The sequence below is a fragment of the Tsuneonella sp. HG249 genome (assembly GCF_053819205.1).
On sequence record NZ_JBSOQY010000001.1, the window covers coordinates 1,220,885 to 1,275,234 of the forward strand.

At 66.0% G+C, this 54,350-nt stretch carries 59 protein-coding genes and 1 other RNA gene (2 of these 60 running past the window's edge); 27 read left to right on the top strand and 33 right to left on the bottom strand.

Annotated elements, in window-relative coordinates; genetic code table 11:
- Position 1: a 1-nt sliver of a hypothetical protein gene (locus tag ACWPM1_RS06100; protein ID WP_455693945.1), read on the bottom strand. Its footprint begins 539 nt before the window's first position; just 1 of its 540 coding nucleotides falls inside the window; its start codon straddles the left edge of the window (only 1 of its three bases is visible, at position 1); its stop codon lies off the left edge, out of view.
- Positions 2-53: 52 nt separating this feature from the next.
- On the opposite strand from ACWPM1_RS06100, the gene ACWPM1_RS06105 reads away from it, so the two are divergent.
- From ACWPM1_RS06105 to ACWPM1_RS06115, 3 genes are read left to right on the top strand one after another with little or no spacing between them, the layout of a single operon-like run.
- Positions 54-851 (top strand): TlyA family RNA methyltransferase, encoded by a 798-nt coding sequence (locus ACWPM1_RS06105; protein WP_455693946.1) that lies wholly within the window; start codon positions 54-56, stop codon positions 849-851.
- Entirely contained in the window at positions 848-1,402 is a 555-nt protein-coding gene (locus ACWPM1_RS06110; RefSeq protein WP_455693947.1) for a TspO/MBR family protein, read from the top strand. The genes ACWPM1_RS06105 and ACWPM1_RS06110 overlap by 4 nt, the downstream gene beginning before the upstream one ends.
- A 36-nt stretch (positions 1,403-1,438) precedes the next feature.
- On the top strand, positions 1,439-1,693 hold the full coding sequence (locus ACWPM1_RS06115) for an accessory factor UbiK family protein (RefSeq protein WP_455693948.1): 255 nt from the start codon (positions 1,439-1,441) through the stop codon (positions 1,691-1,693).
- On the opposite strand, the gene recF is transcribed toward ACWPM1_RS06115, so the two are convergent.
- Entirely contained in the window at positions 1,690-2,760 is a 1,071-nt protein-coding gene (gene recF, locus ACWPM1_RS06120; RefSeq protein ID WP_455693949.1) for a DNA replication/repair protein RecF, read from the bottom strand. The two genes, ACWPM1_RS06115 and recF, sit on opposite strands and share 4 nt — an antisense overlap.
- A 225-nt stretch (positions 2,761-2,985) precedes the next feature.
- Between recF and ACWPM1_RS06125 the strand changes: the two genes are divergently transcribed.
- Together ACWPM1_RS06125 and ACWPM1_RS06130 are read left to right on the top strand one after the other, a co-directional pair.
- A complete protein-coding gene (locus ACWPM1_RS06125) occupies positions 2,986-3,108 on the top strand; it encodes a hypothetical protein (protein WP_455693950.1) in 123 nt (40 codons plus the stop codon).
- The gene (locus ACWPM1_RS06130) at positions 3,105-3,323 is read left to right on the top strand and encodes a PspC domain-containing protein (RefSeq protein WP_455693951.1); all 219 of its coding nucleotides are present in this window, start codon (positions 3,105-3,107) and stop codon (positions 3,321-3,323) included. The genes ACWPM1_RS06125 and ACWPM1_RS06130 overlap by 4 nt, the downstream gene beginning before the upstream one ends.
- 31 nt (positions 3,324-3,354) lie before the next feature.
- Here ACWPM1_RS06130 and ACWPM1_RS06135 read toward each other — a convergent pair whose 3' ends face one another.
- The 5 genes from ACWPM1_RS06135 to ACWPM1_RS06155 form a co-directional block, all read right to left on the bottom strand.
- A complete protein-coding gene (locus ACWPM1_RS06135) occupies positions 3,355-4,137 on the bottom strand; it encodes an SDR family oxidoreductase (protein WP_455693952.1) in 783 nt (260 codons plus the stop codon).
- Positions 4,122-4,667, bottom strand: a complete 546-nt coding sequence (locus ACWPM1_RS06140; protein WP_455693953.1) for an NUDIX hydrolase — start codon at positions 4,665-4,667, stop codon at positions 4,122-4,124. The genes ACWPM1_RS06135 and ACWPM1_RS06140 overlap by 16 nt, the downstream gene beginning before the upstream one ends.
- The gene (locus tag ACWPM1_RS06145; protein WP_455693954.1) at positions 4,664-5,338 is read right to left on the bottom strand and encodes a TPM domain-containing protein; all 675 of its coding nucleotides are present in this window, start codon (positions 5,336-5,338) and stop codon (positions 4,664-4,666) included. The genes ACWPM1_RS06140 and ACWPM1_RS06145 overlap by 4 nt, the downstream gene beginning before the upstream one ends.
- Positions 5,338-6,108 carry a TPM domain-containing protein gene (locus tag ACWPM1_RS06150; protein WP_455693955.1) on the bottom strand — a complete coding sequence of 257 codons (771 nt, stop codon included), beginning with the start codon at positions 6,106-6,108 and terminating at the stop codon, positions 5,338-5,340. Before ACWPM1_RS06150 ends, ACWPM1_RS06145 begins: the two co-directional genes overlap by 1 nt.
- 64 nt (positions 6,109-6,172) lie before the next feature.
- Positions 6,173-6,847: a LemA family protein gene (locus ACWPM1_RS06155; RefSeq protein WP_455693956.1), complete on the bottom strand. Its 675-nt coding sequence runs from the start codon at positions 6,845-6,847 to the stop codon at positions 6,173-6,175.
- 147 nt (positions 6,848-6,994) lie between these two features.
- Between ACWPM1_RS06155 and mscL the strand changes: the two genes are divergently transcribed.
- Complete coding sequence (gene mscL, locus ACWPM1_RS06160; RefSeq protein WP_455693957.1) at positions 6,995-7,408, top strand: large conductance mechanosensitive channel protein MscL; 414 nt, start codon at positions 6,995-6,997, stop codon at positions 7,406-7,408.
- A gap of 6 nt (positions 7,409-7,414) precedes the next feature.
- Positions 7,415-7,761, top strand: a transfer-messenger RNA (tmRNA) gene (gene ssrA / locus ACWPM1_RS06165).
- A gap of 77 nt (positions 7,762-7,838) precedes the next feature.
- On the opposite strand, the gene ACWPM1_RS06170 is transcribed toward ssrA, so the two are convergent.
- The 4 genes from ACWPM1_RS06170 to ACWPM1_RS06185 form a co-directional block, all read right to left on the bottom strand.
- On the bottom strand, positions 7,839-8,075 hold the full coding sequence (locus ACWPM1_RS06170) for a hypothetical protein (protein WP_455693958.1): 237 nt from the start codon (positions 8,073-8,075) through the stop codon (positions 7,839-7,841).
- Between the two features lie 120 nt (positions 8,076-8,195).
- Positions 8,196-9,458, bottom strand: coding sequence for an N-succinylarginine dihydrolase (locus ACWPM1_RS06175; RefSeq protein WP_455693959.1), 1,263 nt, complete (start codon positions 9,456-9,458; stop codon positions 8,196-8,198).
- A complete protein-coding gene (locus tag ACWPM1_RS06180) occupies positions 9,455-10,471 on the bottom strand; it encodes an arginine N-succinyltransferase (protein ID WP_455693960.1) in 1,017 nt (338 codons plus the stop codon). The genes ACWPM1_RS06175 and ACWPM1_RS06180 overlap by 4 nt, the downstream gene beginning before the upstream one ends.
- Positions 10,468-11,670 (bottom strand): hydrolase, encoded by a 1,203-nt coding sequence (locus ACWPM1_RS06185; protein ID WP_455693961.1) that lies wholly within the window; start codon positions 11,668-11,670, stop codon positions 10,468-10,470. Before ACWPM1_RS06185 ends, ACWPM1_RS06180 begins: the two co-directional genes overlap by 4 nt.
- Before the next feature lie 168 nt (positions 11,671-11,838).
- Here ACWPM1_RS06185 and ACWPM1_RS06190 point away from each other — a divergent pair, with 168 nt between their 5' ends.
- The gene (locus tag ACWPM1_RS06190; protein ID WP_455693962.1) at positions 11,839-13,920 is read left to right on the top strand and encodes a malate synthase G; all 2,082 of its coding nucleotides are present in this window, start codon (positions 11,839-11,841) and stop codon (positions 13,918-13,920) included.
- A gap of 111 nt (positions 13,921-14,031) precedes the next feature.
- The gene (locus tag ACWPM1_RS06195; protein WP_455693963.1) at positions 14,032-14,259 is read left to right on the top strand and encodes a hypothetical protein; all 228 of its coding nucleotides are present in this window, start codon (positions 14,032-14,034) and stop codon (positions 14,257-14,259) included.
- 19 nt (positions 14,260-14,278) lie between these two features.
- Here ACWPM1_RS06195 and rsmA read toward each other — a convergent pair whose 3' ends face one another.
- From rsmA to ACWPM1_RS06215, 4 genes are all read right to left on the bottom strand, one after another.
- Positions 14,279-15,166, bottom strand: a complete 888-nt coding sequence (gene rsmA / locus ACWPM1_RS06200) for a 16S rRNA (adenine(1518)-N(6)/adenine(1519)-N(6))-dimethyltransferase RsmA (RefSeq protein ID WP_455693964.1) — start codon at positions 15,164-15,166, stop codon at positions 14,279-14,281.
- Complete coding sequence (gene pdxA / locus ACWPM1_RS06205) at positions 15,159-16,178, bottom strand: 4-hydroxythreonine-4-phosphate dehydrogenase PdxA (protein ID WP_455695133.1); 1,020 nt, start codon at positions 16,176-16,178, stop codon at positions 15,159-15,161. The genes rsmA and pdxA overlap by 8 nt, the downstream gene beginning before the upstream one ends.
- The gene (locus ACWPM1_RS06210; RefSeq protein ID WP_455693965.1) at positions 16,169-17,530 is read right to left on the bottom strand and encodes a peptidylprolyl isomerase; all 1,362 of its coding nucleotides are present in this window, start codon (positions 17,528-17,530) and stop codon (positions 16,169-16,171) included. The genes pdxA and ACWPM1_RS06210 overlap by 10 nt, the downstream gene beginning before the upstream one ends.
- Positions 17,531-17,644: 114 nt before the next feature.
- A complete protein-coding gene (locus ACWPM1_RS06215) occupies positions 17,645-19,990 on the bottom strand; it encodes an LPS-assembly protein LptD (RefSeq protein WP_455693966.1) in 2,346 nt (781 codons plus the stop codon).
- Positions 19,991-20,084: 94 nt separating this feature from the next.
- Here ACWPM1_RS06215 and ACWPM1_RS06220 point away from each other — a divergent pair, with 94 nt between their 5' ends.
- From ACWPM1_RS06220 to mddA, 5 genes are all read left to right on the top strand, one after another.
- Positions 20,085-21,539 carry a leucyl aminopeptidase gene (locus tag ACWPM1_RS06220; protein ID WP_455693967.1) on the top strand — a complete coding sequence of 485 codons (1,455 nt, stop codon included), beginning with the start codon at positions 20,085-20,087 and terminating at the stop codon, positions 21,537-21,539.
- 8 nt (positions 21,540-21,547) lie between these two features.
- Positions 21,548-21,985 carry a DNA polymerase III subunit chi gene (locus ACWPM1_RS06225; RefSeq protein WP_455693968.1) on the top strand — a complete coding sequence of 146 codons (438 nt, stop codon included), beginning with the start codon at positions 21,548-21,550 and terminating at the stop codon, positions 21,983-21,985.
- 76 nt (positions 21,986-22,061) lie between these two features.
- Positions 22,062-22,484 (top strand): nucleoside-diphosphate kinase, encoded by a 423-nt coding sequence (ndk, locus tag ACWPM1_RS06230; RefSeq protein ID WP_455693969.1) that lies wholly within the window; start codon positions 22,062-22,064, stop codon positions 22,482-22,484.
- Positions 22,485-22,602: 118 nt separating this feature from the next.
- Positions 22,603-23,010, top strand: a complete 408-nt coding sequence (locus ACWPM1_RS06235; RefSeq protein WP_455693970.1) for a nuclear transport factor 2 family protein — start codon at positions 22,603-22,605, stop codon at positions 23,008-23,010.
- An 80-nt stretch (positions 23,011-23,090) separates the two neighbouring features.
- Positions 23,091-23,831 (top strand): methanethiol S-methyltransferase, encoded by a 741-nt coding sequence (gene mddA, locus ACWPM1_RS06240; protein ID WP_455693971.1) that lies wholly within the window; start codon positions 23,091-23,093, stop codon positions 23,829-23,831.
- On the opposite strand, the gene ACWPM1_RS06245 is transcribed toward mddA, so the two are convergent.
- Genes ACWPM1_RS06245 through purM form a run of 3 tightly spaced genes read right to left on the bottom strand, consistent with a single transcriptional unit; the run spans position 23,828 to position 27,087 of the window.
- The gene (locus ACWPM1_RS06245) at positions 23,828-25,021 is read right to left on the bottom strand and encodes a sulfotransferase family protein (protein WP_455693972.1); all 1,194 of its coding nucleotides are present in this window, start codon (positions 25,019-25,021) and stop codon (positions 23,828-23,830) included. The genes mddA and ACWPM1_RS06245 overlap by 4 nt on opposite strands.
- Positions 25,022-25,034: 13 nt before the next feature.
- Positions 25,035-25,988: a phosphoribosylglycinamide formyltransferase gene (purN, locus tag ACWPM1_RS06250; RefSeq protein WP_455693973.1), complete on the bottom strand. Its 954-nt coding sequence runs from the start codon at positions 25,986-25,988 to the stop codon at positions 25,035-25,037.
- On the bottom strand, positions 25,981-27,087 hold the full coding sequence (gene purM / locus ACWPM1_RS06255) for a phosphoribosylformylglycinamidine cyclo-ligase (protein ID WP_455693974.1): 1,107 nt from the start codon (positions 27,085-27,087) through the stop codon (positions 25,981-25,983). The genes purN and purM overlap by 8 nt, the downstream gene beginning before the upstream one ends.
- A 70-nt stretch (positions 27,088-27,157) precedes the next feature.
- On the opposite strand from purM, the gene ACWPM1_RS06260 reads away from it, so the two are divergent.
- The 4 genes from ACWPM1_RS06260 to ACWPM1_RS06275 are packed head-to-tail and all read left to right on the top strand — an operon-like array spanning position 27,158 to position 30,126.
- Positions 27,158-28,435: a heavy-metal-associated domain-containing protein gene (locus ACWPM1_RS06260; protein ID WP_455693975.1), complete on the top strand. Its 1,278-nt coding sequence runs from the start codon at positions 27,158-27,160 to the stop codon at positions 28,433-28,435.
- Positions 28,435-29,043 carry an ATPase gene (locus tag ACWPM1_RS06265; protein WP_455693976.1) on the top strand — a complete coding sequence of 203 codons (609 nt, stop codon included), beginning with the start codon at positions 28,435-28,437 and terminating at the stop codon, positions 29,041-29,043. The genes ACWPM1_RS06260 and ACWPM1_RS06265 overlap by 1 nt, the downstream gene beginning before the upstream one ends.
- A 28-nt stretch (positions 29,044-29,071) precedes the next feature.
- Positions 29,072-29,776: a serine O-acetyltransferase EpsC gene (epsC, locus tag ACWPM1_RS06270; protein WP_455693977.1), complete on the top strand. Its 705-nt coding sequence runs from the start codon at positions 29,072-29,074 to the stop codon at positions 29,774-29,776.
- Positions 29,773-30,126 carry a DUF2794 domain-containing protein gene (locus ACWPM1_RS06275; RefSeq protein ID WP_455693978.1) on the top strand — a complete coding sequence of 118 codons (354 nt, stop codon included), beginning with the start codon at positions 29,773-29,775 and terminating at the stop codon, positions 30,124-30,126. Before epsC ends, ACWPM1_RS06275 begins: the two co-directional genes overlap by 4 nt.
- Here the strand turns inward: ACWPM1_RS06275 and ACWPM1_RS06280 are convergent.
- The 3 genes from ACWPM1_RS06280 to ACWPM1_RS06290 form a co-directional block, all read right to left on the bottom strand.
- The gene (locus ACWPM1_RS06280; RefSeq protein ID WP_455693979.1) at positions 30,123-31,193 is read right to left on the bottom strand and encodes a hypothetical protein; all 1,071 of its coding nucleotides are present in this window, start codon (positions 31,191-31,193) and stop codon (positions 30,123-30,125) included. The genes ACWPM1_RS06275 and ACWPM1_RS06280 overlap by 4 nt on opposite strands.
- A 64-nt stretch (positions 31,194-31,257) precedes the next feature.
- A complete protein-coding gene (locus ACWPM1_RS06285) occupies positions 31,258-32,190 on the bottom strand; it encodes an SDR family NAD(P)-dependent oxidoreductase (RefSeq protein WP_455693980.1) in 933 nt (310 codons plus the stop codon).
- Positions 32,191-32,282: 92 nt separating this feature from the next.
- Positions 32,283-32,951, bottom strand: a complete 669-nt coding sequence (locus ACWPM1_RS06290) for an HAD-IA family hydrolase (RefSeq protein ID WP_455693981.1) — start codon at positions 32,949-32,951, stop codon at positions 32,283-32,285.
- A gap of 59 nt (positions 32,952-33,010) precedes the next feature.
- Between ACWPM1_RS06290 and glmU the strand changes: the two genes are divergently transcribed.
- Positions 33,011-34,369, top strand: coding sequence for a bifunctional UDP-N-acetylglucosamine diphosphorylase/glucosamine-1-phosphate N-acetyltransferase GlmU (gene glmU, locus ACWPM1_RS06295; RefSeq protein WP_455693982.1), 1,359 nt, complete (start codon positions 33,011-33,013; stop codon positions 34,367-34,369).
- Here glmU and ACWPM1_RS06300 read toward each other — a convergent pair.
- Both ACWPM1_RS06300 and ACWPM1_RS06305 read right to left on the bottom strand, forming a co-directional pair.
- Positions 34,366-37,590, bottom strand: coding sequence for a S41 family peptidase (locus ACWPM1_RS06300; RefSeq protein WP_455693983.1), 3,225 nt, complete (start codon positions 37,588-37,590; stop codon positions 34,366-34,368). The genes glmU and ACWPM1_RS06300 overlap by 4 nt on opposite strands.
- A gap of 139 nt (positions 37,591-37,729) precedes the next feature.
- A complete protein-coding gene (locus tag ACWPM1_RS06305) occupies positions 37,730-37,957 on the bottom strand; it encodes a DUF1153 domain-containing protein (RefSeq protein ID WP_455693984.1) in 228 nt (75 codons plus the stop codon).
- Positions 37,958-38,220: 263 nt separating this feature from the next.
- On the opposite strand from ACWPM1_RS06305, the gene ACWPM1_RS06310 reads away from it, so the two are divergent.
- Entirely contained in the window at positions 38,221-38,595 is a 375-nt protein-coding gene (locus ACWPM1_RS06310) for a DUF6265 family protein (protein ID WP_455693985.1), read from the top strand.
- On the opposite strand, the gene ACWPM1_RS06315 is transcribed toward ACWPM1_RS06310, so the two are convergent.
- From ACWPM1_RS06315 to ACWPM1_RS06345, 7 genes are read right to left on the bottom strand one after another with little or no spacing between them, the layout of a single operon-like run.
- Positions 38,596-38,946: a hypothetical protein gene (locus ACWPM1_RS06315; RefSeq protein ID WP_455693986.1), complete on the bottom strand. Its 351-nt coding sequence runs from the start codon at positions 38,944-38,946 to the stop codon at positions 38,596-38,598.
- Positions 38,947-38,961: 15 nt separating this feature from the next.
- Positions 38,962-39,219 (bottom strand): ATP synthase F1 subunit epsilon, encoded by a 258-nt coding sequence (locus ACWPM1_RS06320; RefSeq protein ID WP_455693987.1) that lies wholly within the window; start codon positions 39,217-39,219, stop codon positions 38,962-38,964.
- Between the two features lie 4 nt (positions 39,220-39,223).
- The gene (gene atpD, locus ACWPM1_RS06325) at positions 39,224-40,681 is read right to left on the bottom strand and encodes a F0F1 ATP synthase subunit beta (protein ID WP_455693988.1); all 1,458 of its coding nucleotides are present in this window, start codon (positions 40,679-40,681) and stop codon (positions 39,224-39,226) included.
- A 19-nt stretch (positions 40,682-40,700) separates the two neighbouring features.
- On the bottom strand, positions 40,701-41,057 hold the full coding sequence (locus ACWPM1_RS06330; protein WP_455693989.1) for a hypothetical protein: 357 nt from the start codon (positions 41,055-41,057) through the stop codon (positions 40,701-40,703).
- Between the two features lie 8 nt (positions 41,058-41,065).
- Positions 41,066-41,938, bottom strand: a complete 873-nt coding sequence (locus ACWPM1_RS06335) for a F0F1 ATP synthase subunit gamma (RefSeq protein ID WP_455693990.1) — start codon at positions 41,936-41,938, stop codon at positions 41,066-41,068.
- A 28-nt stretch (positions 41,939-41,966) separates the two neighbouring features.
- Positions 41,967-43,496 carry a F0F1 ATP synthase subunit alpha gene (gene atpA / locus ACWPM1_RS06340; RefSeq protein WP_455693991.1) on the bottom strand — a complete coding sequence of 510 codons (1,530 nt, stop codon included), beginning with the start codon at positions 43,494-43,496 and terminating at the stop codon, positions 41,967-41,969.
- Between the two features lie 7 nt (positions 43,497-43,503).
- Positions 43,504-44,058: a F0F1 ATP synthase subunit delta gene (locus ACWPM1_RS06345; RefSeq protein WP_455693992.1), complete on the bottom strand. Its 555-nt coding sequence runs from the start codon at positions 44,056-44,058 to the stop codon at positions 43,504-43,506.
- A 197-nt stretch (positions 44,059-44,255) separates the two neighbouring features.
- Here ACWPM1_RS06345 and ACWPM1_RS06350 point away from each other — a divergent pair, with 197 nt between their 5' ends.
- The gene (locus ACWPM1_RS06350) at positions 44,256-45,083 is read left to right on the top strand and encodes a TauD/TfdA dioxygenase family protein (RefSeq protein WP_455693993.1); all 828 of its coding nucleotides are present in this window, start codon (positions 44,256-44,258) and stop codon (positions 45,081-45,083) included.
- Here the strand turns inward: ACWPM1_RS06350 and ACWPM1_RS06355 are convergent.
- Positions 45,080-46,714 carry a S1C family serine protease gene (locus ACWPM1_RS06355; RefSeq protein ID WP_455693994.1) on the bottom strand — a complete coding sequence of 545 codons (1,635 nt, stop codon included), beginning with the start codon at positions 46,712-46,714 and terminating at the stop codon, positions 45,080-45,082. The genes ACWPM1_RS06350 and ACWPM1_RS06355 overlap by 4 nt on opposite strands.
- Positions 46,715-46,744: 30 nt before the next feature.
- On the opposite strand from ACWPM1_RS06355, the gene ACWPM1_RS06360 reads away from it, so the two are divergent.
- From ACWPM1_RS06360 to ACWPM1_RS06370, 3 genes are read left to right on the top strand one after another with little or no spacing between them, the layout of a single operon-like run.
- Positions 46,745-47,776 carry a bifunctional transcriptional activator/DNA repair enzyme AdaA gene (locus ACWPM1_RS06360; RefSeq protein ID WP_455693995.1) on the top strand — a complete coding sequence of 344 codons (1,032 nt, stop codon included), beginning with the start codon at positions 46,745-46,747 and terminating at the stop codon, positions 47,774-47,776.
- Entirely contained in the window at positions 47,776-48,537 is a 762-nt protein-coding gene (locus ACWPM1_RS06365) for an isocitrate lyase/PEP mutase family protein (protein ID WP_455693996.1), read from the top strand. Before ACWPM1_RS06360 ends, ACWPM1_RS06365 begins: the two co-directional genes overlap by 1 nt.
- Positions 48,538-48,589: 52 nt before the next feature.
- The gene (locus ACWPM1_RS06370) at positions 48,590-49,507 is read left to right on the top strand and encodes a CPBP family intramembrane glutamic endopeptidase (protein ID WP_455693997.1); all 918 of its coding nucleotides are present in this window, start codon (positions 48,590-48,592) and stop codon (positions 49,505-49,507) included.
- Here ACWPM1_RS06370 and ACWPM1_RS06375 read toward each other — a convergent pair.
- Together ACWPM1_RS06375 and ACWPM1_RS06380 are read right to left on the bottom strand one after the other, a co-directional pair.
- Complete coding sequence (locus ACWPM1_RS06375; protein WP_455693998.1) at positions 49,504-50,136, bottom strand: glutathione S-transferase family protein; 633 nt, start codon at positions 50,134-50,136, stop codon at positions 49,504-49,506. The two genes, ACWPM1_RS06370 and ACWPM1_RS06375, sit on opposite strands and share 4 nt — an antisense overlap.
- A gap of 12 nt (positions 50,137-50,148) precedes the next feature.
- On the bottom strand, positions 50,149-52,314 hold the full coding sequence (locus tag ACWPM1_RS06380; RefSeq protein ID WP_455693999.1) for a primosomal protein N': 2,166 nt from the start codon (positions 52,312-52,314) through the stop codon (positions 50,149-50,151).
- Positions 52,315-52,371: 57 nt separating this feature from the next.
- On the opposite strand from ACWPM1_RS06380, the gene ACWPM1_RS06385 reads away from it, so the two are divergent.
- The 3 genes from ACWPM1_RS06385 to cobT form a co-directional block, all read left to right on the top strand.
- Complete coding sequence (locus ACWPM1_RS06385; protein WP_455694000.1) at positions 52,372-53,070, top strand: DUF4197 family protein; 699 nt, start codon at positions 52,372-52,374, stop codon at positions 53,068-53,070.
- Positions 53,071-53,130: 60 nt separating this feature from the next.
- A complete protein-coding gene (gene fsa, locus ACWPM1_RS06390) occupies positions 53,131-53,781 on the top strand; it encodes a fructose-6-phosphate aldolase (RefSeq protein WP_455694001.1) in 651 nt (216 codons plus the stop codon).
- A 147-nt stretch (positions 53,782-53,928) separates the two neighbouring features.
- Positions 53,929-54,350, top strand: partial view of a cobaltochelatase subunit CobT gene (gene cobT, locus ACWPM1_RS06395; RefSeq protein ID WP_455694002.1) — the 5' portion only. Its footprint extends 1,399 nt past the window's final position; only the first 422 of its 1,821 coding nucleotides appear in the window; it begins with the start codon at positions 53,929-53,931; its stop codon lies beyond the right edge, outside the window.

A 54,350-nucleotide genomic window follows, 5' to 3' on the forward strand; every position in this document is an offset into this window, starting at 1 on the left:
TGATTTCTCCCGGTTCCTTCAGGGCTCAACGCACGCTAGGCGAGGAAAGGTCCATGGGAAAGAAGCGCCTCGACCAGTTGATCGTCGACCGCGGCCTGGCGGAAAGCCGCACCCGCGCCTCCGCTCTGGTGATGGCCGGCCTCGTCTTTGCGGGGGAGCGCAAGCTCGACAAGCCCGGGCAGCAACTGCCTGACGATGCCGCGATCGAAGTGCGGGGGCGCGATCATCCGTGGGTTTCGCGCGGCGGGATCAAGCTCGCCCACGCGCTCGAGACATTCGCGCTCGACCCCTCGGCGGCCACGGCGATGGACATCGGTAGCTCCACCGGCGGCTTTACCGACGTTCTGCTCGATAAGGGCGCCACGCGGGTGTTCGCGATCGATTCCGGCACCAACCAGCTCGCCTGGAAGCTGCGGCAGGATCCGCGGGTTACCGTCCTAGAGCAAACGAGTGCGCGTGTTCTTACGCCGGAACTGATCGATGCGCCCTGCAACTGGGTTGTGTGCGACGCCTCTTTTATCGGTCTGGCCAAGGTGCTCGAACGTCCCCTGCAGCTCGCCGCGCCGGATTGCCGTTTGGTGGCGCTGGTGAAGCCGCAGTTCGAAGTCGGCCGGGACGAAGTGGGGAAGGGAGGCGTGGTGCGCGACACCGCTCTCCATGCCCGGGTCTGCGCGGAAGTGCGCGCGTGGCTGGAAGGCAATGGCTGGAAGGTCGATGGATTGACCGCCAGTCCGGTTAAAGGGCCGGAGGGCAACGTCGAGTTCCTCATCGCCGCGCGCAGGGGCCAAGTTGCGCCCGCGGCGACGGTCGGCCACAACCCTCGCGACGAATCGGCAACGGAGAATCCATGACCGCTCTCGCATCGCGTGGACAGTTGCGCGCCAGTCTCTTCCGCTGGGCGCTCTTTACCGTCCCTCTGGTCTTGCTGCTCGGCTTCCTGTCGGGCCAAGTCGGCGGAGATGCGCAGAGCTTGTGGTTCCAGTCTCTCGTCAAGCCGGCGATATTTCCGCCGCCGATGTGGTTCGGGATCGTCTGGTCGATTCTCTACGTGATGATGGGTCTGGCGCTGGCGATGGTCTGCTCGGCGTGGGGCGCGCGGGGGCGAACCGCCGCGATTGTCGCCTTCGCTCTCCAGCTCGCCGTCAACCTGGCGTGGTCGCCGGTGTTCTTCGGCCTCCACGAAATTCGTGCGGCGCTGGTTGTGATCGCGGTGCTCGACGCGCTGGTCGTGATCACGCTCATGCTGTTCTGGCGCATTCGCTCGCTCGCCGGGGCGCTGCTGATCCCCTATCTTGCCTGGATCGCCTTCGCGACCGTACTCAACTGGCAGTTCCTTGAACTCAATCCCACGGGCTCGGGGGAGCCGCGGGGGAGCGGGGCGGTCGAACGCTACCAGTTGTGACTTGCGGGATGGCATGGCGGCGACCAAATAGCCGCCATGCAAAGTGAGAACCCCCTGATCGCCGATTTCGTCAAGCTCGCCAACGCGGCGGCAGGAACGCTTGCCGGCATGAGCCGCGAGGCACGCGACGGCGCCCGTGAGCGGATGCGCGAGGCTTTCGGCGGCATGGACTTCGTCAGCCGCGAAGAGTTCGATGCGGTGAAGGACATGGCCGCCCGCGCGCGCGAAGAGGCCGAGGCGCTGTCGCTGCGGGTCGCGCTGCTCGAAGCGAAGCTCGTCGACCGACCCTAGCTTTCGCGGGTGGCGTTGCCACCCGCCACCCGCCACACGGCGGCGTCCCCGACGATCGGATCGAACGGCGCGGTCTCCGTCGCAGTGAACCATACTTGCGTGCCGCTGCCGGCAAGACGCTCGTAGAGCACCGCGCGCCGGATCGGGTCGAGATGGGCGGCCACCTCGTCGAGAAGGAGGACGCTCGCGCGACCTCGCGAGGCGAGTGAGGCGTGGGCGAGGGTGACCGCGATCAGCATGGCCTTCTGCTCGCCGGTGGAGCAGGCGGCTGCCGGCTGCCCTTTGCCTGCCATCAGCACCGTTATGTCGTCGCGGTGCGGGCCGGCCAGCGTCCGCCCTGCCGCCCGGTCTGCCCCGCGCGCCCCGCGCCAGAAATCGGCGTCGGCGGGGCCGCCAGCGCTGAAGCCAAGCGCCGGCCTTGCAAAAGGCTCTTCCGGCAGGCCCGCAAGTGCCTCGGTCAGCGCCTCCACTAGTGAGGATCGTCCCTGGGCCAGTGCCGACCCGGCGTCGGCCATTTGGAATTCGATCCCGTCCAGCCAGATCGGATCGGGCTGCGCGTCCCCTGACAACAGTCGGTTGCGTTCGCGTAAAGCTGCCTCGTAGCGGGCGGCGGCTCGTGCGTGGGCGGGGTCGAGCGCGACCGCCATGCGGTCGAGCCAGCGGCGACGGGCGCTGGCGCTGTCGGTGAACAATCCGTCCATCGCCGGAGTCAGCCACGCCAGGGCCAGCCATTCCCCAAGCGCCACCGCGCTCGCCTCGGCGCCATTTACTCGCACGGCCCGGCGGGTCGGGCGCGACGGGTCGGCGAACGTACCCAGTCTCACCCCGTCTTCGGCGCCGGCAAGCGAAGCGCCTACCGAGAAACCGCCGGGGCCGCCGGTCGATGCCATTTCGGAAAGCGGCGCTCGCCGCAGTCCGCGCCCAGGCGCAAGCAGCGAAAGAGCTTCGAGGACATTGGTCTTGCCGGCCCCGTTGTCACCGACCAGCAAGTTGAAATTCCTTGTGCCTTCCAGTTGGGTCGAAGAGTGATTGCGAAACGTCGCCAGGGAAATGCGGTCGAGAGCCATCACCCGTTTCCGATAGCGGCCGGCCCCCTGGCAGGCCAGCCTTCCGACTTCGATCCCAACAGTTGGTAGAATTTCCCGAACCTGAGCGAGCCGTTCACCTGCCGTTTAGGTGATCGGGCACGAAAAATGTCTGATTTGCGCCGTTTTTCCGAACTGGCACACCCCTTGCAAACCTGGAAACATCGGGCGGATCAGCCGCCGGATAGTGAAAAGGGAACTACAAAAATGCATGCTCTCAACAACAAGCTGGCGGCCGCGGCCTTCAGCCTCACCTTCAGCCTCCTCATGCTCGCTGCTGCGATTGCCCCCGCCAACGGCGGAATGCTTCTCCCGGGCGCCCTCGCATGAGCGCGCTCGACCGCACAACTCCGGCGGTCGCCCAAGCGAAGCAGGGCTTCGCGCTCGACCGCAGGAACGCCAAGCTGGCCGGGGTCTGCTCGGGCATCGCCAACTACTTCGGGATCAACCCGCTGGTCGTCCGCATCGCCTTCGCGGCGGGCACCATTCTTGGCTTCGGGTCGCTGATCCTGGTTTACGTCGCGATCGCGTTGATCGCCGACTGAGAAGGGCGCGGGGAGGACCTGCGCCCTTCTTTTACATCGCGCTGATGCCGCCGTCGAGCTTGAGCTCGGCCCCGGTCATGAAGCTACTCTCGTCACTGGCGAGGAAAAGCACGCCGTCCGCGATTTCCCTCGGCTCGCCCACCCGCTTCAACGGTATCTGCCGCGCGAGCTTATCCATGATCACGCTCTTTTCGCGCCCCGTGCTCGCCACCATCCCGTCGAGGATCGGCGTGTCGACGAATGTCGGGTGCACCGAGTTGCAGCGGATGTTCCATCCCATCTTGCCGCAGTAGAGCGCCACGGACTTCGACAGCATCCACACGGCGGCCTTGCTGGCATTGTAGCCGGGCATCGTGTCGCTGGCGATCAGTCCGGCGATCGAACTGATGTTGATGATCGAGCCCGGCTGGTTGTCCTTCATCAGCGGCAACGCCTTCTGACAGCCCAGGAACACGCTCTCGACGTTGATCGCGAAACCGCGTCGCCATTCTTCCAGCGTGCACGTCTCGATGTTGCCGCGCACGCCGACACCGGCGTTGTTGACCAACACGGAGAGTCCGCCGAGCGCGTCGTGCGCCAGTTCGATCGCCGCGTCCCAGTCTTCCGGGCTGGTCACGTCGTGTTTCGTCGCGAAAGCGGTGCCCGCGCCGCACTCGGCGTTGATGGCCACGGCGGTATTCTGAGCGCCGGCTTCGTTGATGTCGGTGCAGAGGACTTTCGCGCCTTCGCGGGCGAGCGCCTGGCAATGCGCCGCACCGAGCCCCTGAGCGGCGCCGGTTACCAGTGCCAGCTTACCCGCTACCCGTCCCGCCATCCCATTTCTCCCGCCAGCAACAGACCCATTATTCGAACGTCGATCGCGACGCCCGCACGGCGACGTTCTTCAACGAATTGGGCGAGACCCGCAAGGGGCACCCGGTGGACGGTGATGTCCTCGCCGTCCACGCCGCCGCCGGGGCCGACCTTGGTAAGGCTGCTCGCGCGCACCAGTGTGAAATGCTCGCTGACCATACCGGGCGAACTGAAGAACTCGCCAGCGACCTCCAGTTTGTCCGCGCGCCAGCCGGTCTCTTCCTCGAGCTCACGGCCCGCTGCGCCCAACGCGTCCTCGTCCGCAGCGCCTTCGTGATCGCCGATCAGTCCTGCCGGGAGCTCGAGGCACGGCTTGCCGAGCGGGACGCGGTATTGCTCGACCAGCAACACGTGCCCGTCCTCGATCGCCAGGATCACCGCCGCGCGGATGCCACGTGCCCGGCCGACGTACTCCCAGCGCCCGCGCTTCTTCGTGGTGATGAATTTGCCCTGCCAGACGACCTCTTCGGGCTCGTCCCGGTCTGCGGTCATACCTCGATCAGCCGGTCCGGCAGTTCGTTGACGTCGTCGGCGTGGCGCGGGAAGTGCGTCGCCAGCACCGCGCCCACATCGGCGACGCCGGCGACCAGCCCGTCAGCGATGCGGCCTTCGCGAATGTGGCCCAGCATGTCCGCCATGGCAGCGCCCCACACGGCAGCCGAGACTTTCTCGGCAATCGCCGCATCGGCGACGATCTCTGCGCGGTGCTCCTGCATCGAGAGGTAGATCAGCACTCCGGTACGCCCATGAGTGCGGCGCTCCGCGCCGACCTTGAAGTGCCGCACCGCCGCGTCTCGGACGCGGGCCTTCTTCACCGGTCCGGGGATGAGCAGGAACTTGAGCGGCTGCCACAGCTGGATGGCCCACACGCCGACGAACTTGGCGATCACCAGTACGAGCGCGAGCGAAAGCAGCGCGCGCGGCTTCCATTCGTGGTTCCAGCCGCCGAGTAGTGCGTCGACCTTGGCGAGAAAGACCTCAGGGAACAGCGCCAGCACTGCAAGCGCCGTTACAGCGGCGAGGAACGCCCAGGCGAGCTGGATGTCGCTGTAGCCATCCGAGCGCTCCGCAAGCACGGTGACAATCTCGCCCGCGGTTTCTTCTTCCGCGGCGGCAACAGCGGAGGAGACCTGCGTGTGCTGAGCTTCGCCCAAGTATGCCATCACCAGCCCCCGCTCGCCCCGCCGCCGCCAAAGCTTCCGCCGCCGCCAGAGAAACCGCCGCCCCCACCGAAGCCACCGCCGCCGCCGAAGCCACCACCGCCCCATCCGCCGCCGGATCCGCCCCGCGCGATCGCCTTCCCGGCCTCCCACAACAGGATATCGCCGACGACGTTGCCGGTCATCGTGCCGCCGAACCGGCGGCCCTTCCGCCGCCCCCGCATCATCGGCAGGATGAAGAAGAGGAACAGGAACGCCAGCCAGACCAGCACGCCGACGGGAAACCCGCCTTCGCCCTCCGAGGCTTGCGCCTGCGCTTGCTGCGCCACCTTGGCCGCTTCCTCGGGCGGCAGCTCAAGCTGCTTGATGATCGCATCAGCTCCGGCGACTATACCACCCGGCATGTCGCCCGCCTTGAACCGCGGCAGGATGGTGTTCTGCACGATTAGCGTCGAATACCCATCGGTCAGCACCGGCTCGAGCCCATAGCCCACCTCGATCCGCACCCGCCGCTCGTTCGGCGCGACGAGCAGGATCACCCCGCTGTCGTCTTCCTTGCTGCCGAGGCCCCAGTGGCGGCCAAGCTGATAGCCATAGTCGGCAATGTCACGACCATCGAGGTTCGGGATCGTTGCTACGACGAACTGGCGCTGGCTGCGCTGCTCGAACTGGTCGAGCTTTTCTGTGAGCGCGGCCTCCGTCGCTGGATCGATGATGTTGGCCGCATCCACCACCGGCGCGGTCCCGCGCTCGGGAAACTTGAATTGCGCCATCGCTGGCGGCGCGAGCAGCGCCGCCAACGAGGCGAGTATGAGCGCGACGAGGCGCACGCCGCGCTTACTGGTTCGCAGCGTTGGCCGTCGGCGCCGGGGCGTTGTCGTTGGCGCCGGCGGTCGGGACCGTGGCCGAACCGTTCGGCGTCATGTCCAGCGTGGGGGCGACTTCCGCACCGGGCGTGGTCGCCTGGTAAGGAACGATGGGCTTGGATCCGTAGATCACGTTCGCGCCGATCGCGCTCGGGAAGGTGCGGATTTCGGTGTTATAGTCGCGCACCGCTTCGTTGTAGTCGCGGATCGCGATGCGGACCTTGTTCTCCGTGCCTTCGAGCTGGCCCTGGAGCATCTGGTAGTTGGTGATCGACTTGAGCTCGGGATAAGCCTCGAAGTTCGCCAGCAGCCGGCCGAGGCCGCTGCTGAGCTGGCTCTGCGCCGCTTGGTACTGCGCCATCTTGGCGGGGTCGGTCAGGTCATCGGCGTTGATCTGGATGCTCGTCGCCTTGGCGCGCGCTTCGATCACGTCGGTAAGGATGCCGCGCTCTTGCTCGGCGGCGCCGCGCGCGACTTCGGCGAGGTTGGGGACGAGGTTGGCCCGTTCCTGGAAAGCGGCCTGCACATCGGCCCAGCGGGCCTTGGCGGTTTCCTCCTTGGTCGGGATCGAGTTGATCCCGCACGAGGCGAGACCGAGCGCGGCGAACGCGACGATCGCGGCGCGGCGGATGGCGGTGAAATTCATCGCGGCAAATCCCCTTTGATCACCGGGCGAGCCCGGCCTGTATTGCGAATCTAGCACACCAACGTCCGGGTTCAAGAAGCGTGCCGATTGACCCATGTAAAATTCCGCGCGACACCCCCCTCGGGACGCAGGGACGGAGGACCGGATATGCTGCAGGAGTTCAAGGAATTCATCGCTAAGGGCAACGTGCTCGATCTTGCGGTGGCGGTCATTATCGGCGCGGCCTTCGCCACCATCGTCGGCTCGCTGACGGCCGATCTCATCATGCCGCTGGTGGGCGCCGTCTTCGGAGGGATGGATTTCTCCGACAAGTACGTCGTGCTCTCGGGCGCCGTCGAGCCGGGCGTGTCGCTCGAAGCGGCGCGGGCCGCGGGTGCCAATGTCTTCGCCTGGGGCAACTTCGTCTCGACGGTGATCAACTTCCTGATCCTCGCCTTCGTCATTTTCCTGCTGGTGAAACAGGCCAACAAGCTGGTGAAGAGGCCCGCTGAGACCCCTGCCGGACCCAGCGAAGTGGAGCTGCTGGTGGAAATCCGCGACGAGCTGCGCCGCCGCCCGTGAACGCAGTCACTTCACATTAAGCATGCAGGGCCTATATCGGTCGGTGCCGGCTTCGGCCGGCTATGGCGATAAATTGCGGTGTGCAATAGATGCAGCGGACCCGGGGGCAGTACCCGGCGGCTCCACCACCTTCTCCGGCGTTGCGGAGAAAATGACGGGGCCGAACCAGGATCGACGTGTATTGAAAAGCATCGTTTTTGCTCGGGCTGAGTAACCCGTTCAAGGCTCAAAACCCACAAGTGCCAACGACAACGAAGCACTTGCTCTCGCTGCGTAATTCTAGGGGCTAACGCCCTGAAGTTACAAGGACTTGAGCACGGTTCGGACCGAACCGGGTAACAGAATCGGAAACCGGGGGCCCGGGGGAGCCTAGCAACAGAATCCCCCACCTATTCCCCATTGCCAGCTACGTCGCCGCCGGCCGCCCCGATCAGGCAGTCTGCCTCTCGCGCCGCTCTTTCTCGAAGCGCAGGCAGTCGAAGATCTTCGCGCCGGCCAGGAAGACCGAGCCGGTCACCGCGAGGAACAGGAGCTTGCCGCCCCAGCCGGGGAACTGCTCGAGGTAGACCAAGCCGCGCTCGCAGGCGCCGAGCGCCAGCGCGTAGATGATGAGGCACGCTTCGAAGCGCGTCTTGATCACGAACAGGCGGCCGACTTTCTTCAGCATGACGTCTCGCATTTTCTTAACACCGTACGGAGCAAGACCCGCGACAGGGCCGGATTTGCCGCGCGCACAAAGGTTAACGAAACCGGGAGTGTAAGCGGCTTCGACGGGTCGTCTAGCGGATTAACCTAGAATCTGCAGATGAAGCGCTTCAAGAAGCGTGAAACGGGCATGTTTGACCGTTTCAATCAGCGTCCGGGAGCCGAGGTCGGCGGGATCGATCTGTTCCGGCCAACTGGCCGCGATTGCCGCCTCGATCGCATCGGCTTTGCGCTCGTCCAGGAGAAACCGCTGATCCGCGGTGGCGGGATCGCAGACCACGCGAAGCCGCAGGCAAGCGGGGCCGCCGCCGTTGGCCATCGACTGGCGCACGTCGACCGGCAGCACCTGCTGGATCGGTCCGTTTCCGGCGACGAGCTTTTCAAGGTAACGGGCGACCTGCGCGGTCTCGGTACATTCGATCGGCACGATTAGCGCCATCTCGCCGCCTGGAAGCGTCACGAGCTGGGCATTGAACAGATAGCTACGGATCGCCTCGTCGAGCGAAACCTCGGCCGCCGGCACCTCGACGATTTCGAGCGCGGGAAACGCTTCCGCCACCGCCGCATAGGCGCCGGCCTGGTCGGCAAACGCCTGTGAATGGGCGAACAGCACGCGCTCGTTGGCCACCGCGACGACGTCGTTGTGGAAGGCCCCCGCGGCGATCGCTGCCGGATTCTGTTCGATGAACACGGTGCGCTTCGGATCGAGGCCGTGCCGGCGGGCGACGGCGAGGCTCGCCTGTTCGTGCTGGCGGGCCGGGAAAGCGCCCCCGCTGCGTCCGTAGACGAACACCTCGACGCCCGGAAGATCGTGCCGTTCGCAAAGCCGCATGTGGTTCGCGGCGCCCTCGTCACCGAAGCAGAATTCCACGGGATCGTGAACCGCGAAGCGCTCTTCGTCGCAGAAGACGAGCGCCAACTGGTCCATCGTGGCGGCCCATTCGATGCTCCGGTGGGGCATCGAGCGGAGGTTGGCTATGGTCAGGTGACACCTCCCGTCGGCGGTATCGCCGGCGGGGCTCACTGTCGCCGCGTTCGCCGCCCACATGGCCGAGGCGGACCAGGCCATCGCGGTCACCGCGGGGTCCGCGGTTTCGTCGACGGCGAGGTTTTCGAGAAACCCTTCGTCGGGGCGCTCTGGCGGGACGAAGAAACCCTGGTGCAGACCCAGCGCCAGATTGTGGCGCATCTTGGCAAGTCCCTGCAGCGCCGCCGCGCGCGGATAGCTGACCGCCCCGGCATTGGCGGTGGCCGCCAGATTGCCCAAGCTTAGTCCCGCGTAGTTGTGGGTCGGGCCGACGATTCCGTCGAAATTGATCTCGACCGCCTGCGAGGACTCACTCACCGGGCAACGCTCCACACCTCGTCGCCTTCGCGAACGCCGAGCAGGCCGGCGGAGAGGCGATCGAGTTCGAGGCTGCCGTCGGGGTGAAGATCGCGCATGCCGAACGCGGAGCGGAACGTGCCGAGCTTGCCGGTTGCCAGAATGGCGCGCTCGCCGATGTCGAGGGTGGTGCTCGATACCCGCCCGGGCCGTGCGTCGCGCACGGACTTCACGTCCGCGGTGCGTGCGATCATCGTCGGGCCGCCGTCGAAGATGTCGACATAACCATCGCTGCGAAAACCTTCGTTCTCCAGCATGCGCATGGCGGCACGCCCGGTCGGATGGGGCATACCGATGGCGGTGCGGGCGGTCTCTTCCAGCATGGCGATGTAGACCGGGTGCTTGGGCATCAGGTCGGCAATGAACTGGTTGCCGTTGATCGCGTTGAAGTAGTCGGCGTCCTGGAAAGTCATTCCGAAGAATCGACCGGCGACGCCGTCCCAGAACGGGGATCCCCCGCGTTCGTCGATGATACCGCGCAGTTCCGCCAGAACCCGCTCGGCAAAGCGGCTGCGGTGCATGGCGATGAACAGATAGCGGCTGCGCGCAAGGAGAAGGCCGAGCCCGCCCGCACGCTCGTTAGGGTGCAGGAAAAGCCCGCCCACCTCGCTTGAACCTTCCAGGTCGGTCACCAGGCTGAGCAGGTCCGCCCGGACGGTGCGCTCCAGTTCCTGCGAATGCTGGGTAAGGGTAGTGATGCGGTAGGAATAGAACGGCCAGCGTTGCCCGACCTGAGACATCAGCTGGCAGGTACCGCGCACTTCGCTGGTTTCCGCGTTTTCGAGCACCAGGACGAACTGTTCGTCGGCGAGGCTGTCATCCTCGCGGGCAAACGACACTTCGGCCCGCTCCAGTTTCGCAGCGAGGGCCTTGCGGTCTGCCGGAAGGTTGGTGAAACCGCCGCCGGTCAGCTTGGCCATTTCGTAGAGCGGCTCGAGGTCGGCCGGGTGCGCCGCGCGCAGGCGAAAGCTCACAGGGATTCTCCGGCAGCGAGGCGGGCGAGCACGAGGGCCGAGAGCGCCGCGCGCTCGGCAAGGCTGGGGACGATCATGAACTCGTCGGGCGAATGGATCGCGCCGCCGCGCACGCCCATCGTATCTACGACCGGCACTCCGCAGGCGGCGATGTTGTTGCCGTCACACACTCCGCCCGATGGCTGCCAGCCGATCGGCTGGCCAAGCTCGGCGCCGCATTCGCGCACCAGGTCGAACAGCTTTTGCGCCCGCGCATCGACCGGCTTGGGCGGACGGCTGATGCCGCCGTGGAGGTGAAGCAAGACTTCATGGCGTGTTTCAATATCTCCGATCAAGTCTTTCAGGTCGCGCTGGAAAATGTCGGCTGCCTCCACCGACTTAGGGCGGATGTTGAAGCGAAGCACCGCATGGTCGGGCACCACGTTGTTGGCCGACCCACCGTCGATCCGGGCAGGATTGATCGATAGCGAGTCGTGCCCCATCGCCTTGAGCCGAACGGCGAGATCGGCGGCGGCGACGAGTGCATTGCGCCCTTCGTGCGGATTGCGCCCGGCATGGGCCGAGCGTCCGGTGATCACCACGCTGAAGTTGCCGCTGCCGCCGCGGGCGTGGGCGAGCGTGCCGTCGGGCAGCGCGCTGGGCTCGTAGGTGAGGGCGGCGAACTTCCCTTGTGCCAGGTCGGCGATCAGCGAGGCGGACGAGAGCGAGCCCGTTTCCTCGTCGGAATTGATCATCACGTCGTAGCCGAGTGCGTCGGCGGCCCGGGTTGTTTCCAGCGCGAGCAGGGCATGCAGTATAACCGCGATGCCGCCCTTCATGTCGGCCAGGCCGGGCCCGTTCAACGTGTCGTCGTCGAGCCAGCGCTGCTCCTGAAACGGATGATCGGCCGGGAAGACGGTGTCCATATGGCCGGTCAGCAGCACGCGCCGCGACGCCTCCGGCCGAACCCGAAGCACGAGGTGAGGCCCGTGTTCCTTGTCGACCTCCCGCCCGTCGACGGCGACGACAGATACCGGAGCGGGCTCCACCAGGGCGACCTCGCCCGGTAGGGCGGAAAAAGCGTTCGCAAGACGGGCCGCCTGCTCGGCAAGCCCCTCGAGATTGCCGGTTCCGGTGTTGATGGCGCCCCACGCACGCGTCTGCTCGATCATCGCGGCGCCGTCGATCGCGGCGGTGAACTGGTCTGGTGCCGGTTTCATCTGCAACGGCTCCTAGCCGCCCACGCGGGGCTCTCCAACCCCACCCCGCCTGACGGTTGCAAACCGTCCCCGGCTTGGTCATACGCGCCGCTCGCTTCCTCCCCGGACGACAGGCTAACGAAGGACCGCGCCGAAGGTGGCGCGGCTAGCAAACTGCGCGAGGAACAAGTGAACGAGACATTGGACAGGTCCGGGCTGCAGGTGGACGGGGCGCTGGCGCGCTTCCTCGAAGCGGAGGTGCTCGCCCCGCTACGCTGCGACCCCGATCGGTTCTGGGCGGGATTCGCTGACCTGCTGGCTCGCTTCACACCGCGCAATCGGGCGCTGCTCGCCAAGCGCGAGTCACTTCAGAAGCAGATCGACGGTTGGCACCGCGAACGGCGTGGGCAGCCGCACGATGCCGACGCCTACCGAGCGTTCCTCGAGTCGATCGGCTATCTCGTACCCGAGCCGGGCGACTTCATCATCGGCACCGCGAACGTCGATGCCGAGATCGCCACCATGGCGGGCCCACAACTGGTTGTCCCTGTGCTCAACGCGCGATTCCTGCTGAACGCGGCGAACGCGCGCTGGGGCAGCCTGTACGACGCCTACTACGGCACCGATGCGATCGACGCTGCGCCCGCGCGACCTGGCGGGTACGATGCGCAGCGCGGCGCGGCGGTGATCGCCGAGGCGCGGGCGTTCCTCGACCGTGCGTTGCCGCTGGCGGGTGGGCGAAGCTGGCAGTCGCTCCGAGGGCCCGACGACATCGCCCTGGCCGAGCCGGCCCAGTTCGTCGGCAAGACGGCCTCGGGGCGAATGTTCGTCAACAACGGGCTTCACGTCGAGGTCGTGTTCGACCTCGAGACCCCGGTCGGCCGCGACGATCCCGCCGGGATTTCGGACGTCGTGCTGGAGAGCGCGCTGACGACGATCGTCGATCTCGAGGATTCGATCGCGGCGGTCGACGCGGCCGACAAGCTCGCCGCCTACCGCAACTGGCTCGGCGTGATCCGCGGCGATTTGTCGGAGACATTCGACAAGGGTGGCCGCGAACTGACCCGGCGGCTGGCAGACGACCGTCGGGCGGGCGATCAAACCCTGCCGGGCCGCAGCCTGCTGTTCGTCCGCAATGTCGGCCACCTGATGACCAATCCCGCGATCCTGCTGCCTGACGGCAGCGAAGTGCCCGAGGGCATCATGGACGCGGTGATCACCTCAGCGATCGGCGCTCATGATGTGCGCGGGCTCGGCAAATGGCAGAACAGCCGTGCCGGCTCCATCTATATCGTGAAGCCCAAGCAGCACGGGCCAGAGGAATGCGCCTTCACCAACGACCTGTTCGATGCGGTGGAGGACCTGCTCGAATTGCCGCGCCATACCGTCAAAGTGGGCGTGATGGACGAGGAGCGGCGCACGAGCGCCAATCTCGCCGCGTGCATCCATGCGGTGAAGGACCGCATCGTGTTCATAAACACGGGGTTCCTCGACCGCACGGGCGACGAGATTCACACCTCGATGCAGGCTGGCCCCATGATCCGCAAAGCGGAGATGAAGGCCTCGCGCTGGCTGCAGGGCTACGAGGCGCGAAACGTCGCGATCGGCCTGCGGCACGGCCTCTCCGGCCGGGCGCAGATTGGCAAGGGCATGTGGGCTGCCCCCGACATGATGCGCGACATGATGGCGCAGAAGATCGGCCATCTGCAGGCGGGTGCGAACACCGCCTGGGTGCCGTCGCCCACGGCGGCCACGCTGCACGCGACGCATTATCACATGCTCGATGTGTTCGCCCGTCAGAAGGAAATCGGCGAGGCGCCCGGACTAGATGAACTGCTGGCAATCCCGCTCGCCCAGGGGACCAATTGGTCGGCAGACGAAATCCGCGAGGAACTCGACAATAACGCGCAGGGGCTGCTGGGCTACGTTGTGCGCTGGATCGATCAAGGCGTGGGTTGCTCGAAGGTGCCCGATATTCACGACGTCGGCCTGATGGAAGATCGTGCGACACTACGAATCAGCTCGCAGCACATGGCGAACTGGCTTCTCCACGGGGTCTGCTCGGCGGAACAGGTGATGGACAGCCTGCGCCGGATGGCGCGAAAGGTCGATGCGCAGAACGCCGGCGACCCGCTCTACGTGCCGCTGTCGGGCAACGAGGATGGCCCCGCTTTCCGGGCCGCGGTGGACCTGGTGTTCAAGGGCGTCGAACAACCGAGCGGGTATACCGAGCCATTGCTCCATGAGTGGCGCCGGCGCGCGAAAGGCTAGTCAGAGCCAAACTGCTGCAATGTTGCCCCAATGTCACAACATGTCGTTTGACTTGGCGACTTGTCGCCGCGTAATGGGCGCCGAACCAATTGTCCGATTGATGAGGGATCCATGTTTTTTCGCAAGTTGCCCGTAGCGCTCGCCGCTGCCTCGCTCGCCGTTTCGTCGGTCGCGGTGCAAGCCGCGCCCGTCACCCGTGATTCGGCTCCGGCCGCTGATGAGAGCGGCCTCGGCGGCTCGGTCGGAACCGTAGATCTGATCTTTATCGGCATCGCCGCGGCTTTGGCCGTGTGGGCGCTGATCGAGACCCTTGACGACGACGAGGCCGTCAGCCCCTGATCATCGGGGATAATTTCTGTTAAAGAAGAGGCTCCGTTTCGGGGCCTCTTTTTTGTCGGGCGTTCTCGTTCCGCGTTGCCGTGGCTTCAAGGCCGAGCAGGCGCGCGAGCCCGGTGAATTCGGAGACGGCCAGTGTTTCCGCCCGCCGCTGCGGATCGATGCAGAGCGTCTCGAGCGCTTCGATGGCTCCCGGAATGCCCTTGATGCTCTGTCGGAGCATCTTGCGCCGCTGACCGAACGCAGCCTCGGTGATCCGCTCGAGGATGCGTGCATTAACTCCGTCGGGTGCCGTTCGGGGCTCGATGTGGACGACCGCGCTCATGATCTTGGGCGGCGGCGTGAACGCGCTCCGGTGGACTTTCATCGCCAACCTGGCGGCTGAACGCCACTGGGCAAGCACCGCCAGGCGGCCGTAGGCACCGCTCCCCGGCGCGGCGACGATGCGGTGGGCGACCTCTTCCTGAAACATCAATGTGAGGCTGCTCCACCGCGGCGGCCAGTTCTCGCCCCCCAGCCAGCGCACGAACAGCGCGGTGCCCACGTTGTACGGCAGATTGGCGACGACCGCGTAAGGTTCGCCCATCAGGTCGTCGTGGTCGATCTTCATCGCGTCTTCCTCGACCACTCGCAGGTGACCGGGAAATGCCGCCTCGAGCTCGGCGAGCGCTGGCAGGCACCGCCGATCCATCTCGATCGCAGTCACTCGGGCTCCGGCACGGAGCAGTGCACGCGTGAGGCCGCCGGGACCCGGTCCGATCTCGAGCACGGCGCTGCCGGCCAGGTCTCCGGGGATCGCCGCGATTCGGTCGAGCAGATGCTCATCGAACAGGAAGTTCTGGCCGAGCGCCTTCGACGCAATGAGCCCGTGACGAGCGACGACGTCGCGCAGTGGAGGCAGATCAGGCATCGGCGGCACGTCGCGCCGCGCACTCACCGGCAATGCGAACCGCCGCAATCGTCGCGCCGGCACTCGCTTGCCCCGTACCGGCGATCGCAAAAGCAGTCCCGTGGTCAGGACTAGTGCGGACGACCGGCAGCCCGAGCGTGACGTTAACCCCGCTATCGAAGTCGAGGGCCTTGAGGGGGATCAATGCCTGATCGTGGTACATGCAGAGCGCCACGTCGTAACCGCCACGGGCGTGGAGAGCGAAGAGCGCGTCGGCCGGATGCGGCCCGGTCGCCAGAATCCCCTCGGCCTGCAGAGCGGCAATTGCGGGAGAGATGATCCGCGCCTCCTCGGTTCCCATCCGCCCGTCCTCGCCGGCGTGCGGATTGAGGCCGGCGATCGCAATGCGCGGCGCGGCGATACCGAAATCCTGTGCAAGAGATCGCGCTGCGATGCGGGCCCGATGGCAGATGAGGTCGATGGAGATCGACGCCGGTACATCGGCCAGCGGGATGTGAACCGTAAGCGGGATCGTGCGCAACTGCGGTCCGGCGAGCATCATGACCGCGCTCTGCGCCGCCACCCCGCAGGCGGCGGCAACGAACTCGGTCTGACCCGGATAGTCGAACCCGACTTGGGCCAGCAGCGACTTGGCGATGGGCCCGGTAACGAGGGCGGACGCTTCCCGGCTGACGGCCAAGGCCGTGGCTTGGTGAAGGCTGGCCAGCGCGAACTCTGCGCCTTTGCGGTCGGGCGCGCCGGGTGACCACTCACCATCACGCACATCCAGCACTGGGAGCGCCCGTGGAAATACCTCCGTCGCTTCTCCCAGCGATGTAATCCGCTGTACCGGGACGTTCAGACCGCGCGATGCAGCGGCAGCCGCGAGAAGCCCGGCTCCGCCGATTGCTGCGAAGGGGACGAGGCGCTCGTTCTCGCGCCGCGACCACGCTTCTGCAATAAGCTCCGGACCGATCCCCGCCGGGTCGCCGAGCGAAACGGCGAGCGGGGCAGGGGAGCGCGTCAGTTGTATTCGATCACCGCGTCGTTGCGCAGGTCGCGCAAGTAACGCTGCGCCCGCTTGTTGACGCGGTCTTCCTCCAGCTGTGACATCAAGTCGTCGAAACTGGGCGCGCTTGCGTCGACAGGATCGTCGCGTCCGCACAGCATGAGCACGCTCACGCCTTCCTTGAGGCCGCCGAACGGGGCTGTGGATTGTCCGATCTGGAGCTCCATCAGGAGTCCCTGGATGGCTTCCGGCAGGGAGCGCATCACTATACCGTCGCTGCTCGCTACCGTGGCGCCGATCGCAGCAGCGCCTTCTTCTGCGTTGCCGCAGCCCTTAATCGCTTGCACGCCCGAAACGAATGACTGCAGGCGACCCTGTGCCTCGGATTCACTGATGCCCGGCGGGAAGGCGAGCGAGATTTGCTTGAGACTTAATGTCGCGTCGCGCGCGTCGGCTGTCAGCACGGCCTTCTTGTCGATAAGGTAGAGGATCGAAAACCCGCCGGAGTTCTCGATCGGCCCGACTAGCTGTCCGGGCTGCATCTGGCGCGCCGCGACCGCGAGCTCGCTCGGCAGCATTTCCAGGCGCACGAAGCCGAGGTCGCCGCCGGCGGCGGCGGTCGACGATTCCGAATACTGCCGGGCATAGCCGACGAAGCTGCCGCCCTGCTTCAACTGCTCAACGATCCGGCCGAGGTTCGCGAGAACCTGCTCGCGGTTCTCGGAGGTGGCTGAAAGCCAGATTTCGCCGAGACGATACTCTTCGGTGCCGCGGCTCGCCTCGAGCCGGGCCATGATCTCGTTGACCTCTTCCGCCGAGACGTTGACGAACGGGGCGATATTGCGCCGCAGCAATCGTTGCCACGAAAGCTCGCCGAGAATCTGCCGCTTGAGCGAGGCAGGGGATGAGCCGACCCGGACGAGATACTCGTCCATCGCCTGGACGTTCTGGCCGAAGTTCTGGGCCGCGACGCGGGCGTAAGTCTGGTCGACTTCGGCCTGTGTTACCTCGATCTCCTGCGCTTTCGCTTCCTGGATCTGCAGGTTCTCGTCGATCAAGTTGCGGAGGACCTGGGTTCGTAGCCGCTCAATCTCTTCCGGCGCGATCTGACCCTTCGAGGCGGCAATCGTCAACGCCGCGCGCTGATCGACATCGGTCCCGGTGATGATCTGGCCGTTCACAACGGCGGTTGGCTTTCGCAGATTGGGGTCGTTCTTGCCCAGAACCGCGATCGTGCGCGGCAGATCGAGCGCGGCGACCGCCGGCGCTTCAGCAGCGGGAGCCACCTGCGCCTGAACGGCGATGGGAGCGGTCACGAGGCCGAAGGCGGCGACGCCGCTGAGCAGCTTGGAAACGGTTCTTACGATCACATTCATGTCCGTATTAATCGGTGCCGGATGGTGCCGATTGAGCCCAGGTCGATGTGCCGAAGCGGCTTAACCCAAGCTGAGTGTCCGGGGGCGGATAGCGCGTTAGCAGCCGACTGCCAACTAGCGGAAACCGAGGTTTCGCAATGCGAAATAGAACTGGAAAGTGTTGCCCTTCCTTGCATCGCCTTGGTTTACGTAGTCCCGCCGCCAAGTGGCGCCGAGTTCGAGACAGTCGTCCTGGTAGGCGACGCCGAGGCGAGTACGGATCGGTTCGAACCCATCGGCCGTCAGGCTAGGATCTTCGAACCGGTCTGTGAGATTGAATACTCCCGAGCCGAATACCGACCAGTAACGCGCGAACGCCAAGCGCCCGGCGAAGCGCAGCTCCTCGCGGTCGCGCAAATCCTCAATCGTCGGGGAGATATCGCGATTGAGCCGCAGATAACCGACCTCGGCGTAAGTGCGGCTCGAGCCGACCGCCGCGTCGAACTCGTTCCTCCGCACAGCGAAGTTGTCCTTGTCGAGCCGGAACCGGTGAGTCAGCTTCACGAAGTCCTTGAAGCGGATTTCGGTCCGGCCGACAAAATCTGACACACGTTCGGAAAGCCCAGTGCCGTCAGGAAGTATCGACCCGCGGTTGTCGAGCCGTACTGATTGGCCGACGGTGGTGTCGATGCGCCAGTTGGGGCGTGTCAGCTGCCAGTCGAAACCGTAGGTGATCCGGGGCCGGTCCTCGATCCGGTCGTAACCCGGGAAGCGGTTCAGTGCGAAGAGGTTGGAATCCTCCAGATCGATCGCCCGAGCATCTTCGTTTGGCACGGAAAGATTGGCGATGGGCGGGCTCAGCACCACTTGGACCCGCGGGGTCAGCACCTGCGTGCCGCCGAAAAGTCTGCCGACCAGCGGCCATTCGAGGTCGGCGGCCGCCAATGCGACGCCGCGGGTCTTCCAGCCGGGATTGCCGCGATAGATCGCGGTGGCGGTGAGGCCGTTTTCGTCGGAATGATAGACGTCGCCGCGCAGTAACGCACTGAGGGTTAGCAGTTGGCCCCAAGGGGTAACTCGCTTCAGGTCCCACTTGGCGCCAGCGAACGCGCGCTGGGTGTCCTGCCCGTCGGGCCGGTGAATCGCAAGGGTGTTGGCCTGAAGTTCCAGCTTGCCGCCCACGATCGGCGCATCGATCCGTTTCCGGTAATCGATCATCGGGATGGCTATCGGGACCTGGCCCTGGTTCGCGCCAAGGCGCATCGTCTGGGTCGCGTAGCCGGCAATGGTGAGATAGGAATCGTCGTCGACCCGCTCGACCTCGATCATCGACCGCAATCGGTCGTCGCGGCTGATGTCGTAGCGGCGCAGGAAGGTGCGATCGGTCGCTCGGCGAGCCGAGAAGTCCACGCTCCAGTTCGGGTCGAGCTGGAAACGCCCGTTGGCGAAGATGTAGCCGCGAAACTGGTTGTCGCCAGAGGGCGCGCCGCCGAAGGGATCGAGCCGGCGGCTATATGTGCCATAAGCCGTGACCTGGTAAGCACCGTCATCCGTCAGGTGACGCCACTGCCCGCTAGCCATGGGTGGGGCGCCGGTAAAGGCGTATCCGCTGAGCGTCAGGTCCCGGTTCGGCGCGAGGCTGAGGTAATAGCTGCCGGACAGTTGGAGACCATTGTTGCGTGAGTATTGGATGTCGGGAATTAGGAAGCCCGAAACCGGCCGCCCGTCGGTTCGGATGGCCAAGCCGGGCAAGGGTATCAGCCGAGCGCCGAACATCTCGAGGTAAGCGCCTTGGAACCGCACGCGGTTGTCAGCCGGCGAATAGACCACGCGGTCCGCGGTAATCCGCCAGCTTGGCTCGCGCGGACAGCCTTCGGGCGTCACCACCTCGCAACCGGTGTAGGCGGCGCGGTTGAGTTCGATAGTCCCATCGGCGAGCCGGGAGCCGCTGGCGGCCGCGAGCCGACCGCCTTCCCGGAGCGCAAGCAACAGGTCCTCCATCGCACCGGCCTCGAACTCGTCGGTCAGCTCGATGCGGCTGGTATAGAGCTGATTGCCTTCCTCGTCGACGAAGCGCACGTCCCCGCTCGCGACGATCTGCCCGGTCTGCCGGTTCCATACGACCTCGTCCGCGCGGACCGAGCGGTCCTCGCTCCGCAGCACGACTTCTCCCGTCGCGGTGACAGTTTCGGACTCCTGATCGTAGGCAACGGCGTTCGCTTCGAAATTGATGCGCCGCGCATCGGTCGGCGTAGCCGGCATCGTTGCCGGGTCTATCGGCGGAATCGGAGTCGACAGATCAGGCGGTGTGCCATCGGGCTCTTCGACCGTGCCCATTCCGGGTGCAGGGCCGTCCTGAGCGGTGACCGGGGCGGCACAGAGCGCGAGCACCAGCACAAGTGCACTGGCCGCGCCCCGGCGCAACACGGCTGGCGGGCGGCGCGACGAAGCCTGCTGCGATCCGTACGTAGCGGGGAGCATCGCTTGCCTATCGCAGCACTGCCGCCTAATCGCAATCGCCAACGCCGCCGCTGCGACAAACGGCTCGTCGGGCGTTCCTTTTGCCGGAGTTTTCATGAAGATCGAATTCGCTGACGCCATTCCCGCCGCAACCCAGATCGTCGCCAGGGTCGTCGGTCAGGACGCATTGCCGAAAGATCTCGATCCGACGCTGGCGCACGGGGCGAAGGCGGCGCGCTTCAAGGGTAAACCCGGGCAGGTGTTCGACGGCTTCGCCGAGCGGGGCGGCAAGGTGGTGCGGATCGCGCTGGTGGGCGCAGGCGAGAAAGGCGACGAGGCGCGCATCGCCAACCTCGAGAAGGCGGGCGGCGCGCTTGCCGCGAAGTACTCATGCTCGGGCGCTGAGGGCATTGTCATCGAGGCCGACGGTCTCGCGGTCGACGAGATCGCCTGCGTGCTCACGGGATTTCGCCTGCGGGCTTGGCGTTACGACCGCTATCGCACCAAGGTAAAGGACGAGCAGAAAGTAACACTAAGGAAGGCCATCGTGGTAGGCGCACCTGCGGGCGGAGCCGAGGCATGGGCGACCGCCGAAGCGTTGGCAGAGGGCGTCGAGTTCACGCGCGAGCTGGTTACCGAGCCCGCCAACGTCATCTACCCGGAGAGCTTTGTTGCGCGCTGCCGCGAGCGCTACCAAGGGACCGGTCTCGAGATCACCGTGCTCGGCGTCGAAGAGATGACCAAGCTTGGCATGGGAGCGCTCCTCGGCGTCGGGCAAGGGTCGGAGCAGCCCTCTCGGCTGCTGGCGGTCAAGTGGAACGGCGGCGAACCTGGCGGCCGGCCAATGGCGTTCGTCGGCAAGGGGGTCACGTTCGACACCGGCGGCATCAGCATCAAGCCGGGGCCCGGGATGGGTGACATGAAGTGGGACATGGGCGGCGCCGGCGCGGTGGCCGGTGCCATGCTCACATTGGCTCGGCGGAAGGCCAAGGCCAACATCGTAGGTGTGATGGGCCTGGTGGAAAACATGCCCGACGGGAAGGCGATGCGGCCCGGCGATGTCTTGACTACCATGAGCGGGCAGACCGTCGAAGTTCTCAATACGGATGCCGAAGGGCGCCTGGTGCTGTGCGACGCGCTCACTTGGGTCCAGAAGGAGCACGATCCCGTCGCTATCATCGACTTAGCGACCCTGACCGGAGCGATGATCATCAGCCTCGGCTTCGAATACGGCGGCATGTTCGCGAACGACAACCAGTTGGCCGATGCGCTCGCCGAGGCGGGTACGGCCAGCGGCGACAAGCTGTGGCGGATGCCGCTGGGCCCCGTTTACGATAAGCTGATCGATTCACCCATCGCCGACATGCAGAACATCGGGCCGCGCGAAGCCGGCTCGATCACCGCCGCGCAGTTTCTCCAGCGCTTCATCGACAAGGATCGGCCGTGGGCCCACTGCGACATCGCGGGCATGGTGTGGGCGGCGAAACCCGGCGCGACCTGGGACAAAGGGGCCACGGGCTACGGCGTCCGGTTAATTGACCGCTACGTGCGGGACGTGCTGGAGGCCTAGCGTCCGCCGTGCAGCTCGATTTCTGGCAGTACTCGCAAGGACCGGTCGAGCGCATAGTCGCGTCGATCGCCGAGCGTGTGCGGAGCGGGAGCGAGCGCTTGCTGGTGGTGGATGGGGACTCTGAACGCCGCGCGGCAACCTCTCGCGCGCTGTGGGAATCGAAGCCGGAAGTCTTTTTGGCAAACGGAAAGGAGACCGGCCCCCACGCCGACGCTCAACCGATCCTCCTGGGCAGCGATTGTGCGGCCCCGAACGGCGCCCGCACGGCAGTCCTGGCCGACGGCGAGTGGCGCGAGGCGGCTGAGGGTTTCGACCGCACCATTCTCCTGTTCGGCGAGGCGCAGGTCGAAGCCGCCCGTGCAATCTGGCGACGGTTCGACGGCCGCGATGACGTGACCCGGGGCTATTTCGCCCAGGAGGGCGGCAAGTGGGTCAAGAAGATGTGAGCCTTGCGCGGCCAGTTCCCGCTCGCTAGGGCGCCGCGCAAATCTCCCCGCACTCTCCGTTCGCAAGGAAACTGTCATGGCGGTCACCCGCACCTTTTCGATCATCAAGCCCGATGCCACCCGCCGCAATCTTACCGGCGCCGTGACCAAGATGCTGGAAGACGCCGGCCTTCGCGTTGTCGCGTCCAAGCGCATCCAGATGACCCGCGAGCAGGCCGAGGGCTTCTACGCGGTGCACAAGGAACGCCCGTTCTTCGGCGAACTGTGCGAGTTCATGACCAGCGGCCCGGTCGTGGTCCAGGTCCTTGAAGGCGAGGATGCGGTGAAGCGCAACCGTGACGTGATGGGCGCGACCAATCCCGCCGACGCCGCCGAAGGCACCATTCGCAAGACGTACGCGGAAGGCATTGAGGCGAATTCCGTTCACGGTTCGGACAGCGACGAGAATGCCCGGATCGAGATCGACTATTTTTTCAAGCCCGACGAAATCGTCGGCTGAATAGGCGGCGGGCGATAGGCCGCCGACTTTACACTGTCCTAGCAAATGTCACGCCACGGTCGCTCGAATCGTGGTATGGCGCGCCATGCTTTGGGGTCGGGGCAGGAAATGTAAGACATTGGCCGGGCGTTTCGTCGCGGCCGTAAACGCGCATGACGCCGATGCCCTGCGGGGCCTCGTCACCGAAGACTTCACTAGTATCGACAGCTGGCGCGAGGGGATTGTCGGTCGCGAAACGGCGATTGCCGGCGCGCGCATGCTCTTCGCGGCCGACCCCGGCCTCCGGCTGGAGGTCGAGACCACCAGCTTCAGCGATCCGTATGTATTGATGCGCGGGTGGGTCGAAAGCGCCAATCCCGAGGTGGGCCGCCGCCGGGCCGTCTGGCGCGCGCGTTGCGAGGACGGGCTGATCGCCGAGTGGCAGGCCTGGGCGGAGGGTCGCCCGCCGCGCCTCAACCGCGCGTTCAACCCCGAAGCCACCATCGACATGTCCGAGCGCGCGCCCGAGAAGCCCGGCACGCCCTGATCCCTGCCTCGATTTCGCCTAGTCAATTATTTGTGATAAGTGGTCTAGGCGGGTTGCTCTCATCTGGGGGAGTGGGAGCTATGTCTCGACCTCTGGCCATGCCGGTCGCTCTGCTGTGCTACGCGGCCTTCTTCGGTGCGTTCGTATATCTCATCGGTTTTGCCGCGGCGCTCGACCTTCTCCCGACGCATGTTGACAAGGGCCTCTCCGCATCACCGGCCTTTGCCGCCTTCGTCGACGTTGCTCTGATCGCCCTTTTTGGCGTTCAACACTCGGTGATGGCCCGACCATCCTTTAAGGCCGCGTGGACGCGGGTAGTTCCGCCGGCGTTGGAGCGTTCGGTCTACTGCCTTGCTTCGGCGCTGTGCCTGATCGCCTTGTTCGCGTTCTGGCACCCCATCGGCGGCACCGTTTGGCTGATCGAGAACGAGACCGCCCGGATGGGGGTATGGAGCCTTTTCCTGGCGGGCTGGGTCATACTGTTCATCGCGACATGGTTGATCAGCCATTTCGAACTGTTCGGGCTCGCGCAGGCGTGGCGTCACACGCGTGGTCTGGATGAACCGTCGCAGCAATTCCGAACGCCGTTACTGTACCGCTGGGTGCGACATCCGATTTATAGCGGGTTCCTGCTGGCTTTTTGGGCGACGCCGCAGATGACCTACGGGCATCTGCTGTTTGCTGTCGGGTTCTCGGTCTACATCTTCATCGGCATAGCCCACGAGGAGCGCGATCTCGTCGGACATTTCGGCGAACATTACACCGATTATCGCAAGCGCGTGGGGGCCGTCATACCGGGGATCGGCCGGCGAGCCGCCTAAGGTTGCTGGCGAGCGAAGCGCTTTAGCGCGGCCCCATGGGATAAATGCGGCGAACGCGCGCTGTAGCGTTGCTCTCGCTCCATCGCCACCCGCGCCGCGTCCGACAGGAACAAGCCCAATGAGCGGTAGAGTTGTGCGATGGCGCCGCGCCAATCGGCGTTCAATGCGTCGAACTTGACGACCACGGGCGAAGTTCGCGGTCGCGCCGCGTCCATCCGCTGTGCGCGGAGGCCCAGTTTGCGCATCCACTCCGAACGAATGTTGGCTAAGTCGGCATGATCCGACTGAAATGCCGATTGACTGGCAACTAGTGACACGGCGCTCTCCAAGACTTCGTCCGAAGCCCTGTGCGCTTCGACGAACCTCGCATCGGGGAATGCAGAGAGTAGGGCGGGCGAGTCCTCGGCGAACTGCGGGCACTTGAGCACACGGGAGAGTTCCTCGTTCTTCATCGCCGCCGCATCGGTTCGGAGGATGCGAACGAACTCGCGGTAAATCGGCGAGGGATCGCGAGCCTCGCTCCACGCTACGAAGGTGGGTATATGCCACTGCGCTTCGTAGGCACATGGAGAAAGCGCCGCAGAGAGCCAGCCGATCTCTTCGTCCACCCGGGTGGCTCCGAAGGGATGCAGCGTATCGAGCCAGGGATTGATCCGCCGCGCGATCGCGAGGCCGAGTGCGGACTTGAAGGGGCGGTGATCCGGTCGCCGCGGAACCGGGTCGACGCTGTTGCAGAAGCGGGTCCCGACGTGTGCGGGATCGGCGGCAAGCAGACGGTGAATGCGGGTGGTGCCCGCGCGCATCTGGCCGAGGACGACGATCGGGGGCGCGATTGGCGCCGTCGCAACCTCGGGCCGCTCCCGCCATAAGCGGCCAAGCGCGTGACGCTTGCGAATGGCCGAAGTCAGTTGGCCGTACGCCATCGTATGGCCTAGCGCATTGAGCTGCGATTCCCGTTGTAGCGACTGACACAGCCGATCGAGGCGCTCGCGAAAATCGGCCACGTCTTCGTCGCGGCGGCCACCATGTTCGTCCGCTTGGGTGTAACCGCGACTGCCTATACGCCATAGGTAGTCGGGTTCGAGCGGTGGCTTGGACATCGCACCCTTGCGCCAGATTGCCGCTACCGCCCGATCTGCCAGCTTCGCGGCGCGCGAGACCGCCAGCGGGTGCGGGCGTTCAGCGGTCAATACCGTTGCGCCATCAGAACTGGTCGGCGGCGTCGATCAAGGACGTGAGCTTTTTGGGGGCGACGACACGCCAGCTGCGCTGCAGCCAGCCTTCGATAGCTTCCCAGTCGGTATCCCCCAGGTCCAGGCGAATGCCGATCCACTCGGCTCCGAAGTACGCCGGGCGATAGTAGCGCTCGCCGTCGTTCTCGATCAGCTGCAACTGCTCGTCGGCCCCGCTGATCTTGGCAAGCAGCGCCGTCTTGCCGTCGCCGTGGTGATCGACCGAGACCCAGGCGAACTTCTTGCCCTTTTCGATGCCGAAGCAGGGCATGCCGTGGCTGGTGGTCTCCTCGGCCATCGGCAGCGCCATTGCTCGTGCGCGAACTTGGGCCACCAGCCATGCCGCGTCGTAGGGGCGGGCGACGTACTCGCTCAGTACCCGCGGATAGAGCTGATGCTCGGCAATGAGGACACGCGCGGCGAGGCTCGACTCGGTGTCGCCCGCCAGCACCGAAACCTCGGCCTGTCCAAGCACTTCCCCGGCATCGAGTTCTTCGGTCACCAGGTGGACACTGCACCCGGCCTTCGCATCCCCGGCATCGAGCGCGGCCCGGTGCGTGTGCAGACCGCGGTACTTCGGCAGAAGGGACGGATGAATGTTGATCATCCGGCCCGCCCATTGGCGGACAAATGCATCGCCCAACACGCGCATGTACCCGGCAAGCGCCACGTACTCCGCCCCGCTCTGGCGAATGGCAGCGCTCATCGCGGCGTCGTGCGCCGCGCGGTCCATGCCCTTGTGCGAAAGCGAAAACGTTGGGACGCCCTCGGCCTCGGCCAGCTTCAGGCCGGTCGCTTCGGGATCGTTGCTGGCAACCAGGACGACCTCGTAGGCCGATCGCGCCATCCTGCTGGCGTAGAGCAGGGCGGCCATGTTGGTTCCGCTGCCCGAAATGAGCACGGCGACCTTGGCCGGTCTACGCAAGGTGCCGGGCCTCCCATGATTCCCGTGCTGACCAGGTTTCGCTCGACCCGCGCACCGTGCAACCGCGTGGGCCCTCGATTACCTCGCCGATCCGGCTAACGGTCTCGCCGTTGGCTTCCAGATCGGCCGCCACCTCGCGCGCCAACTCAGGTTCCACCGCCAGGACCATGCCTATCCCGCAGTTGAAGGTGCGGGCCATTTCCCCTGGCTCGATGTTGCCTTGCGCCTGGAGGAACGCCATCAGCCGCGGCTGCTCCCATGCGTCGGCGTCGACGATCGCATGGGCGTTCTCCGGCAGCACGCGAGGAATGTTCTCCAGCAAGCCTCCGCCGGTAATGTGCGCCAAGGCATCGATCTTCCCGGCCCGAACCAGTGGCAGCAATCTCTTCACGTAGATCCTGGTGGGTGCGATTAGGGCATCGATGAGGCGGGTGCTCGGGTCGAACAGGGCCGGGCGGTCCATCCGCCAGCCCATGTCGTCGGCCAGCCGCCGAACGAGTGAGTACCCGTTGGAGTGCACTCCCGAACTGGCGAGGCCGAGGAGTACGTGCCCGGGTGCCACGTTCTCCCCTGTGAGTTGCTCGCCTCGCTCGACCGCACCTACGCAAAAGCCTGCCAGGTCGTAGTCGCCCGCGGCGTACATCCCGGGCATTTCGGCGGTCTCTCCTCCGATGAGAGCGCATCCGGCTTCCTTGCAGCCTTCCGCAATGCCCGCGACCACTCTCTCGGCGACGCCGGTCTCGAGCTTGCCGGTAGCGAAGTAATCGAGGAAGAACAGGGGCTCGGCCCCCTGGACGATCAGGTCGTTGACGCACATCGCGACGAGGTCGATGCCGACAGTGTCGTGCCGGTCGTAATCGATCGCCAGCTTGAGCTTCGTGCCGACGCCGTCGTTGGCCGCCACCAGCAGCGGGTCGGAATAACCTGCCGCCTTGGGATCGAAGAAGCCGCCGAACCCCCCGAGTTCGCTGGTGGCACCGGGCCGTGCGGTTGCCTTTGCCAGCGGACCGATCGCGCGCACCAGCGCATTGCCCGCGTCGATCGAAACTCCGGCCGATTCGTAGGTGTAGGAGCGCGGTGGTGGACCATTCGACGTCATGCTCCGGGCCCTGACGCATTCGCGCTTGGATTTCCATGCCCGTTTGGGCAAAAGGCCGCCGATTTCCCCTATGGCCACCACCCTCCTTCCCATGCGCGATCCGCGCCGCGCTGTGCTCCTCGCCATCGCCGCCCTTGCCGCTGCCGCGTTCCTCGTTCTGGGGGGCAGGGCTCTGGTCGCGCAGATCGGTGGCGATCGCGGCATCGCGGCCGTTGCCGCCTCGGGTGACATACAGGTCGGCGGGATCGAGGTGGACGTTACGGCCAAGTCCGCCGAGGAAGCGCGCGATGAAGGCTGGCGAGAGGCGATGCGGCTCGCTTGGAAGAAGATCGACGGTCCGGCGATCCCCGACGGCCAGCTCTATTCGATGGTCTCCTCGGTGGTGATCGAGCACGAGCAGCTTGGACCCAACCGCTACATCGCCCGCCTTGGCGTCGTGTTCGATCGGTCGCGTGCCGGCGGCTTGCTGGGGCGGGGCGGGGATGTCGAGCATTCGGCCCCGCTGCTCTTGCTGCCGGTGACCTTCAGCGCGGGGACGCAGACGGTCTACGAGATGCGCAACCCGTGGCAGCGGGCCTGGGCGGAGTACCAGCCTGGTGCCAGCCGCATCGACTACGTCCGCCCTACCGGCGCCGGCGGCGATTCGCTGCTTTTGACAGCCGGCCAGATCACGCGCCGCAGCCGCACGTGGTGGCGCAACGTGCTGGATCAGTTCGGCGCGTCCGACGTTCTCATCGCCATTGCCGACTTGCGCCACCAGTACCCGGGCGGTCCCGTGCGCGGCCAGTTTACCGCTCGCTATGGGCCGGACAATACGTACCTCGGCAGCTTCACCCTCGCTGCCCCGAACCAGGAGGCGCTCCCGGCGATGCTCGATCAAGCGGTTCTGCGGTTCAACGCGATCTACGAGCGGGCGCTGTCGGAAGGGAAACTCAAACCCGATCCCACCTTGAACCTTGGCGGCCTGCAGATCGACCCTGCGATCCAGCGGCTGATCGACATGGCCCGCGCGGCCGATGCCCAGGAGCGTGCGGCCCGCGCGGCGGCCGATGCGGCCGATCGGGCAGGCGCGACGCCTTCGCCCGAGGCCAGCCCTACGCCCGAACCGGCCATCGCAACCTACACCATACAATTCGCCACCCCAACCGCCGCCGTATTCGACGCGACCCTTGTCGCAGTGCGCGGGACGGCCCGCGTGCAGGCCGCGGCAGCGACAAGCACGGCAATCGGGGGGACCAGCGTCATGATCGTAAACTTCGCCGGGTCCTCGGCGGATCTTGCCGCGGCGCTCCGGTCGCGCGGGTTCAACGTGCGCCAGTCGGGCAACGCTCTCGCGATCAGTCGCTGATGGCGCAGATCGCGCTGCCGTTGACGAGGCGGCGGGCGGAAGACCCGGCGCGGATCGTAGTCGGAAACGCCAATCGGGCAGCCGTCGATGCGCTATCGGATCCTGCAGCATGGCCCTACGGCACCGCGATTCTGGCCGGGCCGCGGCGCAGCGGCAAGTCGTTGCTGGCCCGCTGGGCCGAGGGACAGGGCATCGAGACGATCGACGACGCAGACGCAGTCGAGGAAACCGATTTGTTCCATCGATGGAACCGGGCTCAGGAAAGCGGGCGCGCTCTGCTTCTCGTGACCGGTCGGGACCCGTGGCAGATTGTCTTGCCCGATTTACGCAGCCGACTCGGCGCCGCGCTCCACCTTACCATCGGAGTGCCCGACGATGCCATGCTGGAGGCACTCATCGAAGCACATGCCGAGGCGCTCGGCCTTGCCATTGGCGAGGGCGCTCCTAATTATCTGGTTCCGCGACTTGAGCGGAGCTTTGCCGGGGTCGAGGCGGTGGTCGCCACGATCGATCGGCTAAGCCTGGAGCGTAAGGTGCCGCCGACCCTGTCGGTATGGCGCGATGCGCTCGAGGCGGTGCAAGGGGCTGAGCAGCCGCGCTTGCTTTGAAGCGCCTTCGGTGGGAGAATCGCAGGGTATGTTCGAGAATTTGACGAGCTACCTGGACTCGATCCGCGCGCGGGACCCCGCGCCCCACTCGCGCTGGGAAATCCTCACTTATCCGGGGGTGTTGGCTCTCGGCTTTCACCGAGCTGCCCACTGGCTTTACGAAGCCAAGCTCTATTTTCTCGCCCGGGTGATCAATCACTTGAGCCGTTTCCTCACCGCAATCGACATCCATCCGGGCGCCGAGATCGGCCGCAATTTCTTCATCGACCATGGCTTCAGCGTGATCGGCGAGACCGTGCGCATCGGCGATGACGTGACGATTTACCAGAACGTGACCCTCGGCGGCACCAATCCGACTAACGGTGTGGGCGGCAAGCGCCATCCGACGATCGGGGATAACGTCATCATTGGTTCCGGCGCCCAGGTGATCGGCCCCATCACCGTTGGCGCGCGTGCGCGCATAGGGGCCAACGCGGTGGTTACGGACGACGTTCCCGAGGGGGCGACGATGATCGGGCTCAAGGCCCGTTCGACGCTCGTTCCGGCGGAGGAATGGATCAAGGACTTCTTGCCTTACGGCACCCCGTGCGACGAGCCTTGCGCACCCAGCCGGGACTGCGTCGAGAAGCTCGAGAGCGAGCTCGCCGCGCTCCGCGCCGAGATCGCCGAGTTGCGCGCAGCGATACCCGAGCGTGCGGCGGCCAAGCGACGCAGCGGAACCGATCGCGGATGAATTTCGCTTCTGGCGGTTCGATCGTTCCGTTTCCGGGTCGCGCTCCCAATCAGGTCGGTTTCACGCGCGAGGAACTCGGACGCATACTCGATCTGTATGGTCGGATGGTCGCAGCAGGCGAGTGGCGGGACTACGCGATGGACTTCAATCGCGATTTCGCCGCCTTCGCCGCATTTCGGCGCGCCGCCGAACGGCCGCAAGCGCGTGTGGAAAAACGCCCCAGCTTGCGCGGCCGTCAAGGCATGTGGACGCTGTTCGGTGAGCACGGCCAGATTCTCAAACGCGGGCACGAACTCGCCGGGGTGCTGGCCCCGGTCGAGCGTCGGCTGGTCAAGGCAGTCGGCGATTAGGCGGTGATAAGCTCGGTCACCGGCAGCCGTTGCTGCAAGGTGCCGGGCAGGGTGCCTACTACCGTCCGCCGGATCGGCGTCCAAAACGCGCTCAAGGTCAGCAGCGCTGATCCGATTACCAGCGCGGTGAGCGCGACGTTGAGCTCGACCGCGCCGAAGCGATCGAACAGCCAGGTCAGGGCGGCCAAGACGTACGCGAGGGCCGAGACCAGTAGCGCACGCCGGTCGATAGCCAGCGCGACGATACCGAGTGCGATGTAGACAAGAAGGACGCCGACAACGGCGCTCACCCCGATATCGTCGCCCTGCGTCACACCCAGCCAGTGGAACAGAGGGTGTGCGATCATCGGGGCGGCAAGCAGATGGAGCCAGAAGGCGACATCGCTGCGCCGTGTCTGGCGTTGGCGGTCGCTCATGTCCCAGCGCATCGCAAAAGCAAACACCGCCAGACCGGCGACGAACACCAACGGCATGAGGGTCGTCTCGGGCCGCAGGCTGTCGGGTCCGATGGCGGCGAGGATAAGAGCGATGATCGTAGCAGCTATCGCCGCTGCGCCCGCAGCGACCGTGATCGGCACCATGAAGCGGCGCCAATGGAGCCAGGCCGCACCGGCGGTAACCAATCCGGCCCCCGCGAAGAGGGCGGCGGCAAGTCGCTCATTGTCGCCCTGATTCTCGAACGCCATTACCAGGAAGCCGATCAGGGCCTCCATCACGCCGCCGACGAAGGCAAGCAGGAGAACGATGCTGGGCAGGGCCATGCGGCGCTTGCGGGTGAAAAATTCGGCCATTGTCCATGCGGCACCGGCGATTAGTACGCCGGAAAACGGGGGCGGTCCGTCGACCATTGGGGTAAACACCTGTCCGATCCCGGCCATCGCAACCAGGATCATGATTGCCGCTATGGTGACGAATATGTCGTTGAAGCCGGTGATGAAACGGAACCGTTCCTCGTCGCCGGGCGGCATGTCCTGCCGAGCGGCCACGTGGGCGCGGAGCGTGTCGGCGGCCTCGGCACTCAATGCGCCGTTGGCGACCGCAGATTGCAGATCCTCGTCGGAATACATGGCACTCTCCCTGTTATGCGAGGGAGAGTGCCTCAAACTGTATTAGTGTGTCAATACGGTAAGCTCAGCTCCGGGTAGAGGTGGGCACTGCGTCCCCGAGCACCTTCTGCATGGCCGCGAGGATCGCACCTGACTGCTCGCTGCCCGAATTGGGTGCCCGCAAGTTGATCTGCGCGGAAATGTCTTGCCACCGTGCCGCAAAGCCTTCGACCGTGCGATCTTCCTCGGGCAGCCAGACGGCGTCGTTCATCATGACCCAGGCGGAGTGGTATCCGCCGCCGCCAGCGCCGACGATGGCGTTCGTCGGCGCGTCCTCGCTGACGAGGAAAAGCGCCGCGGGTACGACGTTTTCCGGAGCGAACAGTTTGAAGGCCTGCTCGGGGAACAGGTCTTCGGTCATGCGCGTGCCGGCGACCGGCGAAAGCGTGTTGACCTTGATGTTGTACTTGCCGCCTTCGAGCTGCAGCGTCTTGGTAAGGCCCGCGAGGCCGAGCTTGGCCGCGCCGTAGTTCGCTTGGCCGAAATTGCCGAACAGCCCGGTGCTCGACGCCGTCATCAGGATGCGGCCGTAGGCCTGCTCGCGCATCGTTTCCCACACCGCCTTGGTGGCGAATGCCGAGCCGGTCAGATGGACCTTTACCACGAACTCGAAGTCGGCCGGCTCCATCTTGGCGAAGGTCTTGTCGCGCAGCACGCCGGCGTTGTTGATCAGGATGTGCACGCCGCCCCACTTCTGCTTGGCGTCGGCAACCATCTTTTCCATCTGCTCAAATTCGGTGACCGACGCGCCGTTCGAGACTGCTTCGCCGCCTGCGCGTTCGATCTCTTCCACGACCTGCAGAGCCATGTCGGAGTGACCCGTGCCGTCACGCGAGCCGCCCAGATCGTTCACCACCACTTTCGCGCCGCGCCGGGCAAGCTCGAGCGCGTATTCGCGGCCCAGCCCGCCGCCCGCGCCGGTGACGATGGCGACCTTGTCCTTGAACGAGATGGTCATGACAGAATGCTCCTGGCTGTCGGCGCTTTACGCGCCCGTAAAGTGTGACGCGGCGTTGGCACCAACCGCGGGGCGATGCAATGGGGCTCGTTTCATAGCCGTTCGAGAGCCGGGATCAGCTCGCCGAAACCCATGATGACCGCATCGCCGCCGAGGTCGGCGGGAGGCTTGTCACAGTAGCCATAGCCGGCGACAATCACCGGCACGCCCGCTGCCCGCGCCGACAGGACGTCGTAGCTGCTGTCGCCGATATAGGCGAAGCAACCGCCGCCGAGTTGCGCGCGCGCTTCGAACAGTGGGTCGGGCGCGGGTTTGGACCGGCCCTTGCCCAAAGTGTCCCCGCCTAGAATCACTTCGAAGTGCCGCGCCAGATCCAACTTCGTGAGGATCGCGCGGGCGAAGCTTTCGAACTTGTTGGTAACGAGGGCGAGCCGCACGCCGCGTGCGGCCAGGGCCACGAGCGTTTCGGACGCGCCAGGATAGGGTGTCGTATGAACGCAGTTGTTCTCCGCATAGAAGGCCAGGAGTTCCTTGTAGAGTACGCGAAACTCATCGTCCGGCAGGCCGCCCCGACTCTCGACGACACGCTTGAGCATCATCTTCGCGCCGCCACCGATCAGGTCTTCGATGCCCTCGACCGGGACGTGTTCGAACCCACCGACGCCCAGCGCGTGATTGACCGCCGCCCCCAGATCTTTGTGTGTCTCAAGCAGGGTACCGTCCAGGTCGAAGCCGACGATGTCGAATGGGAATTTGGCCATGAGGGGGTGCGTACCCGCCATTCTTCCAACGGCAAGAAATTGGTGGCATGGGCCTGCAAATGAGAGATTTCGCCGCCGTCGTCCTCGCTGCCGGCAAGGGCACCCGCATGAAGAGCGACCTGCACAAGGTGCTCCATCCGATCGGCGGACGGCCGATGCTGCATCACTTGCTGGCGAGTGTCGACGAGCTCGGCCCCGCGCATCGTGTCGTGGTGGTGGGCAGCGGGCGGGAGCAGATCGAGGCGGCTGTGCCGGCCGGCGTCGCGACCGCGTTGCAGGAGCCACAGCTCGGCACCGGGCACGCAGTGCAGCAAGCGCAAGCGAGTCTGGCGGGGTTCAATGGCGACGTGCTGATCCTCTATGGCGACGTGCCTTTCGTGCGCGCCGCGACGATGCGCCGAATGCTCGACCGGCTGCACGCCGACGATGCGCCGGCGGTGGTCGTCCTCGGCTTCGAGCCGGATGATACCCTGCAGTACGGCCGGGTTATCGCCGCGCCTGACGGCACCATCGAGAAGATGGTCGAGCATAAGGACGCGAGCGCGGATGAGCGCAGCTGCCGCCTGTGCAACTCGGGCCTCATGACCGCGCGCGCCGAAGACATGTTCGCGCTTCTCGCTCGGGTGGGTAACGACAACGCCGCGGGCGAGTTCTATCTCGTCGACGTCGTAAATGTTGCGCGGTCTGAAGGCCGCAAGAGTGCGGTCGTCGTGACCGACGATTCGGGCGAAGTGGCGGGCATCAACTCTCGCGGCGAACTGGCCGAAGCCGAAGCGCAATGGCAGCAGTTAAAGCGCGCCGAGGCCATGACGAATGGGGCGTCTCTACGCGCGCCCGAGACGGTGTTCTTCTCCTGGGATACCGAGATCGGCCGCGACGTCACCATCGAGCCGAACGTCGTGTTCGCCCCCGGCGTGTCGGTCGCCGACGGCGCGACCATCCGCGCGTTCAGCCATCTGGAAGGCGCGACCGTGGGCGAAGGCTGCGAGGTCGGCCCGTTCGCCCGCCTGCGCCCTGGAGCTGTTATGAAAACCCGGTCCAAGATCGGCAACTTCGTCGAAATGAAGAAAGCCGTCCTTGGCGAAGGTGCCAAGGCCAACCACCTGACTTATCTCGGCGACGCGGAAATCGGCGCCGGGGCAAACATCGGTGCCGGCACGATCACGTGCAACTACGATGGCTATTTCAAGCACAAGACGGTGATCGGCGAGCGCGCCTTCATCGGTTCGAACAGCGCGCTGGTGGCGCCCGTGCGTATCGGCGCCGACGCGATCGTGGCGGCCGGAAGCACGGTGAGCCGGGACGTCGACGACGGTGAGCTGCGCATGGTCCGCGCGGACCAGCTGGTCAAACCAGGCTGGGCCGACCGTTTCCACGACGCGATGAAAAAGAAGAAGGCTGCGGAGAAGAAGCGCTAGCTGCCGCCAAGCTGTTCGAGCAATAGCCTGACGCCCGCGGCGAGTTGGGTGTCTTCTCCGCGTTCGCTGTCGCCAAGCGGTTGCTGGACCTCGACGTCCACCTTCCTGCCGGCGAGTTCCATGTTGTCGCCGTTAGCTCCTTCGATCAGCAAGCTCGGCACGCGCACGAGCGAGCCGTCGATCAACGGCACGTTGCTGGTGTAAATAATCCACCCTGCGCTGTCCTGGCCGACCATCTTGCCGAGGCCCAACGCGCGATAGCCTTCCATGAAGTCCTCGCCGTCGGACAGCGTGGATTCGTTGGCGAGCACCACGGTCGGCAGGCCCAGCGCGCGCTGCCCGAGGGCCTGTCGGGCGGGGAAGCGGGTCATGCCGCGCTGCGTCATGCTCAGGAAGTCGCGGCGCGAGAGGATGTCGAGCACGCGACCGTGCACGTATCCGCCGTTGTTATTGCGCACGTCGACGACCACGCCCTGCTTGCTCTGATTGGCCGCGTCGAGGTCGATCTGCAGCTGTTCCAGCGAGGCGTCACCCATGTCGGGGATGTGGACGTAGCCCAGGCGGCCGTCGGATAAGCGCTCCACGAGCTGGCGGCGTTCCTCGACCCAGCCGCGGTAGCGCAGTCCGGTGACGACGTCGTCCGACGCGGGCTGAAGCGTAACCGATCGCACCGAGGCCCCGGGGGATTGGACGCCCAGAACGACCTGCTTGCCGACTTTTCTCTCCAGCAATTGGTCGAAGTTGCGCCCCATCGTGTCGATGCCATCCACGCTTATGATGCGATCGCCCCGGGCGATCTTCCCGGTGACCGCGGCCGGCCCGAGCGGTACCAGGCCGTGCACCACGAGGGCCCCCGAGGCTTCATAGGCGGACCGGTCGAACGCCACGCCGATATCGCCCACCCGGTTGTTCTCTACCGCGCCGGGATTGCCGATACCCGAATGCGACGCATTGAGCTCGCCGATCATCAGCCCGATGTTCCGTCGCAGTTCGGCCGGCGTGCGCGATCCGCTGACGTAAGGTTGCCACTTCTGCCGGGCCGCGGCCCAATCCACGCCGTGGAACTTGGGATCGTAGAAATAGGTGTCGAGGAGCGACCACGCCTGGTCGAACACGACCTGCTTCTCGCGGTCGAACTCGACGGCGACCTCGGCCCGTGCGGGCAACGGCTTGGGGGAACTTTCGAGCAGGGGGGTCGTCATGACTTTCCCGCCGTCGAGGTACCACAGCGTCTTGCCATCGGCCGAAAGCCCAAAACCAGCCTTTGGCCCGGCGCTGGAGCTGATCTGCTTCGGGCGCGGCGGCTCGGTCGCCAGCTCGTCCAGGTTGTAGCTGTAGAGGTTCTGGCTTCCCCCGGCGGTAGCCAGGAATACCAGCGTCTTGCCGTCGCTGCTGATGGCTGGCGACTGTGCGTCGAGCCCCAAAGGCAGGAAGCTCACACGCTGGCGCAGGCCTTCCCAGGCAATTCGAACCGGAGCGGCTTTGGGCGTAACCGCATCCGCGGGCTTTGCCGGGTCTTTTGCGGGCCGGTCGGTCACCGGCTTGTCGCTCTCGGGAGCCCCCGGTTGCTCCCCGGGGCCGAACAAGCCCCGGAACACGTCCTCACGAAAGCTGGGAACATCCGGCAGCAGGTCGACCCGAACGATCCGCTGCGGTTCGGCCCGTTGGCCACTCGAGAGCAGGATGTACTTGCCGTCGGGCGACCAGGCCAAGCCTGCAGTCTGCCCGTTGGCAAGGAAGGTGACCTGCCGCGCCGCCCCGCCAGCCGCCGGCACGACGAAGACATTTGCAAACGACTTGGCATCGACATCCACGAACGCGACGTACTGGCCATCGGGCGACCACACAGGCGGAGTGGAGGTCCAGTTGGGATCGATCTGGCCGGTGAACAGCGTTTTCTCCGCGGCCGGTCCGCCGGCGCGCGGCAGGGTGACGAGGCGCAGCTCCCGCCGGTCGCGGATATAGACCGCGGACTTGCCATCGGGGGAATAGACCGGCGCGGCGGCAATCCCGCTCGCCGTCAATTGGGTGTCCTTGCGGGCTGCCGCGTCGTATTCGAACAGCAGTTGCTGGGTGCCGCGCTCTCCAACGTAGAGCAGGCGTTTGGAGTCGGGCGACCAGGTGGCCTGGCCCTCCGCGGTGGGTGCGCTGGTCAGCCGCTCGGTCGTGCCGTCCTTCGTCGGCAGGCCGAACAACTCGCCGCGCCCGACCAGCGCCAGCTTCTTGCCATCGGGGGCGACTGAAATCTGGTCGAAGCTGTCAACCACCACGTTCTGCGTCGACGGTCCGGCGGGAGCCCCCCGCAGGGTGATTTCCACGGGCGCCCCCGTGCCGCTATCGTTATCATAACGCCAGATGCCGAAGTTACGCTCGAAGACGATTGCGCTGCCATCGGCCGCCGCCTGTGGGAACAGCAGCCGTCCGTCGGTGAAACGAGTGAGCTGCCGGGCGGCGCCCCCGCTCGCATCGATCTGCCAGAGGTTCTCGGTTCCGTCCTGATCGCTCATGTAGGCAATCGTGGACCCGTCCGGGCTCCACATCGGCCACGCCTGCTTGGCGCCGGGGGCGGCAATACGCGTATACCCGCCTTCCGGACCCAGGTCCTTGAGCCAGAGCTCGGTCTTGTCGATGTTCGCGTGTCCGTTGCGCCAGTATTGGCCAGCGGCCATGCTGCCGCGTGCGAGCAGCGCCAATCGGTTGCCGTCAGGCGAAGGCGCGGCCTGGAATTCGGGCAGATAGGTTTCGCGCGTGACCTGGACCGGGGTCCCACCGCCGGAAGGCACCCGGAACACATCGGTGAACCGGCCAATGTCTTTTTGGGCAGAAGAAAAGTAGATCCAGCGCCCGTCGGGCGACCAGCCGTTGAGTTCCTCGCCCGTCTCGGCCCAGGTGATCCGCGTGACGCGCGCGGTGTCGAGGTCGAGCACGAAGATGTTCGCGTTCCCGCCTCCGCGGGTCGAGGTGAAGGCCAACTTGCGGCCGTCGGGCGAGTAGAGAGGCCGTCCCTCGGTCGCCGCGTCGCTTATGACGAGGCGGGCAATCCCGCCCTCGGCTGGAACTTCCCAGATATCCCCGCCCGAAACGAAAGCGATTGTACTCCCGTCGGGAGACAGCGCGGGCTCCGCGAAGGACGGGAGCGAAGGGGGTGGTGCGGTCTGCGCAGGCGAGGCGGTGGACATGGCGAGCGCGAGCAGGCTGGCGCCCAGGATGGCCGATTTCACGAGAGTCCCCCATATCCGTCAAGCGGTTGGGACCTGTCTGCCTCAAGCGTGCATGGCGCACAAGGCGCGAGGCGAAGCGCTTTAGACGAACGGTCGTCGGCACCTGACCAATGCCGACGACCGCTCCCGTCGCGGCCCGTCAGGCAATCTCGCGTTGCGTCGTTTCGTCGACCTTTTCTTCCCAGCTGCGAAACTCGCTGCGGCTCAGCAGATAGCGCCAACGCGCCTCGTCGAAGGTGATCAGCTTGTCGCGCACGGCGCGAACGACGTCAGCCTTGCGCTGCTCCGACCAGTGAACCTTGTGCGACTTGGGAAGCCCGGCGCGCTTGATCGCTTCTGAGACCGTGCTGTCATAGGGGTAGGCCATGCAATTCAACTCCTCGACGCCCCCCGTCCGAGAGTGAAAGTGGTCCGCAACGGTTAATTCCGGCTTGCCGCGCATGGTTTACGCTTCGTTGTGCATCCCAGTGGTGGTTCTGATGCGGCGAGCCGTGATCCTGCCGCGCGAATAGGCTATGATGCTGCCTGAACCAGGGGAGGTAATCGATGAAGGCCGCCCGGATTCTGATCGTAATGAGCGCCTTATCGCTCGTCTCTGCGACTCCGGCGCCGGCACGGTTGCCTGATTGGATGGCGGGTTGTTGGATCGAAGATCGCGGCGAGAAATGGTTCGAGGAGTGTTGGACCGCTCCTAGCGCCGGCATCCTGATCGGGAGCGGGCGCACGGGTGAGGGCGAGACACTGCGATCGTGGGAAGCTATGCAGATCGTGCTCGAGCCGGCGGGCGCGATGGCGTTCTACGGGGCGCCGGGCGGGGAAGGCCGCACGCGGTTCGAACGGCATTCTGACGGCGAGGGAGGGCTCACGTTCGTTAACAAGGATCACGATTATCCGCAGCGCGTGCGATACTGGCGGGAAGGGGAAAAGTTGCTCGCCGAAGTGTCGCTGATTGACGGTTCGAATGCGATGCGCTGGACCTATCGCCGCCAGGGCGCGGGGGAGTAGCTACAGACGCGGCAGGGCGATGCGAACAATCCACAGCGCGACCAGAGTGGCGGCCATGTCTGCCAGCCAATCGAGCATCTCGGCATCGCGGTGCAGGGCGGGGATCATCTGGAATATTTCGATCGCACCGCCGAACAGCGCGAGGCTGATGAAAAGCTGAAATAGTGCGCGCTCGCGCCACCCGGCGGCAGCAACGCTGGCGAGCGTGAAAAACACGATCATGTGCTGGACTTTGTCGCCCGGCTGCCCTGGGAACTCGGGCGGCCTGGGTACCAGCGCCATGACGAAAGCATAGGCAGCCAGAACGAAAAACGCGCGTCGCAGCCACAGCCGCGTACGCGCGTCGTTCAAGAACTCGCGAATGGCTTAACCTTCGACGTGCTCGGCGAGCACCGTCAGGCCGTTCTCGCCGACTTCCGCGAAGCCGCCGCGGACTTCGATGCTTTCGGGCTGGCCGCCCTCAGTGCGGAACACCTGCAGCGCACCGTCGCGGATCGTGCTCATCACCGGGGCGTGGCCCTCGAGCACGCCGAAGTCGCCCTCGGTGCCGGGGACGACCACCATGTGGACGTCCTCCGAGCGGACCAGCTTGGCCGGCGTGACCAGTTCGAAGTGCAGCGCCATGGGCTTAGGCGTCCTCGGCCATCTTCTTGGCCTTCTCGACTGCCTCGTCGATTCCGCCGACCATGTAGAACGCGCTCTCGGGCAGGTGATCGTACTCGCCGTCGACGACCGCCTTGAAGCTCTTCACGGTGTCTTCCAGCTGCACGAACTTGCCCGGGATGTTGGTGAACACCTCGGCGACGTGGAACGGCTGCGACAGGAAGCGCTGGATCTTGCGGGCGCGCTGGACGGTGAGCTTATCTTCTTCCGACAGCTCGTCCATGCCGAGAATGGCGATGATGTCCTGCAGGCTCTTGTACTTCTGCAGCACTTCCTGAACGCGGCGAGCCGTCTGGTAGTGCTCTTCGCCGACGACGCGCGGTTCGAGCACGCGCGACGTGGAGTCGAGCGGGTCGACCGCCGGGTAGATGCCGAGCTCGGAGATCGCGCGGCTCAAGGTGGTGGTCGCGTCCAAGTGCGCGAACGAGGTCGCGGGCGCGGGGTCGGTCAAGTCGTCCGCGGGGACGTAGATCGCCTGCACCGAGGTGATCGAGCCCTTGTTGGTCGAGGTGATGCGTTCCTGCAGGTTGCCCATGTCGGTCGACAGGGTCGGCTGGTAGCCCACCGCCGACGGGATGCGGCCCAGCAGCGCCGACACTTCCGAACCGGCTTGCGTGAATCGGAAGATGTTGTCGACGAAGAACAGCACATCCTGGCCTTCCTCGTCGCGGAAGTATTCCGCCATCGTCAGGCCGGACAGCGCGACGCGGGCGCGGGCGCCCGGGGGCTCGTTCATCTGGCCGAACACGAGCGCGACCTTCGAACCTTCGCTGGTCGCGTTGCCCTCGGCGTCCTTGGCGATAACGCCGGCGTCCAGGAACTCGTGGTAAAGGTCGTTGCCCTCGCGGGTGCGCTCGCCGACGCCGGCGAACACCGAGACGCCGCCGTGGCCCTTGGCGATGTTGTTGATCAGTTCCTGGATCAGCACGGTCTTGCCGACGCCAGCGCCGCCGAACAGGCCGATCTTGCCGCCGCGCGCATAGGGCGCCAGCAGGTCGATGACCTTGATCCCGGTGACGAGGATCGCGCTCTCGGTCGACTGGTCGACGAACAGCGGAGCAAGGGCGTGGATCGGGTTGCGCTTCTCGGCGTTGACCGGGCCGCGCTCGTCGATCGGCTCACCGATCACGTTGACGATGCGGCCGAGCGTCGCCGGACCAACGGGGACCGAGATCTGCTGGCCGGTGTTGGTCACGCTCTGACCGCGGGTCAGGCCGTCGGTGCCGTCCATCGCGATCGTGCGGACGGTGTTCTCGCCGAGGTGCTGGGCGACCTCGAGCACGAGCTTGTTGCCGTTGTTGTCGGTTTCCAGCGCGGTGAGAATCGCCGGCAGTTCGCCTTCGAAGGCGACGTCGACGACGGCGCCGATGACTTGGGCGATCGTGCCGGTGGTGGTCTGGTTGAGAACGGGGGCGGTGGCCATGATCTGGTTTCCTACTGGCTCAGGAAGCTATGTGGTGGGAATCGTGTTCGGCGCAAACCGCCTCGGCGTCGGCGAGCTTCCACTCGCCTTCGCCGGCGGTCAGGGTCGCGTTGTGGCGGAGCTCGGTGTCTTCGCCGACACCGAATTCGCACAGGACATCCTTAGAGCCCATGCCCGCCCGCTTGCAGACCGAGGTGGAGACCTTCTCGGCGGCTGGGCAGGTCTCGGCGAAAGTCGCCGCGAAGACCTCAAGCGAAGGGGAGGGCAGCGCCGGCTCGGCCGGAGCGGCGGCGACGGTCGGAGCAGGCTCGGGAGCCGGCTCCTGGCCGCAGGCGGCGAGGGCAAAGGACGGAAGAAGTAGGAGAAGCTTGTTCACGATATTCCTTACAGCGCTTCGGCGCCGGCGATAATTTCAATGAGTTCGGTGGTGATCGCGGCCTGGCGGCTGCGGTTGTACTGGATGGTCAGCTTGTTGATCAGCTCGCCCGCGTTGCGCGTGGCGTTGTCCATCGCGGTCATCGAGGCGCCTTGCTCCGAAGCCTGATTTTCGAGCAGCGCGCCGAAAACCTGGGTCTTGAGGTAGCGCGGCAGCAGCTCGGCGAGGATTTCCTCCTCGTCGGGCTCGTACTCGACCGCGGCCTGGCTGGTCGCGGCGCTCTCGGTAGCGGGGACCGGGATGATCTGCAGCCGGGTCGGTTCCTGCGTCAGCGCGCTCTTGAACTTGCTGTAGAACAAGTGCGCGACATCGAACTTGCCGGCCTCGAACATCTCCATCACCTCGGCGACGATGCGCTCGGCCTCGGCGTAGCCGGGCTCGCGCACGTCGGTGGTGTCGAACATCTTCGCCACGTTGTTCGGGTGCGCGCGGCGGATCGGCGCGCGACCCTTGCGGCCGACGAGGTAGAAATCGACGTCCTTGCCCTCGGCGCGCAGCTCGCGGGCCTTGAGCAGCGCGGCGCGGACGATGTTCGAGTTAAACGCGCCCGCGAGGCCCTTGTCGCTATTGGCGACGACGAGCAGGTGGCGCTGGTCCTTGCCGGTGCCGGCGAATAGCTTGGGGGCGCCTTCGGCGCCGGCGACCTTGCTCGACAGCGAGGCCATCACCGCGCCCAACCGCTGGGCATAGGGACGCGCGGCCTCGGCCGCGGCCTGCGCCTTGCGCAGCTTGGCGGCGGCGACCATCTGCTTGGCCTTGGTGATCTTCTGGGTCGACTTGACCGAGTTGATCCGACCCTTGAGTTCCTTCAGCGAGGCCATTTCGGCTCCCTAGCTATTCTCGTCGGGCTCAGGCGTACTGCTTGCCAAAGGCTTGCAGCGCATCGACCAGTTTTGCCTTCGTCGCATCCTCGAACGCGCGGCTGTCGCGGATCTCGGCCAGCACATCGGCGTGCTCGCTGCGGATGAAGCTCAGCATCTTCGCCTCGTAGTCGGTCACCTTGTCGACCGGCACGGTGTCGAGATAGCCGTTGGTGCCGGCGAAGATCGACACGGTCTGCTCCTCGAACGGCAGCGGGCTGAACTGTGGCTGCTTGAGCAACTCAGTGAGGCGTGCGCCGCGGTTGAGCAGCTTCTGGGTCGAGGCGTCGAGGTCGGAACCGAACTGCGCGAACGCCGCCATCTCGCGGTACTGCGCGAGCTCCAGCTTGATCGAGCCGGAGACCTTCTTCATCGCCTTCGTCTGCGCGGCGCCGCCGACGCGGCTGACCGACAGGCCGACGTTGATCGCCGGGCGGATGCCCTGGAAGAACAGCGTGGTTTCAAGGAAGATCTGCCCGTCGGTGATCGAGATCACGTTGGTCGGAATGTAGGCCGACACGTCGCCCGCCTGGGTCTCGATGATCGGCAGCGCGGTGAGCGAGCCCGATCCGTTCTCGGCGTTCATCTTCGCCGCGCGCTCGAGCAGGCGGCTATGGAGATAGAACACGTCGCCCGGATAAGCTTCGCGGCCCGGGGGGCGGCGCAGCAACAGCGACATCTGGCGATAGGCGACCGCCTGCTTGGACAAGTCGTCGTACACGATAACAGCGTGCATGCCGTTGTCGCGGAAGTACTCACCCATCGTGCAGCCGGTGTAGGGCGCGAGGTACTGCAGCGGCGCGGGCTCCGAAGCGGTCGCAGCGACGATGATGGAATATTCCATCGCGCCGTTCTCTTCGAGCGTGCGGACAAGCTGCGCGACGGTCGAGCGCTTCTGGCCGACGGCGACGTAGATGCAGTAGAGCTTCTTGCTCTCGTCGGTGCCCTGGTTGGCTTCCTTCTGGTTGATGAAGGTGTCGATCGCCACGGCGCTCTTGCCGGTCTGGCGGTCGCCGATGATCAGCTCACGCTGGCCGCGTCCGATCGGCACCAGCGCGTCGATCGCCTTGAGGCCGGTCTGCACCGGCTCGTTCACCGACTGGCGCGGGATGATCCCGGGGGCCTTCTTTTCCACGCGCATGCGCTTTTCGGAAACGATCGGGCCCTTGCCGTCGATGGGGTTGCCGAGCGCATCCACCACGCGGCCGAGCAGGCCCTTGCCGACGGGAACGTCGACGATGGTGCCGGTGCGCTTAACGCTGTCGCCTTCCTTGATCTCGGCGTCAGAGCCGAAGATCACGACGCCGACGTTGTCGGCTTCGAGGTTGAGCGCCATGCCTTGCACGCCGTTGGCGAACTCGACCATCTCGCCCGCCTGGACGTTGTCGAGCCCGTGGATGCGAGCGATGCCGTCACCGACCGAGAGCACCGAGCCGACTTCCGAGACTTCCGCCTCGGTGCCGAAGTTGGCGATCTGGTCCTTGATGACCTTGGAGATTTCTGCGGCGCGAATTTCCATGACTAGATTAGCCCTTCATGGCTTGAGCTAGGGAGTTGAGACGGGTGCGGATCGAACCGTCGATCCGCTTGGAGCCGATGGTGACCACGAGCCCGCCGAGCAGGTCCTGGTCCACCTTGGTGGAGAGCTTCACCGTGCGGCCTTCGCGCGCGGTCAGTTTGTTCTTGAGCTGGTCGAGCTGCGCGTCGGTCAGCGCGTGCGCGCTGGTGACTTCGGCGGTGACCTCGCCGCGTTGAGCGGCGGCGATGACGCGGAAGGTTCGGATCACGTCGCCGAGCTTCGACAAGCGGCCGTTGGCGGCGAGCGTGCCGAGGAAGCGCTTGGTCAGGTCCGATACGCCGAGCGACGCGGCAACGGCCTCGATCGCCTGGCCCTGAAGCTTGCGGCCGAGCTGCGGGTTAGTGGTCAGCGCGCGCATGTCGTCCGATTCGGCAAGCGCGGCGCCCAGCGTCTCGAGGTCCGATTCGACCGCGGTAACGGTGCCGGCTTCGCTGGCGAGATCGAACAGCGCCGAGGCGTAGCGCCCTGCGAGGCTAGCCTGAATACCGGCGGAAATATCCACGCGCGATGGTCCTCTTGGATCCGGAAGGAAATCGGTTCAGCCTACCCGGAAAGGGCCGCCACGAGGGGCTGCCCGGGAATGGCTGGCGCGCCCCTATCACCGGGTTTCCAACAACGCAACCGGGTGCGGGACCGTCGAGCTTTGAGACTCCTTCCCGGTGCGGTAGTCTGCCGGCGCAAACGGACGGGAGAGGGATGATGGAGTGGTTTCCGCTGGCGGACCGGGTGGGCGCGGAAGTGCGCGAGGTGGACCTGGCTACGGTCGAGGGAGCCGCGCTCGATGAGCTCAAGGCGCTGGTGTGGGACAAGGGCGTCGCGGTGCTGCGCGACCAGACGCTCACCCTCGAGGATCACATCGCGCTCGCCAATCGGTGGGGCGGCATCGACATCAACAACTACTTCCCGCTGGAAGGCGAGCATCCCGAGATCGCGGTCGTCGGCAAGACCGCCGAGCAGCAGACCAACATCGGCGGCGGCTGGCACACCGATCACTCGTACGACCAGGTGCCGGCGATGGGCTCGATACTGGTCGCGCGGACGCTGCCCCCATCGGGCGGCGACACGCTGTTCATCCACATGGGCGAAGCCTACGATTCGCTCGACGAGGGTACCAAGGCCGAGATTGAGGATCTCGAGGCGTTTCATACCGCCGACCACATTTATTCGCCCGATGGTGCCTATGCGCACACCGACCAGGGCGCGAGCCTGCGGGGGCAGGGCCTCAAGACCGGCGCGGTCCACCCCATAGTCGTCCGCCATCCACGCACGGGGCGGCGACTCCTTTACGTCAATCCGTCCTTCACGGTGAATATCGTGGGCCGCTCACGCGCCGAGAGCATGCCGCTGCTCCAGCGGCTATACGCCGCGGCGATGGCCCCCGAGCACGTCGGTCGGGTCGAATGGCGGCCCGGCACGGTGGCGATCTGGGATAACCGCACAACCTGGCACTTCGCAGTCAACGATTACCACGGCCATGCCCGCGAGATGCACCGCATCACCCTGACCGGCGAGGCGCTGGCGGCCTAGGGCTGGCGCTTCTCGCGACAGGAATAAACCAGGCGCTCGGTGGGCTGCGCCGGCAGCAGCGAGGTGACCCCCGACTGCATCTCGCCCAAATCGCCCGCCGCTCCGGGCGCGCCGCACTGGGGAGCCTTGTAGTCCGCACGTGCCTGGCGCGCCTTGGCCATCGCGGACTGCGAGAGCGGGAAGCGGTCGGTGCGGAAGGTGCGCGTGTCGGGATCGAAGCTGTTGACCGAGACGGCATCCTCGTCGTTCGGCACGAACAGGCGCGTCCAGCGGCCTTCGGCAAAGCCGTATTGCGTACGGCCGTTGACGCACCCGCTGGGGTTCCACGCGAAGTCCATGTCCTCCGGCGGCTCGCTGACGATTCGGCTGCGCTCGGTCTGGATGGTGCACGTGAGGTCGGCGGCTCCCGGCTCGTCCTTGGCAGGTTCGGCGGACTGGTCGTCACGCTCCTCCGCCATCGCATCGGCTACGCGGCGCTCGATGTCGTCGAGGCCCGGCCGGGTGATCCATACCGCGATGGCGGCAATACCGGCCGCTGCGGCGACCGCGCCGGCAATGCGCATTTTCTTCCCGCCGTCCTCTGCGGTGCGCAGGTTCCACGCGGCAAACCCGGCGCACGCCGATAGCAGCAGGAGCAGCGCGGCGGTCGCCATCGCATTTTCGCGATCGCTCATCACGGATAACTGGGCATCGAATTGCGCGCGCTCGCGGCGCTCGCGATCCGTCTCGGCCCGCTGTGCCAGCTTGGCGCGCGCGCCAGCCTGCTCGGCCTCGAGCCGTTCGCGCTCCTCCGCGTCGAGCTGCGCCATCGAGCGGCACGGCATGGCGTTGACCGCGGGCTCGACCCCGGCCGACTTGAGGAACGGCAGCAACTCGCGATCCGACACGGCGAACGAAAACTCTGCGTCGGCGCCATCTTCCGAAGTGGTGCCGAAGCTGTTGACCCCCAGCACGCGGCCGCACCCGTCGAGCAGCGGCCCGCCCGAGTTCCCGCGCGCGATCGCGGCGGTGTGCAACACGGTGTCGATGTCCCGGCTCGGCCGCGCGCCCGAGATGAACCCGCGGCTTTTGACCGGCGGCTGCGGGCGGAAAAGATCCGCGAGATCGAGACCCTGCGCGCGGTCGACATTCATCGGGTAGCCCACCGCCGACACTTCGTCGCCGTCGCTCGCGGCCGTGCCGGCGATGGTCAGGGCCGGGACGCGCAGGTCGCCGGTGATTTCGATCAGCGCCAGGTCCTTGGCGGTCGAGACCGCGATCACCTTGCCGTAATCGGCGCCGTCGCCATCCGGTGGGACCACCGCGATGCGCAAGGTGTCGTCCTCGAGCAGTTGCTGGACCACGTGCGCGTTGGTGACGATCCGCTTCGGCGAGACGGCGAATCCGGTCCCGTGACTGACCGGAAACACCCGCTCGCCATCGGTGCCCATGATCACGACCCGGACCACGCCGCGAGCGGCGGCGGCGATGTCCGCCGGCTCCGACCGAGCATGAGAAGTCAAACCGAGCGCGAACAGCGCTGTGACAAGGACGATAAGACGCTTCATTGCACGCAGCTTGTGGCGCGGCGTGACATTGACCGCAAGCAGCGGGACGCGCGGTTCGTCGGGCAAGGGTAGCTGTTCAGCCATACCGACCTATGGCAAGCAGGAGCCGAGCTCATGACCACCCACCTCACCGACGACGACCGCTGGCGCATCGCGATGGCGAAGGATCGCCGCTTCGACGGCCAGTTCGTCGCCGGCGTTCTCTCGACCGGCATCTACTGCCGTCCGAGCTGCCCCGCACGTCCACCCAAGCGTGCCAACGTGCGCTTCTACGCCTCCCCCGCCGAGGCCGAGGCGGCCGGCCTGCGCGCCTGCAAGCGCTGCAAGCCCAACGACGTCGCGCGCGACGAGGCCGCGGTGCGCGCGGCGATCGACGAGATCAAGGCGAGCGAGGGGCTGCCCAAGCTAGACGAGCTCGCCGCGCTGACCGGCTATTCGCCGAGCCACTTCCAGCGGCTGTTCGCCCGCGCCACAGGACTCTCCCCCGCCGCCTATGCCCGCGCCCTACGCGAGGAGCGGGCACGCGCGGCGCTGAGCCAAGGCGGGCGGGTGACCGACGCGATCTATGACGCAGGCTATTCGGGACCCAGCCGGTTCTATGCGGGAATGGAGGACAAGATGGGCATGGCCCCCTCGGCGTGGCGCGACGGTGGGGACGGGGTGACGATCCACTGGGCCGTGGTGGACACGACCATTGGCCGGATGCTCGTCGCCGCGACGGACAAGGGCGTCTGCCGGCTGTCGTTCGATGAAGGGCCGGAGGCACTCGCGCGCCGCTTTCCCCATGCCGAGCTGGTCGAGGGCGGGGCGCAGTTCGAGAAGCTGCTTGCCGACGTGATCGCCTCCGTCGAAACCCCGGGCGACTTTGCGCACATCCCGCTCGATGTGAAAGGGACGGCATTTCAGGAAGCCTGCTGGAAGGCGCTCCGCGAGATTCCGCCAGGCGAAACCCGCACCTACGCCCAAATCGCCGCTGCCGCCGGCAATCCCAAGGCCGTGCGCGCGGCGGGCAGCGCGAATGCGCGCAATAACGTTGCAGTACTGATCCCGTGCCACCGCGTCGTGCGTACAGGCGGCAATTTGGGCGGCTACGCCTATGGACTCGATATCAAGCGCGAACTTCTGAAACGCGAGGGAGTGGAATGATGGACAAGGTCGACACTTTCCGCGCGCTGCACGTGCCGGGCGATCCGCTGGTGTTGTTCAACATCTGGGACGCCGGCTCGGCCAAGGCGGTGGCGAACGCGGGTGCCAGGGCGATCGCCACGGGCAGCTACGCGGTGGCCGAGACCAACGGGTTCAAGGATGGCGAGACGCTCCCGCTCGAGGTCGCGCTCGAGAACCTGCGACGGATCGTGTCCGTCACCGAACTGCCGGTAACGATCGACATGGAAGCCGGTTACGGCGACACACCGGACGAGGTGAAGCGCTCGATCGGCCAGGCCCGCGAGGCTGGCGCAGTGGGGATCAACCTGGAGGACCGGATGCCGGGAAAAACCTCCCTCATCGAGCTCGACGAAGCCGCCGGACGGGTAGCTGCAGCAGCCTCGATCGGCATCCACGTCAACGCGCGCACGGACGTCTACCTTGGACGCAAGGCCGAAGACTATACGCCGCACCTGATCGACGCGGTCATCGAGCGAGCCGAAGCATATGCCCGAGCCGGCGCCGGTAGCCTGTTCGTGCCGTTCCTCGGCGACCACCCGACCATCGCGCAAATCTGCGAGCGCTCGCCGTTGCCGGTCAATGTTCTCTGGGCTCCGGGCAGGGGGACGATGGCCGAGCTTGCGGCGCTCGGCGTCGCGCGCATCAGCTTCGGGCACGGCCCGTGGGCGGCCGCGATGGCCTGGTTGGCGAGCGAAGCCAAAGCTGTGTTTGGCGGGGGAGTGCCTGCCTACGCCGGTTGACAGCGCCATCCGAATGCGACCCCTGTCGGGGAGCAACGAAGAGGGGGGCGGCGTGGAAATTGAAGCTCGGGGGGAAACCACCGACACAACGGCAACAAAGTCCAGGTGGCGCCGCGTCGCCGAGTTCCCGCTGGTCGCTCTTGTGCTCGGCCTGCTGGCCGTCATGGTGACAATGGCGGTTCCGTTGGCTTTGCTCGAGATGGCACCGCTGGAAGCGATGCCAAAGCAGGTGGAGGACTCGCTCATCGCGATCGTCTCGGCCCTGGCATCTGTGATTGCACTCAAGCTTCTCGTGGCGCGCCTCGGCGAACGACCCAAAGACGACTTGCCGTCCGACAGACGGGCGAACGATGGCTGGCGGGGGGCTCTCCTCGCCGCGCTCCTAATGAGCGCGATCGTCGGCCTCGTGGCGTTGCTAGGCGGCTATCGGATCGAAGGCTGGGGCGGCAGCACCAGTTGGCCGACCGTATTGCTGGGCGCCGGTCTGCAAGCCGCATTTCTCGAAGAAATACTGGTGCGCGGGGTTCTTTTCCGTTTCCTGGAGGAATTCGGGGGGAGCTGGTTTGCCCTCGTGCTGAGCTCTGCCCTGTTCGGGTTCGGCCACGCGACCAACCCCAACGCCAGCGTGTTCAGCTCCACCGCTATCGCCCTCGAAGCGGGCGTGCTGCTCGGCGGGGCCTATATGCTGACGCGCAACCTGTGGCTCGCCGTCGGCATCCACTTCGGCTGGAACGTGACGCAGGGCTATCTGTGGGATGTGCCGGTTTCGGGAATTGCGGTCGACGGGATGATCGAATCCCGTAGCGCCGGGCCTGACCTAATTTCCGGGGGAGCCTTCGGGGTGGAGGCGTCGATCGTGGCGCTGGTGCTGGCGACGGCGGTCGGCGTGTGGTTCGTTGTCCTTGCGGCGCGACGAGGCAACCTCGTGCGCCCATGGTGGGTGCGACGCCGCCTGGCTCGGGAGGGCTAGTCCAGCTTCGGGGTCATTCCGGGCTCGCACTTCTCCATCGCGCGCCGGTAAGCCGGCCGCTCGCCGATCCGCTGGAGGTAGGCAGCTATGTTCGGGTAATCCGCCAGATCCGCGCCGCCGAACATCCGCGAGGTGGTGAGATTGAAACCCATCATGATGTCTGCAGTGGTAAGCTGCGATCCGCCGAAGAATTCCGCTTCGCCCACGCGCTTCTCCGCGAGTCCCCACGCCTTCCCCGTGCGGTCCCCGACGAAATCGGGCAGCGGATCGGCGCCAAGCCGCCGGGCGACGAGGCCCATCATGCCGTTGGCCATGAAGGTCGCGTTGGAGAAGTGGAACCAGAACAGGTGGCTCGCGAAATCGGGGCTATCCGGGCCCGGCGATAGGCGCGAGCCGCCATACTTGCGATCGATGTACTCGCAAATCGCCCCGCTCTCGCCCAGCACGAGGTCGCCGTCGGTGATGACCGGGGCAATGCCCATCGGGTGCAGCGCCTTGTATTCGTCCGGCGCCAGGTTGTTGTCGCTCCGGCGGGTGTGGAGCTTCAAGTCGTAATCGAGCCCCAGCTCCTCGCACAGCCAGACGATCCGCTCGGACTGCGAGATGCGCAGGTGGTGGACGGTCAGCATGGCGGTTTCCCCTCAGACGAAACTGTATGGATCGATGTCGATCGACACTCGCACGCCGGGAGGGAAACGCAAGGGGGCGAGCCAGTCGCGGATGACCTCCTGCACCTGCGCGCTGCGACGGGCGTTGAGCAGCAGGCGATAGCGATAGCGGCCACGCAGCAGGCTCAAGGGGGCAGGCGCCGGCCCGAGGATGGCCACATCCGGCACGCTCGGCTGGGTGCCGCCGATGAGGCGCGCCGCTTCCTTGGCTTCCGCCTCGTCCTCGCTCGAAACGATTAGCGCGGCCCAGCGCCCGAACGGTGGGGCTCCCGCGTAGCGGCGGGCTTCGGTTTCGGCTTCGTAGAAAGCATCGCGGTCGCCTGCGGCGAGCGCTGCAATGACGGATGCCGTGGGGTGTCGAGTCTGGATCAGCACCTCGCCCGGCTTGGCCCCGCGCCCGGCACGTCCCGCGACTTGGGCAACCTGCTGGTAGGTCCGCTCCGCCGCGCGCAAATCGCCGCCTTCGAGGCCGAGGTCGGCGTCGACCACCCCCACCAGCGTCAGTTCGGGGAAGTGAAAGCCCTTGGTGACGAGCTGGGTGCCGACGATGACATCGATCGCGCCAGCTTCGGCCATGGCGACGAACTCGGCTGCCTTGTCGGGCGAGTTGATGGTGTCGGAAGTGACCACCGCGACCCGCGCTTCCGGGAACAGCTCCGCCACCTCGTCGGCAATCCGCTCCACCCCCGGGCCGCAGGCGACCAGGCAGTCGGGCTCACCGCATTCGGGGCAGGTCGGGGGCGGCGGAGTCTCGTGCCCGCAGTGGTGGCAGGCCAACCTGCGCGAAAGGCGGTGCTCCACCAGCCAGGCGGTGCAGTTCGGGCACTGGAAGCGGAAGCCGCAGTTGCGGCACAGTGTCAGCGGTGCGTAACCGCGGCGGTTGAGGAACAGCAGCGATTGCTCGCCGCGGGCCAGCCGTTCCTCCATTCCGGCGACCAACCGTGGGGCAAGCCAGCGGCCGCGCGCGGGCTTTTCTTCGGTGAGATCGACGGTGTCGATCGAGGGCAGCTTCGCGCCGCCGTAGCGATCGTCCAACACCAGCCGCTCGTAAACCCCGCTCTCGGCCATCTGGAGGCTTTCGAGCGCGGGGGTGGCGCTGGCGAGGATAACCGGCAAGCTCTCGAAGCGGGCGCGCATGACGGCCACGTCGCGGGCATTGTAGCGGACGCCTTCGTCCTGTTTGAAGCTGACCTCGTGCGCCTCGTCGACGACGATCAGGCCAAGGTTCTGATAAGGCAGGAATAATGCGGAGCGGGCGCCGACCACGACTTGGGCGGTGCCGGCGGCGATGGCGCGCCAGGCGCGGCGGCGTTCGGTGGACTTGAGGCTCGAGTGCCAGACCACCGGAGGGGTGCCGAAGCGGTCCTCGAAACGGCGCAGAAAGGCCTCGGTCAGCGCGATTTCCGGCAACAGAACAAGGGTTTGCCGGCCCATTTCGAGCGCCGCCGCGACCGCTTCGAGGTAGCACTCCGTCTTGCCCGAGCCGGTCACCCCGTCGAGCAGGAACGGCTTGAATTCGCGAGCCCGAACACTGTCAATGAAGCGCTTACTTACGGCACTTTGAATGTCTGATAGCACTGGAACGGCGTAGTCCGCGCGTGCTGCAGGATATGGCTTGTCACAATCGACCTGCACCGGCTCGAGCACGCCCTGGTTTACGAGCCCGCGCAGCACGCCCTCGCTGACCCCCGCGATGCCGGCGAGTTCGCGGATCGTCGCCTGCTCCCCTTCCAGCGCCTCGATCGCCGCCAGCCGCTGCGGGGTGAGCCGCTCCGGAGTGCCGCCGCTGAGGCGATATTCGGTCATCGTCGCCGGTCCGCGGAGCGCGCCGCCACTCGCCAGGACCATCCGCGCGACCGCAGCGAGCGAGGCGCAGTAGTAATCCGCCGTCCATTCGATCAGCCGCCTGAGCTCGGCGCGCAGCGGCGGCACCGGCAGCACGGCCGCCAGCGGACGCAGCTTGGCCTCCGGAACCTCGCTCGCGGAGAGCCGTTCAGGTTCCCAGACTATCCCGACGATCTGGCGGGACCCCAACGGCGCGACAACGACCGACCCCGGCTCGACGTGCATCCCTTCCGGAACGCGGTAGTCGAGCGGGCCGAGCGCGGCGTTGAAGATGAGCAGTCGGGCGCGGTTCATGTTCAAGGCCCATATGGGCACCGCCGGGGTGGAGCGGCAAGGTTGAGGACTGAAGCAATGACCGAACAGATTTCCACCATTCTCCATCGCCGCCGCTTCCTGGCCGGCACTCTGGCTACGGGCGGCGTGCTTGCGCTGCCCGCCTGCACCAGCGGTTTCGGCGGGTTCAGCTTTACCGACGCCATCGCACGGCTGCTCTATCTTTCCACCGGCAACGCGTTTCAGCGGATGACCGCGTCGGGCGGGTTCTGGGACCAGCAGATCGCGCAGCTCGGGTTCGACCAGTTCCTCGGCGCCCGCGGCGGGGTGCTCAACCGCATCCTGACCTCGGCGCTGTTCAAGGACCGGCTGGCCGACGCGCTTGCGCCGGTGGCGTTCGACGCCGCCCAGCGCGCCGCGCCGATCGTCGCCGACACCGTTCGCACGATCGGCTTCGCCAACGCGGTCGACTTGATTCGCGGCGGGCCGACCGCGGCGACGAGCTTCTTGCGCCAGGAGATGGGCTTCGCGCTGGTTGATGCGATGCTGCCGGGCATCGGCAACGGCCTGCGGGTCGCCAACGACCCGCTCGTGGGAGAGGCGCTCGGGGCGCTCACCGGGGTCGACATCGGGGGCGCGGCGCGGACCTTTGCGACTCGCGTCGACGATGTCATCTGGAGCGAGATCGGCCGCGAAGAGAGCTTCATCCGCGCGAATCCAGAAAGCACTCGCGATCCGCTGATCATGGGTGCGTTCGGGGTCGGCGCGCGGCTCTAGCCGCGTCCCGGCCTAATCGGTAAGGCATCCGGGAATCGCACTACCGGAGCCCTTCCCGATATGAAATTCTTCGCCGACACCGCCGAGATCGCCGACATCCGCGAGCTGGCCGAGGCGGGCCTGGTCGACGGTGTCACCACCAACCCGTCGCTGATTCACAAGTCGGGCCGCGACTTCATGGAAGTGACCAAGGAAATCTGCGGGATCGTCGATGGGCCGGTCTCCGCCGAGGTGGTCGCGCTCGACCACGCCGAGATGATGCGCGAGGCGGAAATCCTTCGAAAGATCGCGGATAACGTCTGCATCAAGGTGCCGCTGACGATCGACGGCCTCAAGACCTGCCGCGCGCTCACCGGCGAGGGGACAATGGTCAATGTCACCCTGTGCTTCAGCGCCAACCAGGCGCTGCTCGCGGCGAAGGCGGGGGCGACCTTTATCTCGCCGTTCGTCGGCCGGCATGACGACAATGGGTTCGACGGGATGGACCTCATCCGCGACATCCGCCTGATCTACGACAACTACCAGTTCGGCACCGAAATCCTCGTCGCGAGCGTGCGCCACGGAATCCACGTGCTAGAGGCCGCGCGGATCGGCGCCGACGTGATGACCGCGCCGCCGGCGGTAATCCGCGGACTGTTCAAGCACGTCCTAACCGAAAAGGGCATCGAGGGCTTCCTGTCGGACTGGGCGAAGACCGGTCAGTCCATCTAGCCCTGGCCCAAGATCGTCACCCTGAACTTGTTTCAGGGTCCATGGTGCGGCAAATGCCGAGGCTCGATCGGGCGACGGAAGCCCGGAGAGATAGATCCTGAAACGAGTTCAGGATGACAAATAGAGAGACAGGCGCGCGCAGTTTCAATGGCCGACGAAACGCCCCTCGATCGTTTCAAGCATGCGCTGACCGGCGCCAGCCGCGCGCTCGCGCACGAGCCGGAGGTGGAGGTCGCATGGAGCGCGGACACCCCCACGGTGCGCGGCAAGCAGATGCGGGTGCCGCTGCCGGGCCGTTCACTCCCCCCCGATCAGGCGCGAGAGGCGCGCGGAGTGGCCGACGGCTTCGCCCTCCGGCTGCGCCATCACGACGAGGCGCTGCACGCGCGTGGGGCGCCGTTCGAGCCGGTCGCGCGAGCGAGCTACGACGTGGTCGAAATGGTTCGCTACGAGGCGCTCGGGGCGAACGATTACAACGGCATACGCGCGAATCTTGACGCGGCGATGGAACTGCGCACCGCAGGCGACCCGATCACCCGGGCGATGCGCGCCGAAGACGTGCCGGTGCC

Bases quoted from the DNA above. Each gene is read 5' to 3' on its own strand.
- ACWPM1_RS06105 (WP_455693946.1), top strand. From the start codon at position 54: ATGGGAAAGAAGCGCCTCGACCAGTTGATCGTCGACCGCGGCCTGGCG.
- ACWPM1_RS06110 (WP_455693947.1), top strand. From the start codon at position 848: ATGACCGCTCTCGCATCGCGTGGACAGTTGCGCGCCAGTCTCTTCCGC.
- ACWPM1_RS06115 (WP_455693948.1), top strand. From the start codon at position 1,439: ATGCAAAGTGAGAACCCCCTGATCGCCGATTTCGTCAAGCTCGCCAAC.
- recF (WP_455693949.1), bottom strand. From the start codon at position 2,760: ATGGCTCTCGACCGCATTTCCCTGGCGACGTTTCGCAATCACTCTTCG.
- ACWPM1_RS06125 (WP_455693950.1), top strand. From the start codon at position 2,986: ATGCATGCTCTCAACAACAAGCTGGCGGCCGCGGCCTTCAGCCTCACC.
- ACWPM1_RS06130 (WP_455693951.1), top strand. From the start codon at position 3,105: ATGAGCGCGCTCGACCGCACAACTCCGGCGGTCGCCCAAGCGAAGCAG.
- ACWPM1_RS06135 (WP_455693952.1), bottom strand. From the start codon at position 4,137: ATGGCGGGACGGGTAGCGGGTAAGCTGGCACTGGTAACCGGCGCCGCT.
- ACWPM1_RS06140 (WP_455693953.1), bottom strand. From the start codon at position 4,667: ATGACCGCAGACCGGGACGAGCCCGAAGAGGTCGTCTGGCAGGGCAAA.
- ACWPM1_RS06145 (WP_455693954.1), bottom strand. From the start codon at position 5,338: ATGGCATACTTGGGCGAAGCTCAGCACACGCAGGTCTCCTCCGCTGTT.
- ACWPM1_RS06150 (WP_455693955.1), bottom strand. From the start codon at position 6,108: ATGGCGCAATTCAAGTTTCCCGAGCGCGGGACCGCGCCGGTGGTGGAT.
- ACWPM1_RS06155 (WP_455693956.1), bottom strand. From the start codon at position 6,847: ATGAATTTCACCGCCATCCGCCGCGCCGCGATCGTCGCGTTCGCCGCG.
- mscL (WP_455693957.1), top strand. From the start codon at position 6,995: ATGCTGCAGGAGTTCAAGGAATTCATCGCTAAGGGCAACGTGCTCGAT.
- ACWPM1_RS06170 (WP_455693958.1), bottom strand. From the start codon at position 8,075: ATGCTGAAGAAAGTCGGCCGCCTGTTCGTGATCAAGACGCGCTTCGAA.
- ACWPM1_RS06185 (WP_455693961.1), bottom strand. From the start codon at position 11,670: ATGAAACCGGCACCAGACCAGTTCACCGCCGCGATCGACGGCGCCGCG.
- ACWPM1_RS06195 (WP_455693963.1), top strand. From the start codon at position 14,032: ATGTTTTTTCGCAAGTTGCCCGTAGCGCTCGCCGCTGCCTCGCTCGCC.
- rsmA (WP_455693964.1), bottom strand. From the start codon at position 15,166: ATGCCTGATCTGCCTCCACTGCGCGACGTCGTCGCTCGTCACGGGCTC.
- ACWPM1_RS06210 (WP_455693965.1), bottom strand. From the start codon at position 17,530: ATGAATGTGATCGTAAGAACCGTTTCCAAGCTGCTCAGCGGCGTCGCC.
- ACWPM1_RS06215 (WP_455693966.1), bottom strand. From the start codon at position 19,990: ATGCTCCCCGCTACGTACGGATCGCAGCAGGCTTCGTCGCGCCGCCCG.
- ACWPM1_RS06220 (WP_455693967.1), top strand. From the start codon at position 20,085: ATGAAGATCGAATTCGCTGACGCCATTCCCGCCGCAACCCAGATCGTC.
- ndk (WP_455693969.1), top strand. From the start codon at position 22,062: ATGGCGGTCACCCGCACCTTTTCGATCATCAAGCCCGATGCCACCCGC.
- mddA (WP_455693971.1), top strand. From the start codon at position 23,091: ATGTCTCGACCTCTGGCCATGCCGGTCGCTCTGCTGTGCTACGCGGCC.
- purM (WP_455693974.1), bottom strand. From the start codon at position 27,087: ATGACGTCGAATGGTCCACCACCGCGCTCCTACACCTACGAATCGGCC.
- ACWPM1_RS06260 (WP_455693975.1), top strand. From the start codon at position 27,158: ATGGCCACCACCCTCCTTCCCATGCGCGATCCGCGCCGCGCTGTGCTC.
- ACWPM1_RS06265 (WP_455693976.1), top strand. From the start codon at position 28,435: ATGGCGCAGATCGCGCTGCCGTTGACGAGGCGGCGGGCGGAAGACCCG.
- epsC (WP_455693977.1), top strand. From the start codon at position 29,072: ATGTTCGAGAATTTGACGAGCTACCTGGACTCGATCCGCGCGCGGGAC.
- ACWPM1_RS06275 (WP_455693978.1), top strand. From the start codon at position 29,773: ATGAATTTCGCTTCTGGCGGTTCGATCGTTCCGTTTCCGGGTCGCGCT.
- ACWPM1_RS06280 (WP_455693979.1), bottom strand. From the start codon at position 31,193: ATGTATTCCGACGAGGATCTGCAATCTGCGGTCGCCAACGGCGCATTG.
- ACWPM1_RS06285 (WP_455693980.1), bottom strand. From the start codon at position 32,190: ATGACCATCTCGTTCAAGGACAAGGTCGCCATCGTCACCGGCGCGGGC.
- ACWPM1_RS06290 (WP_455693981.1), bottom strand. From the start codon at position 32,951: ATGGCCAAATTCCCATTCGACATCGTCGGCTTCGACCTGGACGGTACC.
- glmU (WP_455693982.1), top strand. From the start codon at position 33,011: ATGAGAGATTTCGCCGCCGTCGTCCTCGCTGCCGGCAAGGGCACCCGC.
- ACWPM1_RS06305 (WP_455693984.1), bottom strand. From the start codon at position 37,957: ATGGCCTACCCCTATGACAGCACGGTCTCAGAAGCGATCAAGCGCGCC.
- ACWPM1_RS06310 (WP_455693985.1), top strand. From the start codon at position 38,221: ATGGCGGGTTGTTGGATCGAAGATCGCGGCGAGAAATGGTTCGAGGAG.
- ACWPM1_RS06320 (WP_455693987.1), bottom strand. From the start codon at position 39,219: ATGGCGCTGCACTTCGAACTGGTCACGCCGGCCAAGCTGGTCCGCTCG.
- atpD (WP_455693988.1), bottom strand. From the start codon at position 40,681: ATGGCCACCGCCCCCGTTCTCAACCAGACCACCACCGGCACGATCGCC.
- ACWPM1_RS06335 (WP_455693990.1), bottom strand. From the start codon at position 41,938: ATGGCCTCGCTGAAGGAACTCAAGGGTCGGATCAACTCGGTCAAGTCG.
- atpA (WP_455693991.1), bottom strand. From the start codon at position 43,496: ATGGAAATTCGCGCCGCAGAAATCTCCAAGGTCATCAAGGACCAGATC.
- ACWPM1_RS06350 (WP_455693993.1), top strand. From the start codon at position 44,256: ATGGAGTGGTTTCCGCTGGCGGACCGGGTGGGCGCGGAAGTGCGCGAG.
- ACWPM1_RS06355 (WP_455693994.1), bottom strand. From the start codon at position 46,714: ATGGCTGAACAGCTACCCTTGCCCGACGAACCGCGCGTCCCGCTGCTT.
- ACWPM1_RS06360 (WP_455693995.1), top strand. From the start codon at position 46,745: ATGACCACCCACCTCACCGACGACGACCGCTGGCGCATCGCGATGGCG.
- ACWPM1_RS06365 (WP_455693996.1), top strand. From the start codon at position 47,776: ATGGACAAGGTCGACACTTTCCGCGCGCTGCACGTGCCGGGCGATCCG.
- ACWPM1_RS06375 (WP_455693998.1), bottom strand. From the start codon at position 50,136: ATGCTGACCGTCCACCACCTGCGCATCTCGCAGTCCGAGCGGATCGTC.
- ACWPM1_RS06380 (WP_455693999.1), bottom strand. From the start codon at position 52,314: ATGAACCGCGCCCGACTGCTCATCTTCAACGCCGCGCTCGGCCCGCTC.
- ACWPM1_RS06385 (WP_455694000.1), top strand. From the start codon at position 52,372: ATGACCGAACAGATTTCCACCATTCTCCATCGCCGCCGCTTCCTGGCC.
- fsa (WP_455694001.1), top strand. From the start codon at position 53,131: ATGAAATTCTTCGCCGACACCGCCGAGATCGCCGACATCCGCGAGCTG.